Here is a 57296-nt window from a genome sequence, read left to right on the forward strand (position 1 = left end):
ACTATAGGACAGACATTGGCTGGCAACAAAAAACAGCCATTTGACGGAGAGCTTTTAATAATATTAAACAATACAGTAGCTGCCCGCTGCTCATAAACGAAGCGCGCGACAACTTCATCACTCATTACTACAGTATCAGAGTTCAAGTTCGTGCTCACGAGGCGCGTCTTCGGCTCGCCACATTGAAATAAAAACTTTCTGCCCATCTAGGTAAAAGTACGCCGGATACTTTTTGGAGTCGCACGCACGAATCGAATTATACAGCTCGTTCAAGGGTTTTTCCGGATCAATTCGCGAGTCCTCCGGACACCTTTTGGGCGCAACCACTTTGGTCAGAACGGGGTCCTGTGGGACTCCTCGAATTTTGCCAATGCGAATAAGTGAAATCAACTCCAGGACAAATACAGGCATTAGATCATTTGCTTGCTTTTTTATTGAAGCTGTCGTACTGAAATTCGATATGGGAAATTTTACTTGATGAAAAACATCACCATCATCCAACCCTTTAGTAAGACGATGAGCTGTTATCCCATGCTCTCGCTCCCCATTTATAATGACATAGGGCTCAGTGTGATAGCCTTTGTATTGCGGCAAAATGGCGGGATGGATATTTATAACTAACCGGTTTCCAAGTAGATCTAGAAGGCTCTCACTTAGAATTCTCCGCCACCCCATTGAAATAACAACATCCGGATCAATATCTAATAAGACTCGTGCTATTTCAGTTTGCTCATAGGGAACCTTGATTGCTCGCCCCCCCAACAAATCTTCTATAGATTTCTGCGCATCTGCCGGGAAAAGCGGCTCATTCTCGGGCATTACTACATAAACATCGTCAATAGTCGAAGCATGCTGTTTTAATACATCACTAAAATCAACACCCCACATATATACTATCTTCATACGCCCACCTATATAATGCCGCCAACTGCTATCGCGAAGCATACTCCACAAAACCCAGAGACTTCGATTTACATCACCGGACGATTACCACGCTTTTTTGACTTAACGTATATTACTTTGCGCATCCGTTGACTCCCTTATCAAATACAACGGCTTCCTGGATGATTTAAAGTTAATCCGCCCCAAGTACTCACCAAAAACCCCAAGAACCAACAACTGTACGCCGCCAAAAGCGAGTATACCCGCCATTATTGAGGCATATCCAGACACTGTGACGTGACCAGTGAGAAAACTTAGAAAGATAACAACCAACCAGCCAGCACCTAACAAAAACGCTGCAAAACCCAACCAAGTAGCCATTCTCAGGGGTAAATCGGAAAACGTTACGAAGATGTTTATTGTATGAGTCAACAGTTTTTTTAGTGTGTAGTTACTTTCGCCGTGAGCACGAGACTCATGAGGAACAGACACTGTAGCGTAATTGTTGGTCAACCAAGACAGGTACCCATCGACAAAGGGATAAGGAGAGTCAAATTGAGTCAAGGCTCGCGCAAGGTCACCACGAATGACACGATAGCTTGTGTAATCGTAGTTTAAAGAGGGGATAGCCTTGTTAAACATCCATCGCGCAGCAGCAGAAGTAATATTTCGCCACTTGCTGTGCGTGCGCTCCGAGTACACTCCGTAAACCAGGTCAGCCCCCTGCAACGCCTTTTCATATAAAGCCGGAATGTGTTCAGGCGCTTGTTCCAAGTCATCGTCCAACGTAATGACCCACTGACCTTTAGAGGAGGAGAACCCGCAAATAGTCGCCGCGTGCTGACCGAAGTTACGACTAAAGTTAATGCCTCGTACACGCTCATCCTCTTCGGCAATCTCTTGTATCATCCGCCATGATTGATCACCACCGGAGTCTTCAACGAATATCAATTCAAATGATAGGCTCGACTGCTCTAGCACCGCAACAATGCGCTCATATAATTCACGGAGTGTTTTTTCACCGCGATATACAGGTACCACAATGGATATAGTTGGGCTGGGTGACGTGCTAGCTTTCGGATTCATGTGCAAACTTCTATCTTGACATTAATCTGAGCGTACATATTTTTCCCCTGTGCAATTCTACTTTGTCGCAGTATGTCAGATGAGCCGGTGATTCTGAATGCCTACGGAATAAATCCCTCAGGCTCAAAAACCGTTCATTCATAGCACTTTCAAGAAAAATTTCCGATACCTTCGTCAAGACACTCGCACCAAACGAGCAACAGGCTTACGAGGCCGCCTACCGCCCTTAAATCAGGCGGAATCAGACATCCTTCCTTGGGCCAAGCAACAGCACCAGCCGTAGCTTCAGACACGCAGGAAGATCGCCTTAGCGCTGGATTGAGCTGGATTGAGTTGGGCAGGATTAGCGACTACCTATGCGATGGCCTAATCACAAGCAAACAAACACACCACTGCCCCGCCCACACCGCACACTTTCTTCCGAACAAAAAAAAATCCGGAAATCCTCACTTGCGTGGGCCTTCCAGACTTTTAAAACTGCTACAAAAATGGTGGGTCGTGTGGGATTCGAACCTACGACCAATTGGTTAAAAGCCAACTGCTCTACCAACTGAGCTAACGACCCGCTGTGTGGTGGCGCGTATAATACTGATTTTTAAGGACTATTCAACACCTAATTTGAAATAAATCAAAAATAAGGTGTTGGGTCGCTTACGCCGGCCGCTGCAAAGCCTTCTGCACGCAGTCGGCAGCTGTCGCATTTGCCGCACGCACGGCCGTTATCATCCGCCTGATAGCAGGAAACGGTCAGCCCATAATCGACCCCCAGCTTCACGCCTGCCTGGACGATCTGTGCCTTGCTGAGGTTCTGCAGCGGCGCCTGGATGCGGAAGCCATTGCCCTCGACACCGGCCTTCGTCGCCAGATTGGCCGTGCGCTCGAAAGACTCGATGAACTCGGGACGGCAATCCGGGTAACCGGAGTAATCCACCGCGTTCACGCCAATAAAAATGTCACGCGCGCCGAGGACTTCAGCCCAACCCAGCGCCAGGGATAGAAACACCGTGTTGCGCGCCGGCACGTAAGTCACCGGAATACCTTCGCCCGCCACTTCCGGAACGTCGATGCTGCTGTCGGTCAGTGCCGAACCGCCGATACCGTTCAGGTTCAGGCCGATCACCTTGTGCTCCACCACGCCCAGATCGCGGGCGACACGTTCGGCGGCGTGCAGCTCGGCGTGAGAGCGCTGACCATAGTCAAAGCTCATGGTATAGCAGCTGTAGCCTTCAGCACGTGCCATGGCCACGACCGTCGCGGAGTCGAGGCCACCAGACAGCAGGATAACCGCACGTTTTTCAGCAGTGTTCAGTTGTTCAGTCATCTCAGCGCCCCGGCTCGTCATTCCAAAGATACTTATGCAGCTGCAATTGCAGACGCACTGGCAGGTTGTCCGCCACCACCCAGTCAGCCAGGTCTCGCGCATTCAGGTCATGATGGCTTGGCGAAAACAGCACTTCGCCTGCACGTTTGTCCAGACCGTACTGAATCAGTTTGGAGACGGCCCAGTCGTAGTCGTCCCGCGAGCAGATGACAAACTTCACCTGATCGTTGGGCGTGAGCAGTTCGATGTTCTCGTAGCGGTTGCGGTGTGCTTCTTTCGAACCTGGGGTTTTGAGGTCGACGACGCGACTGACCCGTGGATCGACCGCCGAGATGTCGAGCGCGCCACTGGTTTCCAGCGACACTTCGTAACCGGCGTCACACAACTGCTTAAGCAATGGGATGGCATTGGGTTGCGCCAGCGGCTCGCCACCGGTGACACAGACGTAACGCGGACGGAAACCGGCCACTTGCTCGAGGATATCGTCGAGCGGGCGAATGGTGCCACCAGTGAACGCGTAGGCGCTGTCGCAGTATTGGCAACGCAATGGGCAACCGGTCAGGCGCACAAAAACTGTGGGCAGCCCGGCAGTCCGCGTCTCACCCTGCAACGAGTAGAAAACTTCGGTGATTCTCAATGTGTCTTGCATAGTCGCCACGGGCATAACAGCTAAACAGGCTGTCCGCCTCCGTCAGGCACTTCAAGGAACCCCGCCAACGCGCAGATCCCAAAAAGCGTGTTTCATAAAAAGGGCGTGAATTCTAACGAAAAAACCCGCGACAGGCGCGGGTTTCTTCAAAACGGGTCAAACACTCTTACATGCGCTGCAAGTCGCGTTGGGCCAACTGAGCGGCGGAAGTGCCCGGGTATTGCGACACGACCTGTTGCAGAATGCCTTTGACCTTGTCTGTGTGACCGAGGCGGCGCTCTACATCAGCCAGCTTGTACAGCGAATCAGGCACTTTTGGATGCTTGGGGTACAGCTGCGAAACCTTGGCAAAAGCCTGACCTGCACCTTGCAGATCGCCTTTGGCCAAATTCACTTCGCCCAACCAGTACTGGGCATTGCCCGCATACTGGCTGTTCGGGTACTTGCGCAGGAATGCGGCAAAAGCCTGGCTGGCCTTGTCGAAATCCTTGGCCTTGATCAGGTCGAAGGCTGCATCGTAATACAGTTTTTCCTTCGCCGGATCAGCTGGCTCGCTACCCGCAGCAGGCGCTTGAGCGGCGGCCGCTCCTGCACCTGCGCCAGCGGCTGCACCGGGGGCATTCAAACTGCCACCGGCTGAAGAATTATCAGGAGTCGCGGCTGGTGCAACGCCGGTTCCTATGCGCCGATCAAGATCCTGATATCGCTCCAGGTTCTCTTGCTTCATACGCGCTACATCATTCTGCAGAACTTCGATTACACCCTGTTGGCGTGAAATCTGCTCCTGCATGGATTGCAATTGGTTGAACAGCTCGCCCTGTGCCGAGACAGGGGCCGAAACCCCTCCCCCGGCATAGGCGCCGTTCGTACCGTAACCCGCAGGCGGATTGCTACTCCCGCTATTGTTATAGCCGGAGTCGTTATCGACCACAGGAACCGCAGCCCACACCGCAAGCGGTGCGAGGCTGAGAGCCAAAACAGTTACAGCACGACGGCACGTTCGCATGACGAATTACTTACGCAGTTCGACGCGACGGTTTTGAGCCCAGGACTGCTCGTCGTTGCCGGTAGCAACTGGACGCTCTTCGCCGTAGGAAACCAGTTCCAGCTGAGCTGGGGAAACACCTTGCAGTACCAGGTAGCGCTGAACGGCTTTCGCACGACGCTCGCCCAGTGCCATGTTGTACTCACGAGTACCACGTTCGTCGGTGTTGCCTTCCAGAACAACGCGAGCGCCGTTTGCTTTCAGGTCTTTGGCGTGAACGTCCAGAGCGCGCATGGCTTCTGGCTTCAAGTCCGAGCTGTCGTATTCGAAGTAGAAGGTGGTGATTGCGCGCAGAGCAGCTTCTTCGCTCAGGGAACCGTCAACGGCACCAGTGTTTGCGCCGTAACCAGCGTTTGGATCAACAGCGCCTTCACCGGCGTTGTCGCCGCCTTTGGACGAGCAACCTACAGCTACAGCCATGGCCAGAGCCAGCGCAGCAAATTTACCAAACTTCAGCATTTCCATCGTGAAACTCCTAATGAACCCCAGTGTGTTAAGTAAAACGTGTAGCGCCGCGTCAGTTCAGGTAAGGGGACCAGGAAGGTTCTCTGACTTCGCCTTGTGCGGTAGGAAGCGGGAGCCTTACGCGTCCATTAATGGACACGAGCATCAAGACTCCCCGGCCCTGCTGGCGGGTGGCGTAGATTACCATGGTGCCGTTGGGCGCAACAGTAGGTGACTCGTCCAGAGTGCTATCAGTGAGGATCTTTACACTACCTCGCTGCAAATCCTGGGCCGCCACCTTGAAATTAGTGAAGCCATCCTGGCGGTGAATCATCACCAGGGTCTTTTCATCAGCCGAAAGTTTAGGGTTGGCGTTGTAGTTACCAATAAAGGTCACACGCTCCGCACCGCCACCACCGACGCTGGTTTTATAAATCTGTGGCTTGCCGCCACGGTCGGAGGTGAAGTAGATGGTCGAACCATCCTTACCCCAGAACGGTTCGGTGTTGATGCCGGGACCGTTGGTGACGCGAGTGATCTGACGCGAACCCAGGTTCATCACGTAGATGTCCGGGTTACCGTCTTTCGACAATACGAACGCCAGGCGATTGCCATCCGGCGACCAGGCTGGCGCGCCATTCAGGCCTTCGAAGTTGGTGATCTGCTCACGGCGACCGGTGTCGATGTTCTGCATGAAGATACGCGGACGCTTCTGCTCGAACGAAACGTAAGCGATGCGCTTGCCGTCCGGTGCGAAACGCGGCGACAGGATCGGCTCACGCGATTGCAGCAGAGTCACGGCGCGGGCACCGTCATAGTCCGAGCGTTGCAGCGTGTAGCGCGTGTTCTTCTCGGAGAAACGTTCGGCCGTCACGTACAGCAGACGTGTCGAGAACGCACCTTTGATACCGGTGAGTTTTTCGAACGACTGGTCGGCAATGTAGTGCGCCATGTCACGCAGCTGATCGACGCTGCCCGACACGCTACCGGTCAGCACTTGCTGTTCGGTGGCGACGTTGAACAGAGCGTACTGAACCTGCAGGCGACCGCCCGCTGGAACAATGCTGCCGACCATAATGTATTGAGCGTTGATCGCCTTCCAGTCACGGAAAATGATTTCGCTGGCCTGGCTCGGCTGGCTGATCATGTTCTGCTTTGGAATCGGCGCGTAGTAACCCGAGTTGCGCAGGTCGTTGCCGATGATTTCGGCCATGTCATCCGGCAGCACGGTGCCGCCCTGGAATCCGAATGGCACTACGGCAATTGGAGTTGCCTGGGAGCTACCACTGCTGACCAGGATATTTTTTTCGTCTGCGGTGGCCAGTCCTGCAAAGCAGAACATGACGACAAGCAGTCCTCGAAGAAGGTTTCTCACAAGGCTAGATCCTCAGGTGTGAATGTCATCTTGAATGAACGATAGGGTGCGAAATCAGCTGGCTTCAGACCCTGCATTTCGGTCAATCGACCAATATTTTTTACCGCCGCTACCGCTGAACTGTCGAACGGTGCATCACCGCTGGACTTGGCAACCGATACGCCGGAGATTGTTCCATCAGGCAGCATGTTGATTTGCAGGATCACTTTCATGCCCTTGCGGGCCGACGGTGGCTGCGCCCAACCTTCAGAAGCACGGGAGCGAATCAAGTCGTCGAAGTTACCCGCGACTTCATCACCCTGTTCATCCGCCAAAGCCTGCTGACGCTCCGTCGTGTCGGAAAGCAAATCGGCCAGGGCCTGAGCTTTTTTCTCATCGACGGATTTACGTGCCGCTTCCTGCGATTTTTTCTTCGCAGCATCGGCAGCAGCTTTCTTCTTCGCGTCTTCGGCGACTTTCTTCTTCGCCTCTTCAGCTTCAGATTTCTTCTTGGCGTCTTCCGCGGCTTTCTTCTTCGCGTCTTCGACAATCTTTTTCTTGGCTTCTTCAGCGGCCGCTTTCTTGGCCTCTTCTTCCGCCGCTTTCTTGGCTTCTTCTTCAGATTTCTTCTTGGCTATATCAGCCAATTGTTTCTCTTCAATCTTTTTGGCTTCGGCGGTCTTCTTCGCTTCATCGGCTTTCTTGGCTTCATCAGCCTTTTTTGCCTCATCCGCTTTTTTAGTCTCGTCGGCCTTCTTGGATTCTTCGGCTTTTTGAGCCGCATCTTCCTTCTTTTGTTCCGCGGCCTTGATCGCTTCCTGTTCGATCTTTTTCTGTTCCATCTGTTCGACTTCGGTCTGACGCGCGGCAGATTTCTTCGCCTCACCCGCAATCTTCTGATTGGTCTGGGTGGTCGCCTGACTTTTCGATTTCAGCTGGTACAAGGTCGCCTGGACAATCGGCTTGGCCGGCGGCAGCTCCGGCGTGAAGGCGAAACTGACGAACAGCATGCCGAACACCAGCACGTGCAAGACAATCGCCAGGACACTAGGCCAGAAGTAGCTTTCCGAGGCGGACGGCTCTCGCATTTGCTGCATCAGGGTGCCTCGGTAATCAAGCCAACATTACCGACCCCGGCTTTCTGCAACCCGCCCATGGCGCCCATCACGGAGCCGTAATCGACGGTCTTGTCGCCACGGATAAACACCTGGGTGCGCTTGCCGCCTTCAGTACCGGCGCGAATGATCTTGGTCACCGCGTCAGTCATCTGCGGCAAGGTCATGGCCTTGTCCTGTTGCTTTTCAGTCTCGACTTCGCTGCCAAGGTTCCAGTAGTAGGTCTTGTCAGCCTTGATCGAAATGGTCAGGACCTGGGTGTTGTTGTCCTGCGGCAAGGCTTCGCTGGAAACCTTGGGCAGATCAACTTTCACGCCCTGATTGAGCATCGGAGCGGTCACCATGAAGATAACCAGCAGCACCAGCATCACGTCGATGTAAGGCACCACGTTCATCTCGGCAACCGGCTTGCGCTTTTTGCGAGCTCGAGCGATTAAAGCCATTGGAAATTACCTGCTTATTCTTCGCTGGTGTGCACTTTGCGGTGCAGGATCGCCTGGAATTCATCGGCGAAGGTGTAGTAACGGCCCAGCAGGGTCTCACTGCGAGCAGCAAAACGGTTGTAAGCGATAACGGCCGGGATGGCTGCGAACAGGCCAATCGCGGTAGCAATCAGTGCTTCGGCGATACCCGGAGCCACGGTGGCCAGGGTCGCTTGCTGGGCAGTGGCCAGGCCACGGAAGGAGTTCATGATCCCCCAGACCGTACCGAACAGACCGATGTACGGGCTGACGGAACCGACGGTAGCGAGGAACGGCAGGCTCTGTTCGAGCTTTTCTTCTTCGCGGGAAATGGCGACGCGCATGGCACGGGCCACGCCTTCCATGACCGCTTCAGGGTCAACGCCTGGCTGCTGGCGCAGACGGGAGAATTCCTTGAAACCGGCACGGAAGATCTGCTCGACGCCCGAATCCGGGTCCGGGTTGCTGCCGGCCTGACGGTAGAGTTTGGACAGGTCGATGCCGGACCAGAAGCGCTCTTCAAAGCTCTCCAGGGCACGTCGACCGGCGCGCAGCAGGTTGCTGCGCTGAAAGATCATGATCCATGAGGTCACCGATGCGGCTACCAGGATCAGCATTACCAGTTGCACCACGATACTGGCATTGCTGACCAGGCTCCACATGGAGGAATGGTCGACGACGTTAGCTTCCACGCTTTATCTCCTGCTTTGAGTGTGTACCCGCGCCGCTCACGTCGGCAAAGGCCGCACGTAGAGCTTCGGGAATGGCCCGGGGTTTTAAACTTTCAGTGCGCACACAGGCCACCAGAAACTGCCCTTCGCAGAGCAGCGCATTATCCGTGGCTCGCCTGACCTGCTGCTTGAAGCGCAGGCTGACACGGTTCAATTCGATTACTTCAGCGCTTACCAGAAGCTCGTCGTCCAGTCGCGCCGGCGCGTGATAACGCGCTTCGCTGGAATGCACGACAAACAACAGGTCCTCTCCTGCCAGCTGGGACTGGGCAAAGCCCAGATCCCGGAGCCGCTCGGTTCGAGCCCGTTCCATAAACTTGAGGTAATTGACGTAATACACGATGCCGCCCGCATCGGTGTCCTCGTAATAAACGCGACAACGAAGTGCGAAAGGCTCAAGCCCGTTTTGCGCGCGCATACTCTAGTGCTTACTCCTCAGGTTGCCAATCCGGCCAGGCAACTGTTTTTCATTGATTCGCGGCTTTCTGGTGAAAGTACGGTCCTCAGACCGCACAAACTCCGAATAAATCAGCCCGCAAAGGTGATTAATCGTCTACCGCATCGAGGAACTCGTCTACCACGGGCATCTCGCCCATTCGTGACGGAATGTTTAAACCGAAGTGCAGATACGCGTGCCGGGTGACCACCCGCCCCCGCGGCGTGCGCATGATGTAGCCCTGCTGGATCAAATACGGCTCCAGCACGTCTTCAATGGTGTGTCGTTCTTCGCTGATCGCTGCGGCGAGACTGTCCACGCCCACCGGTCCACCGTCGAACTTCTCGATCATGGTCAACAACAGACGTCGATCCTGGTGATCGAAGCCACGTTCGTCGACGTCCAGCAGGTTCAAGGCCAGGTCTGCGATCGGCTTGGTGATGTGGCCCTTGGCGCGCACTTCGGCGAAATCCCGAACCCGGCGCAACAAACGGTTGGCGATCCGTGGGGTGCCACGGGCGCGTCGGGCGATTTCAAAGGCGCCCTCTGGGTCCAGCGGCAAACCGAGGATGTTCGCCGAACGGCTGACAATTGTTGCCAGGTCGGCGGTGTTATAGAACTCCAGGCGCTGGACGATGCCGAAGCGGTCGCGCAACGGGTTGGTCAGCATGCCGGCCCGCGTCGTCGCCCCCACCAGGGTGAACGGCGGTAGATCCAGTTTGATCGAACGCGCGGCCGGCCCTTCACCAATCATGATGTCGAGCTGGAAATCTTCCATGGCCGGATACAACACTTCCTCGACGATCGGTGAGAGCCGATGGATTTCGTCGATAAACAGCACGTCGTGGGGCTCGAGATTGGTCAACAGCGCAGCCAGATCACCCGGACGCTCAAGCACCGGACCCGAAGTGCTCTTGATCGACACGCCCATTTCCTGGGCAATAATGTTGGCCAGGGTGGTTTTACCCAGACCCGGCGGGCCGAAAATCAGCGTGTGGTCCAAGGACTCGTTACGCCCGCGAGCGGCCTGGATGAACAACTCCATTTGCTCGCGAACAGTCGGCTGGCCAATGTACTCGGCCAGGCTGACAGGACGAATCGCCCGGTCCTGGACTTCCTCGCGGTCGCGAGGGCCGGGCGTGGCGGCAATCAGACGATCAGCTTCAATCACTTAGATCATTCCCTTCAGGGCACGACGAATCATGTCTTCACTGCTCAAACCTTTCTCCTTGATTGCAGAAATCGCCTTGCTGGCTTCCTGCGGCTTGTAGCCCAAGGAAATCAGCGCGCTGACCGCGTCATTTTCGGCGGTGGCGACCGGTGCCGGCGCATCAGGCCCACCCGGCTGGTTCGGCACCAGGGCGAACATCGCCGGCACGGTTTCCCAGGCCTTGAAGCGGTCCTTGAGCTCCACCAGCAAACGCTCGGCCGTCTTCTTGCCCACGCCCGGCACCTTGGTCAGCGCCGAGGTGTCCTGGGATTGCACGCAACGGACCAGCTCATCCACTTCGAGGCTCGACATCAACGCCAGGGCCAATTTTGGCCCCACACCATTGAGACGGATCAACTCGCGAAAAAAGTCTCGCTCACGCTTGCCGAAGAAGCCATAGAGTAACTGCGCGTCTTCACGAACAACCAGATGGGTGTGCAAGGTCAGCGGTTCACCGACCGACGGCAAGCGATACAGCGTGGTCATGGGCACTTCCAGCTCATACCCCAGACCGTTTACATCCAGAATCAGGTGCGGCGGCTGTTTCTCAGCCAGTGTGCCGCGCAAGCGTCCAATCACGTTTCAGATCCTTGAGCGTTGGCCAGATCAACGACTGGCGACTGACAGAACAAGGGTTTTGCGCCGACAACACAGGCGCAAAACCCTCATTCCCTAAAAATGACTGCTGATGCTATCAGAGACGCAGGCGCCCGCCACGACTGCGTGCCGTTCCCAAGCCATGGGGCAACAGGCTGGAACGGGTATGAGCGTGGCAAATGGCAATGGCCAGGGCATCCGAAGCGTCGATTTGTGGCTTGCTGGTCAATTTCAGCATGTGCATGACCATCATCTGCACCTGCTCTTTATTGGCGGCACCAGTGCCGGTCACTGCTTGCTTGACCTGGGTCGCGGTGTACTCGGCGATTTCCAGGCTTTCTTCGGCACCCGCCACAATTGCAGCGCCCCGGGCTTGACCGAGCTTCAGGGCCGAGTCGGCATTGCGCGCCATGAAGACTTTTTCAATGCCCATGGTCACAGGGCCGTAGGTCTGGATGACTTCACGCACACCGCGATAGACGATTTGCAGACGCTCATGCAATTCGCCGGAACCGGTGCGAATGCAGCCCGACGCCACGTACACGCAGCCACGCCCGGTATCACGTACCACGCCATAACCGGTGATGCGCGAACCGGGGTCGATACCAAGAATTAAAGTCATAACGCCTGCGGGTTCATTAAAAACACAATATTCATTACAGCAAATAACAAATGTGGGAGCTGGCTTGCCTGCGATGGCGTAGGCACATCAAACCATGATGTAGCCTGACACGCCGCCCTCGCAGGCAAGCCAGCTCCCACACTGAATCTTAGTCGCCCTTATCCGAGCTGCGCGGCTACCGACTCGGGAATGTCCGCGTTGGAGTAGACGTTCTGCACGTCATCCAGGTCTTCAAGCATGTCGATCAGCTTGAGCACCTTCTCGGCGCCTTCCAGGTCCAGTTCGGCACTGGTGGTCGGTAGCATCACGATTTCCGCGTCATCACCCTTGAAACCCGCCGCTTCCAGCGCGTTCCGCACGGAGTAGAAGCCGGCGAACGAGGTGAACACGTCAATCGAACCGTCTTCATGGGTGACCACGTCATCGGCGTCGGCGTCCATGGCCGCTTCCATCAGCGCATCTTCATCAACACCCGGCGCGAAGGAAATCTGCCCCTTGCGCTCAAACAGATAGGCCACCGAACCGTCAGTCCCCAGGTTGCCGCCACACTTGCTGAACGCATGGCGAACAGCGGCTGCGGTGCGGTTACGGTTGTCGGTCATGCACTCGACCATCACCGCCACGCCACCCGGGCCGTAGCCTTCATAGGTCAGTTCGACCATGTCGTCAGTATCGGCTGCACCGGCACCGCGGGCGACTGCGCGATCAATGATGTCGCGGCTCATGTTCGCACCAAGCGCCTTGTCCAGCGCCAGGCGCAGGCGCGGGTTGGAACCCGGATCACCGCCGCCCTGACGGGCCGCAACGGTCAGCTCACGAATCCACTTGGTGAAAATCTTGCCCTTCTTGGCATCCTGACGTTCTTTGCGGTGCTTGATGTTCGCCCACTTGGAATGACCCGCCATATCTCGCTCCGAATTTCTCTTTGAAACATCGCCCGCCGCGCACGCTGTGTCGGCCAGCAACAAAAAATCTCGACCTAAAGAAAAGGCGCATCCCGGAAGGATGCGCCTTTGCGGTCAGCCTTACTCAGCCTTTGGCGTTTCGCGCAGACGAATGTGCAGTTCGCGCAATGCCTTGGCATCTACAGCACCCGGTGCCTGAGTCATGACGTCAGCCGCGCTCTGGGTTTTCGGGAAAGCGATCACTTCACGAATCGACTGGGCGCCGGTCATCAGCATGACCAGACGGTCCAGGCCGAAGGCCAGGCCACCGTGTGGCGGTGCGCCGTATTTCAGGGCGTCGAGCAGGAAGCCGAATTTCTCTTCCTGTTCCGCTTCATTGATACCCAACAGGCGGAACACCGTCTGCTGCATTTCCTTGCGGTGGATACGGATCGAACCGCCACCCAGCTCGGTGCCGTTCAGAACCATGTCGTAGGCACGGGACAGAGCGGTCGCCGGGTTGGCTTCCAGTTCTTCCGGGGTGCACTTCGGCGCGGTGAACGGGTGGTGCAAGGCGGTGAAGCTGCCGTCGTCGTTCTCTTCGAACATCGGGAAATCGACAACCCACATCGGCGCCCACTTGCAGGTCAGCAGGTCCAGGTCGTTGCCGACCTTGATCCGCAGCGCGCCCAGGGCCTCGCTGACGATCTTGGCTTTGTCGGCGCCGAAGAACACGATATCGCCATCGACCGCGCCAACACGATCGAGGATCACGTTGAGGTTGGCTTCAGGGATGTTCTTGACGATTGGCGACTGCAGGCCTTCAACACCTTTGGCGCGCTCGTTGACCTTGATGTAAGCCAGGCCCTTGGCACCGTAGATACCGACGAACTTGGTGTAGTCGTCGATCTGCTTGCGCGGCATGCTCGCCGCGCCTGGAACGCGCAGGGCGGCAATACGGCACTTCGGGTCGTTGGCCGGGCCGCTGAACACCTTGAAGTCGACGTCTTTCAGTTGGTCTTCAACGTCAACCAGTTCCAGCGGGTTACGCAGGTCCGGCTTGTCGGAACCGTAACGGCGCATGGCTTCTTCGAAGGTCATGTGCGGGAAATCGCCGAATTCCAGGTCCAGCACTTCCTTGAACAGGTTGCGGATCATTTGTTCGGTGATGGCCATGATCTCTTTTTCATCGAGGAAGCTGGTCTCGATGTCGATCTGGGTGAATTCCGGCTGGCGGTCGGCGCGCAGGTCTTCGTCACGGAAGCACTTGGCGATCTGGTAGTAGCGGTCGAAGCCGGCCACCATCAACAGTTGTTTGAACAACTGTGGCGATTGCGGCAAGGCGAAGAAGGAACCGGCGTGGGTACGGCTCGGCACCAGGTAGTCACGAGCGCCTTCCGGGGTGGCACGGGTCAGGATCGGTGTCTCGACGTCGAGGAAGCCGTTCTCGTCCAGGAAGCGACGGATGCTGGTGGTCATGCGCGAACGCAGACGCAGCTTCTCGAGCATTTCCGGGCGACGCAGGTCGAGGAAGCGATAACGCAGGCGGGTTTCTTCACCGACGTCGGAGAACTCGTTCAGCGGGAACGGCGGGGTTTCCGATTCGTTCAGCACTTCCAGTTCGTAGCCCAGCACTTCGATCATGCCCGACGCCATGTTGGCGTTGGTGGCACCGGCCGGACGCAGGCGAACCTTGCCGGTGATCTTCACCACGTATTCGCTGCGCACGCGATCGGCGGCGGCGAAGCTCTCGGCGCGGTCCGGGTCGAACACCACCTGGGCCAGACCGTCACGATCACGGATATCGAGGAAAATCACCCCACCGTGGTCACGGCGACGGTGCACCCATCCGCAAAGGGTAATTTCCTGGCCTTCCAGGGCTTCGTTCAGTTGGCCGCAATAATGGCTGCGCATCATGGTAGTGGTTTCACTTCTCGTAATCGAAATTCGGTTGGAGGCCCTGCAGGTGTTGCAAGGGCTCGCGCGTGTCGTTCAACTCAGGTTCCAGACCTTAGTCAGCTTTGTCGCCGCCGGCCAGATTCTTCTTGGAACCGGTCTTGAAATCGGTTTCGTACCAGCCGGTGCCGCTAAGGCGGAAGCCCGGCATGGACAGCATCTTTTTAAGCTCTGGCGCCTGGCAGGCAGGGCAGTCGACCAGCGGTGCTGCGCTGATCTTTTGAATGGCTTCCAACTGATGACCACAGGAAGCACATTGATAGTCGTACATCGGCATGGGGGTTGTCTCGGCGATCAGATTGCTACCGCACACACTGGGTTTTGCGGCAAAGAGCGGGATTATATCCATTAAATGCAGCCTGTGCAGCCGTAAGACTGCACAGACCGACACGCTGCCCGATCACCCGCGTGGCTAGGGCATTGCGACGCAGCCCCCTTCTTTCAGGCTGTGTACGACGCAGACAACCCGCACCAGCCCGGTAAAGTTCTTGACCCCGCCATGACGCAAGTGCACTTCGCGATCCACGTGGGACAGCAGCGCACTGACCGTACAACAATTGACCTTGGCCATATCGCCCAGAATATCCCAGTACACCTGCTCAAGCCGCAAGCAGGTGGCAAAGCCGTTCAACCGCACCGACCGGGATAGAGGCCGGGCCAGCCCCATATCAAATTCGCTGACAAATGGATCAATCCTTATCTCCTTGACCGGACCGACCCTCCCCTCGCTTCGCCTGTCTTCGTAATCCATATCGTTGACACTCCTTTGTCATCCTTGCCTTCTGTAAGAGCACTCTGCGTGGCCTTATAAAAGCGCAGGCGCAAAGGTATATCCAGATGACTTTATGACCGTGGACGTAGGATAAGCCAACAGCTGAATGGCGATCATGGAGACCGTCCTAGGCCGGCCATTTTCCTACGCAACCAGAGGATTTTTAACGCACGAAAAAGCGATTGAAAGAAGTCGAAGATCGCGAACGACACCCGAGGGGCATCATTCGCGTACTGACGATATTACTGATCCAGCAGAGACCGCAGCATCCATGCGGTTTTTTCGTGGACTTGCATGCGCTGGGTCAGCAAGTCAGCCGTCGGCTCGTCGCTGACTTTTTCCAGCAGCGGAAAGATCCCGCGCGCGGTACGGGTGACCGCCTCTTGCCCATCGACAAGCTGCTTGATCATGTCTTCGGCGCTGGGCACGCCGGCTTCTTCCTTAATAGAAGACAGCCGCGCATAAATCGAATAGGCGCCGGGGGCAGGAAACCCGAGGGCGCGAATGCGCTCGGCAATCGAATCGACGGCCAGGGCCAGCTCGTTGTATTGCTCCTCGAACATCAGGTGCAGGGTCCGAAACATGGGACCGGTGACATTCCAATGGAAGTTATGGGTTTTCAAATACAGCACATACGTGTCCGACAACAGACGCGAAAGCCCATCGACGATGGACTTGCGGTCCTCTTCACTGATACCGATGTCGATTGCCATGTTTTTCCCCTAAAGGTGATGAATTCATCCAACAGGTGCAGGACCACTCTAGCAAGCCTGCCACCCCCTCGCAGCCCGGGATTGCACAATGACCTGCGACAAATCGCCCCGCGAAGCACCGCTGGACTGCCTGATTTGAGTAGCTGCAGGCTTTGCTGTTAAATAGACCGCGTGTCGCGACCGCCTGTTTTTCGGGGGCTGCGCATAGGCTGGTACCGGGTACGTGTCCAACGCCTCTTATTGTTCTGAAGCGAACCGTGCTCCATCAGCTCTTCCTTGTGATCCGTCTTAACGTGAGTTAATCAAAATGTTGAAAATCGTCCACCTGCTAATGGGCGCAGCAGCTTTGCTGCTGTCCTTCATCCCTAGCCTGCGATCCGAAGCAGTCCCTTACCTGCAACAACCTGACGCGCTGTACCTGGCCTTTTTCGGCCTGCTCAACCTCACCCTTGCTCCCGTTATCCCTTACTGGAACAAAGGCCCACGTCATCAACTGCAAAACCTGGTCAGCGCCCTGCTGGTCCTGGCTGTCGTCCTGCAAACCCTGACGTTGCTCGCGCCGATGCCTGTCATCGCCGGTCAACCTGCCGTTCTGTTCAGCCTGGTGGCTGCGCTGATCGCCGTTCTCCTGCACCTGGCTATCAGCTTCTACAAATCCTCGCCGGCCGCCGCTTCGCCAAGCTACGACATGAGCAACCGCGATACCGGCACCGTCAAGTGGTTCAACACGTCCAAAGGCTTCGGCTTTATTTCCCGTGATTCCGGCGATGATATTTTCGTGCATTTCCGGGCCATTCGTGGCGAAGGTCACCGCGTTCTCGTTGAAGGCCAGCGCGTGGAGTTCTCTGTCATGAATCGTGACAAAGGGCTGCAAGCCGAAGATGTGATCGCCGCATTGCCGCGTCGCTGATTCAAGGCTAAAAAAAACCGCGAGCAGCTGAGCTGTTCGCGGTTTTTTATTGCCTGCGGTTTCAATAGTGAGGCGGTGGCGCTTCTTCTTCGAAGGTTTCGAACTGCCCGGCCATTTCTTCCTGGCGCTTGAGCAATGCAGCCATCTGCAATTGCAGGCGTTCAACGGCACGCTGCTGCGTCGCCAGCACATCGCTCAACGACTGGATAGTGTCATCCTGAAACGCCAGTTGGCTCTCCAGATCGGTAACGCGATCTTCCAGGCTCATGATTCAACCCTCCAGAAACGTGAAATCTTCGGTTAACAGCAGACGCAGGCGCTCGCGAATCGACGCAATCTGCGCTGCGCTGTAAGGCACGGCCGGGTGTCTGCCCCAGACCGGAGCTGGCCAGGCGGCGTCCTCACGTTTGCGCACAATGACATGCATGTGCAACTGACTGACGACATTACCCAGCGCCGCAACATTCAGCTTATCGGCGTCGAACGAATCCTTGAGCAGTTCCGCCAGCGCAGTTGTTTCCTGCCACAGCTGCTGTTGATCTGCGACACCCAACTGAAATATCTCACTGATATCTTCACGACGTGGCACCAGGATGAACCAGGGGTAGTTCGAATCATTGGATAACAGCAACCGGCAAAGCGGGAAATCGCCAATCGGAAGCGTGTCTTGTTGAAGTCGTGGATCTAAAGCGAACACCGCGCGCACTCCCGCCAGGTCATCATTTTTCAGCTTAGCGCCCATCCAGACAGGCCGCGCACCAAGCGACAGGACGCCAGCATACCCGTGATCACCCCAGGCATCACCTTGAACCAACGCCCCGAGATGGGCCGTTTTTGATCAGGACGCACCAACACAGAACCGAAGATTGCCCCCAGAAGGGCGAAATGACTGATATCCAATGAATAGTTCCAGCCGTAGTCATGAGCGCACTGTGTGATTTCAGCACAGTGATTAAGATTTTTTGCACCAAAACCGCACAGTGCGTCTACGCTGAGTGCGTCAGCATCCGTGAATTACTCACCGAAGGGGTGAACCGGTAACGTTTTTCATTGTCACGCTTTCGGTTTCAGGGTTACAACACCATGCAATGCACGGCGTCAAGCGTACAGACAACACGCTTGAAGCCCCCGGTTTTACGAGGTTTTTACAGCAACAGGCAGGCTTTCGGAAAAAATCAGTAGCAGAATTCCGGTTTGTGCACGCTTGTTGCATTCACACCCACATCGCCCTGATGCCTCCGCTGGAAGTGGAGGCCCCAAGGCACATAAAAACAGCGGCAGGGTTGCCCAATGGAGATTCAAACGTTTCACCAGGGACTCTTTTTACCGATGCACAAGTCTTGGAAAACAACGTTAAAGTTGCCAATCCGCTTGCGTCGAGGCAGTAAATTTGCGACATCTACCCAGCCGTTTGCGACACCGTCGTAAAGAAGCTGAAAGGTTAGATACGCAAGTATCGCCAACATGGTCTGCGTGATATAACTTTGCGCCGACTCAAAAAAGAAAGAGCCGCCCAGATAATAAAACAGGTGGGACGGCAGTACTCTTCTAAAACCAAAGGAGCAAATCACGATGCGCGTGATGAAGTGGAGCATGATCGCACTGGCAGTTGCAGCAGCAGCCAGTACTCAAATGGCTACGGCCGCACCTTTTGTAAGTGACCAGGCTGAAGCCAAGGGTTTTGTTGACGACGCCAGTTTGAACTTGCTGGTTCGCAACTACTACTTCAACCGTGACAACAAAGATCGCGCCCGCGACGTCAAAGACTGGACCCAAGGTATCTGGGGCACCTTCAACTCCGGTTACACCCAAGGTACTGTTGGCGTCGGCGTTGATGCATTCGGTTACCTGGCCATCAAACTGGATGGCGGCGATGGCACTTCCGGTTCGGGTAACATGAGCCGTAGCGACACCGTCAACGCCAACGGTGGCCGCGACGTCAACGACAGCCAGGGTAAAGCCGGCGCTGCCGTTAAATTCCGCATCTCCAAAACCGAGCTGAAAGTCGGCGACATGTCGCCAAGCACTGCTCCAGTGTTTGCTGTTGGCGGTTCCCGTATCCTTCCTCAAGTTGCCAGCGGTTTCCAACTGCAGAGCAGCGAAGTCAAAGACCTTGACCTCGAAGCCGGTCACTTCTACTCGGGTTCCAGCCAGGACAAAAACGCCCGTGACGGCGATCTGTTCGCAAACTACGCTGGCGTGGCTGCTAACTCCATCGACTATTTCGGTGGCAAATACGGCATCACCGACAACCTGAGCGCATCGCTGTACGGCGCCAAGCTGGAAGACATCTGGAACCAGTACTACGCGAACGTGAACCTTACCACTCCGATTAGTGGTGACACGTCGCTGAACACCGACTTCAACATCTATCGCACCACCGATACCGGTGACTCGAAAGCCGGTGACATCAGCAACACCGCGTTCTCGCTGGCCACTGCGCTCTCGTTCCTGAAAGCACACACCATCACCCTGGCCTTCCAAAAGGTTAATGGCGATACCCCATTCGACTACGTCGGTATCGGCAAGAACAACCGTGGCGGCGACTCGATCTTCCTCGCCAACTCCATCCAGTACTCTGACTTCAACGCCCCTGGCGAGAAGTCTGCCCAGGTCCGTTACGACCTGAAAATGGCCGAGTACGGCGTTCCAGGTCTGAGCTTCATGACCCGTTACGTTAAAGGCTGGGACATCGACGGCACCAAAACTCCTGCAGGCAGCGCTTACGCCGGCCTGTACGGTGAAGACGGCAAGCACAACGAAACCAACTTCGAAGCCAAGTACGTTGTTCAGTCTGGCCCGGCAAAAGACCTGTCCGTCCGCTTCCGTCAAGCTTGGCACTTTGCTAATGCCGACGAAGGTGAAGGCGACGTGAAAGAGTTCCGCGTGATCGTCGACTACCCACTGTCGATCTTGTAATCGCAGCGGTTTAGTTAGCAAGTATAAAAAAGGCCCCTCTTCGGAGGGGCCTTTTTTTTAACCATTGCACAGTGCATTAATGATTAGCTTGCTACTCAATAAGCCTGACTATTAAGTCAGGCCTGGGTTAAAACATCTCAATTCACCGGTGCTTCCTGAACCACTCGAATAACCCGCTGTGGAAATGGAATATCAATACCGGCCGTTTTCAAACGATCCCGGGACTGCTCGTTAAACATGAACATCACATCCCAGTAATCCGCGGTCTTCACCCACACTCGCAGAGAAACAGTAATCGAACTATCACCCAGCGTCGAAATTACTGCCTGAGGTGCCGGTTCAGCCAAAATACGCTCGTCTTTGGCCAGATCCAGTAATACTTCACGGGCCTTCTGAAGATCCGCTTCGTAGTCCACGCCCACATCAAATACAACTTTGCGCGTTGGCTGACGATTTGTATTGGTAATGATACCGTTCGACAGGCTGCCGTTCGGGACAATGATGGTTTTGTTGTCCCCGGTGCGCAGCACGGTGTGGAAAATCTGAATGGCGTCAACCGTACCGGCCACACCTTGCGCTTCGATCCAGTCACCGATGCGGAACGGGCGGAATAGCAGAATCAGCACACCGCCGGCGAAGTTTGTCAGGCTGCCCTGCAACGCCATACCTATGGCGAAGCTCGCCGCAGCGATGGCAGCAACGAACGAGGTGGTTTCAATACCGATCATCGAAGCGACGCTGACAATCAGCAACACCTTGAGAATGATATTGGCCACGTTGCTGATAAAGCTTTGCAGCGCCAAGTCGGCGCTACGCAAGGCCAGCAAACCGCCGAGCTTTTGCGTGACCTTGTTGATCAGCCACCAGCCGACGGCCAGCGTGATGACCGCCAGCAACACGCGACTGCCGTACTCCATGATCATCGGGATCCAGGCTTGGGATGCCTTGACCAGGTTATCCACTTCGGTATTCAAATCCATCTACTTTCTCCTGATTTCCGGCCATCCGGCACGCGAAAAAATAAGCGGCAGAAAAAGACCCGCCGGAATAAACACAATCCTGTGGGAGCGAGCTTGCTCGCGATGAGGGTGTGTCATTCAACAGTGATGTCGACTGATACACCCTCATCGCGAGCAAGCTCGCTCCCACAGTTCCCACTTGAAAGATCAGTCGCGGAAGTTGTTGAACTGCAGCGGCATGTCGAAAGTCTTGGCGCGCAGGGCCGCGATGGCTTCCTGCAAATCATCACGTTTCTTGCCGGTGATGCGCACTTGCTCGCCCTGAATGGCGGCCTGGACCTTGAGCTTGGCGTCCTTGACGTGAGCGACGATTTTCTTCGCCAGCTCTTTGTCGATGCCTTCCTTGAGGACGGCTTCCTGTTTCATCAGCTTGCCCGACGCGTAGGCATCCTTGACTTCAAGGCACTGCACGTCGATTTTGCGCTTGACCAGCGCCAGCTTGAGGATCTCGATCATCGCTTCGAGCTGGAAGTCAGCCTCGGCGGTCAGGTTGACGGTCAGGTCCTTTTCCTTGAATTCAAAGGTGCCCTTGCCTTTCAGGTCATAACGGCGATCGAGTTCCTTGACGGCGTTCTCGACCGCGTTGGTGACTTCGTGTTTGTCCAGTTCGGATACCACGTCGAACGACGGCATGTAATCTCTCCAATAAAAGGCGCGCTCGATAGCGATGGAGCGCGCTTGGCTTGCGGTTAAAATCGGGCTCATTATAACGGGTCTTTTCCAACCGATACTGCGAGCCTTACATGCCTGCGCCAAACCGAGCAAAAAGCTGATGTCCACCACTTGGCATGTTTTGGGTGCCGGCAGCCTTGGCACGTTGTGGGCCACCCGCCTGGCGCGGGCCGGGGTGCCGGTCCGGTTGATCCTGCGCGATGAACAACGTTTACAGGCCTATCAGGCGGCGGGCGGGCTGACGCTGGTGGAGCACGGCGAAGCCAACACTTATGAGATCCCCGGTGAGACACCGCACAACAGCGAGCCGATCAACCGCCTGCTGGTAGCCTGCAAGGCCTACGATGCCGAAAAGGCTGTCGCCCAACTGGCACCACGCCTGACGCCCGACGCCGAGCTGATCCTGTTGCAGAACGGCCTCGGCAGTCAGGACGCTGTCGCCGCACAGGTGCCTCAGGCGCGTTGCGTATGCGCATCGAGCACCGAAGGCGCGTTTCGCGATGGCGACTGGCGCGTGGTGTTCGCCGGTCACGGCTACACCTGGCTGGGGGATGCCTGTCATCCGGTGGCGCCGATCTGGCTGGATGAACTGACGGCCGCCGGTATTCCTCACGAATGGAGCACCGACATCCTGACCCGGCTGTGGCGCAAACTGGCACTCAACTGTGCGATCAATCCGCTGACGGTGCTGCACGATTGCCGCAACGGCGGCTTGCAGCAACACCATTGCGAAGTCGCCACCCTTTGCGTCGAACTGACCGACTTGCTGGAACGCTGCGGTCAGCCGGCTGCCGCCGAGGAACTGCAACAGGAAGTCGAACGGGTGATCCATGCCACCGCGGCCAACTACTCCTCGATGCACCAGGACGTCGCGAGCCAGCGCCGGACCGAAATCAGCTACCTGTTGGGCTATGTCTGCAAAGTGGCCGCACGGCACCAGTTGAACCTGCCCCACCTCAATCAGTTACAGCAGCGGCTGATTGTCCATCTTCAAAGCCTTGGATTGCCCAGCGACTGAGCAGCGGCTACGCTGGCCACTTGTTCCTTTTCAGCGATGAACCTGATGCCATTGCGCCAGCGTCTCGAAAACCTTCCGGTCGGCCAGAAACTGCTGGCCGCCCTGCTCGTGCTGTTGATCACCATCCTGCTGGTCGCCAACCTGACCTTTATCAGCGCCGCGTATTACATCTCCCAGGAAAGCATGGCGCCCCAGGCGTTGCAGACCATCGGCCGACTGGTGTCTAACCCGAGCCTGGTGGCCGACGCCTTGACGTCGCCGCAAAGTGCCGAGCGCCTGCTCAATGAACTCAACAGTTATTCACCGCTGCGGGCAGCAGCCTTGTATGACGGCAAGGGTGAGCGATTGGCGCAATTGCAGCATGGCGAAAAGCTGCACCTGCCGGATCGCTACCGGCACATCGAAGCCTGGCAGGCCACCGAGTTTCGCAGCAATCAGGTGATCACCCTGCCCCGCCCCGGCACCGCGCCGGGGCACCTGTTACTGGTGGCCAGCAGTGAATTGCCAGTGGCGTTCTATACCGGGACCCTGACCGCCAGTCTCGGCATTCTGATCTTCAGTGTGCTGTTGTGGCTGGTGATCGCCCGACAGATCAAACGCCTGATCACCCGGCCGATCCATCAGCTTGAAGAGTTGTCCCGGCAAGTGACCCGCGAAGAGAACTACGCCCTGCGCGCCTCCCGTGGCAACCACGACGAAATCGGCAGTCTCGCCGAGGCCTTCAACACCATGCTCTCGCGGATCGAAGCCCGGGAGCAGCAGCTCAAACGTGCCCGGGATGACTCCCAGGCGGCTTACGATCAGGCGCAGGGCCTGGCCGAAGAAACCCGCCACACCAACCGCAAACTGGAACTCGAAGTCCAGGTGCGCAGCAAGATCGAGAAGAAACTCACCGGGTTCCAGAACTACCTCAACAGCATCATCGACTCCATGCCGTCGGCGCTGATCGCCCTCGACGAGCAACTCTATGTCACCCAGTGGAATCAGGAGGCCAGCGCCCTGTCCGGCACGCGTCTGGACGAAGCCTTGAACCAGCCGATCTTCCTCGCCTTCGAGCCGCTGAAACCGTTTCTGCCGCAGCTCAAGCAGACCGTCGAGCAGCACACGGTGGCGAAGATCGAGCGCGTGACCTGGTTCAAGGACGATGAACCCAAGCATTACGCCCTGACTTTCTACCCGCTGATGGGCGGGGCCGGGCGCGGTGTGGTGATCCGGATCGACGACATTACCCAACGCCTGTCGCTGGAAGAAATGATGGTGCAGTCGGAAAAAATGCTCTCGGTCGGCGGCCTCGCCGCCGGCATGGCCCACGAAATCAATAACCCGTTGGGTGCAATTCTGCACAACGTGCAGAACATTCGACGACGCCTGTCGCCTGACTTGCCGAAGAACCTCGAACAGGCCGAGCAAACCGGCATCTCTCTGGAAACGGTCAACAAATACCTGCAAGCGCGCGAAGTGCCGCAGCTGCTTGATGGCATTCAACAGGCGGGGGCCCGGGCTGCAAAAATTGTCACCCACATGCTCAGCTTCAGCCGTCGCAGCACCCGGCAAATGGCGCCGTGCGACCTGCCGGCGCTGATCGATCAAGCAGTGGAAATCGCCGGTAACGACTTCGACCTGGCCATCGGCTTCGACTTCAAGGGCCAGGCGATCATCCGTCAGTTCGACCCGGCACTGGGCCCGGTGCCCGGCACGGCCAACGAACTGGAGCAGGTGCTGCTCAACTTGCTCAAAAACGCGGCCCAAGCCATTCACCAGCGTGAAGACGACAGCGAACCCGGGCGCATCATTCTGCGCACCCGGCTGAATCCGCCATGGGCCGAAATTCAGGTCGAGGACAACGGCATCGGCATGAGCGAGAACGTGCGCAAACGCACTTTCGAGCCGTTCTTCACCACCAAGGAAATCGGTCAGGGCACAGGCCTCGGCTTGTCGGTCTCGTATTTCATCATCACCAACAACCACAAGGGGCAGATGGAGGTGCAATCGACGCTGGGCCAAGGCACCTGTTTCACCTTGCGCCTGCCACTGGCGGGCTCCCCCGTCATCTCTCAAGAACTCAATCAGCTATCGAGGTAACCCATGGGCTTTCGCTTGTCGAAGATTTACACCCGTACCGGCGACAAAGGCGAAACCGGACTCGGCGATGGTCGCCGCGTGCCCAAGGACCACCCGCGGATCGAGGCCATTGGCGAGGTCGATACGCTGAACAGCCAGGTGGGCGTACTGTTGGCCGGGTTGGCCGCTGAAAGTGCTGCGTATCCGGGTTTGAGCGAGGTGATTGAGGTTTTGGCGCCCTGCCAGCATCGGTTGTTCGACCTGGGTGGCGAGTTGGCGATGCCGGAGTATCAAGCGTTGAATGCAGCGGAAATCGAACGGCTGGAAGCGGCGATCGATCTGTGGAATGAGGAGTTGGGGCCGCTGGAGAATTTCATTCTGCCGGGTGGTTCAGCGCTGATTGCCCAGGCCCATGTGTGCAGATGCCTGGCGCGCAGCGCGGAGCGGCGGTGTCAGCATTTGAATGCGATTGAACCGCTGGCCGGTGTTGGCTTGGCGTATATCAATCGGTTGTCGGATGTGTTGTTTGTGGTGGCCAGGTTGATTGCCAAGCGGCAGGGGGTTGCCGAGATTCTTTGGCAGGCGGCCGCTAAGCCTCAGGAATAATTGGCGCCTGTCAGGACGCCTTCGCGAGCAAGCCCGCTCCCACATTTGATCGCATTCCATCTGGAAGAACTCGGTCAACTGTGGGAGCGTGGCTTGCCCGCGAAGAGGCCGTCAGCATCACCGGAAATTCAAGCCCCGGGCCAGAATGCCCGAATCCCCGCCACACCTTGAGCCCCCGCCTCCCAAGCCTTTTGCTGTTCCGCCGGGCCAACACCACCGAGCAAGAACACCGGTTTGCTGAAACCGTCGATCAACGCCGCCGCCTGCTCCCAGCCCAACGGCAGCGCATCTGGATGAGTCTGGGTCGGCTGCACCGGTGACAAGGTCACAAAATCCACGCCCATCTGCTCGGCCAACGCCAGCTCTTCAGCGTTGTGGCAAGACGCCGCCAACCAGCGCGACGCCGGTAACGGCCGACCCGCCGCTGCGTATTTGCGCAACTGCGCTGCCGTGATGTGCCAGCCGGCGGACGGGAAGTCGCCCAGCCACTCGAACGGGCCCTTGATCATCAATTGCGCCTTGCCGGCACACAGCCCCGCCGCGTCCACCGCCAAATCGCGGTATTTCGGATCGTAGCCGTTGGGTGCCCGCAGCTGGATCAACTTGATGCCGCCAGCGATGGCTTTCTGAATACCGCGCAACAGCGCCGGGGTTTCCAGGTCTTCAGGCGTAATCAAATACTGTGCAGGCAATCGTGCGGCCGCGACGATCGGCTGGTTGGCCGCCGGGAATTCGTAGTTCAGCAGATCACGCTGAGCCACCCACTCCAACGGCTGGCCTTCGGCGCCGTGGGGCTCACCGGTAAAGGCCGAGACTTCCCAAACGTCCAGCAACACTTGCTTGTCCGGGTAATCGTGGCGGACTTTGATCAACGGTCGTGCGGCGCTGACCACAATGCCCAGCTCTTCCTGGAGTTCGCGAGCCAGGGCGCTTTCGACGGATTCGTCGTCCTCGACCTTGCCCCCGGGGAATTCCCACAAGCCGCCCTGATGCTGGGTGTCGGCACGGCGTGCGATAAGGATCTTGCCGCTGTTGTCACGGATAACGGCGGCGGCTACGTGTACTCGTTTCACTGCCCAATCTCCTCCAGGCCAGCCTTCTGCCAGGCCTTGAACGACGGCCATTGGTAGACGGTTTCAACATAGGCTTCGTCCGCCGCCGGCAACTTCACCTGATACGTGCGCAGGCGCACGGCAATCGGTGCGAAGAAGGCATCGGCGAGGGTCGCGCCGCCGAACAGGAACGGACCGGTTTGAGTCGACGCCGCACGGCATTCAGCCCACAACGCCAGCATGCGCTCGATATCTGCCTGCACCTCAGGAGGCGTAGGCGACAGCGGTGCGTCGCGGCTCAGGTCGAACGGCATGTTGCCGCGCATGGCAAAGAACCCGGCGTGCATCTGCGCACAAGCCGAACGGGCCTGGGCACGGGCGGCGGTGTCCTTGGGCCAGAGGCCGGCGTCGGGGAATTGCTCGGCCAGGTATTCGGCAATCGCCAGGGAGTCGGCGATGGTGCCATGCCCGGTTTTCAGCAGCGGGACTTTGCCGGTCGGCGAGTGCTTGAGCAGGCGTTCGCGGGTGTCCGGCTGGCCCAGCTTGATCAGTTCTTCGGTGTACGGGGCGCCGGTGAGGTCAAGGGCCAGTGCGCCACGCAGGGACCAGGAGGAAAGCAGTTTGTCGCCGATGATCAGGTGGAGGCTCATGTGTGGGTGCCTTCTCGTCAGGGGAACAAGCCAGAATATCTAGCGGCTGGTCGTCCGTCATCGCGGGCAAGCCCGCTCCCACAGGGTTAGCGCAAATCCTGTGGGAGCGGGCTTGCCCGCGATGGGGGCGACTCGGTCTTATGTGCGGTATTCGGCGTTGATCTTCACGTATTCGTGGGACAGGTCGGTGGTCCAGATGGTTTCGCTGCAATCGCCGCGACCCAGTTCGATACGGATGGTGATCTCTTCCTGCTGCATCACCGCCGCGCCCTGGGCTTCGGTGTAGGTCGCGGCGCGGGCGCCACGGCTGGCGATGCAGACTTCGCCGAGGAACACGTCAATCTTGCTCACGTCCAGGTCTGGCACGCCGGCACGGCCGACGGCGGCCAGGATGCGGCCCCAGTTCGGGTCGGAAGCAAACAGTGCCGTCTTGATCAGCGGCGAGTGCGCCACGGTATAACCGACGTCCAGGCATTCCTGGTGATTGCCGCCGCCGTTGACTTCGACGGTCACAAATTTGGTCGCGCCTTCGCCGTCACGCACGATGGCCTGGGCCACGTCCATGCACACTTCGAACACCGCTTGTTTCAGCTTGGCAAACAACTCGCCTTCGGCGCGGGTGATTTCCGGCAGCGCAGCCTGACCGGTGGCGATCAGCATGCAGCAGTCGTTGGTCGAGGTGTCGCCGTCGATGGTGATGCGGTTGAACGACTTGTTCGCGCCGTCCAGCAGCAGATTCTGCAACACGTCGCGGGAGACTTTGGCGTCGGTGGCGATGTAGCCGAGCATGGTCGCCATGTTCGGACGGATCATGCCCGCACCTTTGCTGATGCCGGTGACGGTGATGGTCACGCCGTCATGCTGGAACTGGCGGCTGGCGCCTTTGGGCAAGGTGTCGGTGGTCATGATGCCGGTGGCGGCGGCTTCCCAGTTATTCACCGACAGGTCGTCGAGGGCGGCTTGCAGCGCACCTTCGATTTTCTCGACCGGCAGCGGCTCACCGATCACTCCGGTGGAATACGGCAGCACCAGGCTGGCGTCGACACCGGTCAATTCAGCCAGTTTGGCGCAGGTGCGCTCGGCGGCAGCCAGGCCAGGTTCGCCCGTGCCGGCGTTGGCATTGCCGGTGTTGGTCAGCAGGTAACGTACCGGGCCTTGTACTCGTTGCTTGGCCAGAATCACCGGAGCGGCGCAAAAGGCGTTCAGGGTGAACACGCCCGCGACCGTGGAGCCTTCGGCACAGCGCATGACCACGACATCCTTGCGCCCCGGGCGCTTGATGCCGGCCGAGGCGATACCGAGTTCAAAACCGGCAACCGGGTGCAACGTTGGCAAAGGACCAAGACCAACAGCCATGAATGCGCTCCTTAATAAATGATGTCAGCACCGCTTTCAGGAAGAACGGTGGTGTAAATGGCAAAACGCCGCGACGGCTGATGCCGGTCGCGGCGCGGGTATTTCAGCGTATGAAACGGGTTTTACTGGATCTGCCCGTGGCAATGCTTGAATTTCTTGCCCGAACCGCAGTAGCACAGTTCGTTACGGCCCAGCTTCTGTTCGTTGCGAACCGGTGCGGTGGCGAGGGCAACATCGACCTCTTCACCGAGCAGTTCCGGTTGCTCAAGACCTGGCGCTTCGTCGTGCTGGAACTGCATGCGCGCCGCCAATGCCTCGGCTTCCTGACGCAGGCGTTGCTCTTCTTCGATCGGATCTTCGCGGCGAACCTGAACGTGCGACAGCACACGGATCGAGTCGCGCTTGATCGAATCCAGCAGCTCGGAGAACAGCGTGTAGGACTCGCGCTTGTACTCTTGCTTCGGGTTCTTCTGCGCATAACCACGCAAGTGGATGCCGTGACGCAGGTGATCCATGGTCGACAGGTGGTCTTTCCACAGGTCGTCGAGCACACGCAGAACGATTTGCTTCTCGAAGGTGCGCAGCGCTTCGGCGCTCGCCTGCTCTTCTTTCTCGTTGTACGCGGCCAGCAGCTCGGTCATGAGCTTCTCGCGCAGGGTTTCTTCGTACAGGTGATCGTCTTCGTCGAGCCATTTCTGGATCGGCAGCGCCACACCGAAGTCGCTCTGCAACGCCGCTTCCAGACCGGCGACGTCCCACTGCTCAGGCAGCGATTGCGGCGGAATGTGCGCGCTGACGGTCGCGTTGAGCACGTCCTGACGGAAGTCGGCGATGGTTTCACCGATGTTGTCGGCGGCCAGCAACGTGTTACGCATGTGATAGATCACTTTACGCTGTTCGTTGTTGACGTCGTCGAACTCGAGCAGTTGCTTGCGAATGTCGAAGTTGCGGCCTTCAACCTTGCGCTGAGCCTTCTCGATGGCGTTGGTCACCATGCGGTGCTCGATCGCTTCACCGGACTGCATGCCCAGCGCCTTCATGAAGTTCTTCACCCGGTCAGAGGCGAAGATGCGCATCAGGCTGTCTTCAAGCGACAGGTAGAAACGGCTGGAACCGGCGTCACCCTGACGACCGGCACGACCACGCAGCTGGTTGTCGATACGGCGCGATTCGTGACGCTCGGAAGCGATCACCTGCAAGCCGCCCGACTCCAGCACTTGCTGGTGACGTTTCTGCCAGTCGGCCTTGATCTGGGCAATCTGCTCAGGGGTCGGGTTTTCCAGGGTCGCAACTTCAACTTCCCAGTTGCCGCCCAACAGAATGTCGGTACCGCGACCGGCCATGTTGGTGGCGATGGTCAGCGCACCCGGGCGACCGGCCTGGGCAATGATCTCGGCTTCTTTTTCGTGGAACTTGGCGTTCAGGACCTTGTGTTCGATGCCTTCCTTCTGCAGCAGCGCAGACATGTGCTCGGACGTTTCGATGGTTGCAGTACCCACCAGCACCGGACGGCCCTGGGTCATGCATTCCTTGATGTCGTTGATGATCGCCGCGTATTTCTCTTCGGCGGTCAGGAACACCAGGTCGTTGTAGTCTTTACGCGCCAGCGGTTTGTTCGGTGGAATGACCATCACCGACAGACCGTAGATCTGGTGGAATTCGAACGCTTCGGTGTCCGCGGTACCGGTCATGCCGGACAGCTTGTTGTACAGACGGAAGTAGTTCTGGAACGTGGTCGAGGCCAGAGTCTGGCTTTCGGCCTGGATGTTCAGGTTTTCCTTGGCTTCGATGGCCTGGTGCAGGCCTTCGGACAGGCGACGACCCGGCATGGTACGACCGGTGTGTTCGTCGACCAGGACGACCTGGCCATCCTGCACGATGTATTCGATGTTGCGATTGAACAGCTTATGCGCGCGCAGACCAGCGTAAACGTGGGTCAGCAGGCCCAGGTTGTGCGCCGAATACAGGCTCTCGCCTTCAGCCAGCAGGCCGACGCGGGTCAGCATGTCTTCGATGAACTGGTGACCGGCTTCGTTGAGCTCGACCTGACGGGTCTTCTCGTCAACGGTGTAATGGCCGGCCTTGGTGACTTCGCCTTCCACTTCTTCGACGTGCAACTCCAGCTGCGGGATCAGTTTGTTGATCTCGATGTACAGCTTGGAGCTGTCCTCGGCCTGACCGGAGATGATCAGCGGGGTACGGGCTTCGTCGATGAGGATGGAGTCGACTTCGTCGATCACGGCAAAATTGAGTTCGCGCTGGAATTTTTCTTCCATGCTGAACGCCATGTTGTCGCGCAGGTAGTCGAAACCGAATTCGTTGTTGGTGCCGTAGGTAATGTCGGCGGCGTAAGCCAGGCGTTTCTCTTCCGGCGGCTGGAATGGCGTGACCACGCCGACCGTCATGCCGAGGAATTCGTAGAGCGGACGCATCCAGTTGGCGTCACGACGGGCCAGGTAGTCGTTCACCGTCACAACGTGCACGCCCTTGCCGGACAGCGCGTTGAGGTAAACGCCCAGTGTTGCCACCAGGGTCTTGCCTTCACCGGTACGCATTTCCGCGATCATGCCTTCATGCAAGGTCATGCCGCCGATCAGCTGGACATCGAAGTGGCGCATACCCATGACACGCTTGCCGGCTTCGCGGGCGACCGCAAAGGCTTCTGGCAACAGCTTGTCGAGGGTTTCCCCTTTGGCGATGCGGGCCTTGAACTCGTCTGTCTTGGCACGCAATTGATCGTCCGAAAGGGCCACCATTTGCTCTTCGAAGGCATTGACGAGTTGCACCGTCTTGAGCATGCGTTTGACTTCACGCTCGTTCTTGCTTCCAAAAAGTTTCTTTAACAAAGGCGCAAACATATCGGCAGGATCTTCCACACTAAAGGGATGGAGGGCGGCCCCGTGAGTCGCCCGTGCAGCCCTCATGGCCGCATGCGAACGAGCATTCTACCCGGAAACGATGGTGAGGAAAGTGGCGTTATTCCACGATGCATGCACTGCGCTGTAACGGGGCTCACTTAAAATAAGGGCTTTTTGCTGAACTTCAAGCCATTCGCGGCAGAAGTTACTTGTTGATTTAATGGGTAAAGCGCTCGCAAAGCAATGGGTCAGGTGCACGTGGTGCTTTCTGCTACCATGGCGGCTCTGTTACTTCAGGTGTCTGATCATGGCATTTCGCCCTCTCACGGCCAGAGCACCCGCCGTTCTGCTTCGCGAAGCCAAGCCGCTGAAAGCCATCTTTGGCCATGCTCAACGCCTGGGTCATTTACAACGTCTGCTCGAAAGCCAGTTGCAGCCTGCTGCGCGCGAGCATTGCCATGTAGCCTCGTGGCGCGAAGGCAGTTTATTGCTGATCGTGACTGACGGTCATTGGGCCACCCGCCTGCGTTATCAACAAAAACGTCTGCAACGCCAGTTACAGATGTTCGACGAATTCGCCAGCCTGACGCGGATTCTGTTCAAAGTGCAGCCCCCCACCGTTCAGCAAGGGGCGGCGGGGCATACCATCAGTTTGTCGACGGATGCGGGCGCGACCATACAGGCCACGGCCGATGGCATCAGTGATCCGAATCTGCGAGCGGCGCTGGAACGCCTTGCGGCGCACGCCAAACCCAAGGAATGACATAGACCCCCTGTGGGAGCGAGCAAGCCCGCTCCCACAGTTTGATTGTGTCCGCTGGCTATCGGCGTTTGCTGCCGCCCAGTAGCGAGCCCATCAGTCCGCGTACCAGTTGTCGGCCCAATTGATTGGCTGCCTGGCGCATTGCCGATTTCAGCGCCTGCCCCGCCGCCGTGCCGAGGAACTCTCCAGCCTTGTCGGTGAAACTCGGTTCTTCGGCGGCCGGTTTGCCGGGAGCAGCGTCAGTCTCCGGCGCCAACCCTTTGCGCCCCATCAATATTTCATACGCCGATTCCCGATCAACCGGCTTGTCATACCGCCCCTTGAACGGCGACCCGGCGATCAGCATCGTGCGCTCGGTTTCGGTCAACGGCCCGATCCGCGATTGCGGCGGTGCGACCAAGACACGCTGGACCATCTCCGGCGTGCCCTTGTCTTGCAAGGTGCCGACCAGCGCCTCGCCAATCCCCAGCTCAGTCAACACCGATAAGGCATCAAACGCCGGGTTCGGTCGGAAGCCTTCCGCCACCGCACGCAGGGACTTCTGCTCCTTGGCGGTGAAGGCACGCAAACCGTGCTGGATACGCAGGCCGAGCTGAGCCAGCACGTCATCCGGCAAGTCACCCGGCGATTGCGTGACGAAATACACGCCCACGCCTTTGGAACGAATCAGCCGCACCACCTGTTCCAGGCGATCCTGCAACGCCTTGGGCGTGCCGGCAAACAACAAATGCGCTTCGTCGAAAAACAGGGCCAGCAGCGGTTTGTCCGAATCGCCACGCTCCGGCAGTTGCTCGAACAACTCGGCCAGCAACCACAGCAAGAATGTCGCATACACCTTCGGCGCTTCGTGGACCAGACGACTGGCATCCAGCAGATGGATGCGTCCACGGCCGTCAGCCGTCGGTTGCAGAATGTCTTCGAGTTGCAGCGCCGGTTCGCCGAACAGCGCTTCGGCACCTTGTTGCTCCAGGGTCGCCAGTCGTCGCAACAGCGCCTGACTGGAACCGGTGGTCATCAACGCCGCGTCGTCCCCCAGCAACTCAGGGTTGTCACGCAGGTGATTGAGCAGCGCCTTCAGATCCTTTAGGTCCAGCAGCAACAGCCCTTCGCGGTCCGCCACCTTGAACGCGGCATACAGCGCCGACTGCTGGCTGTCGGTCAACTCCAGCAGGCTGCCTATCAACAACGGCCCCATTTCGCTCAAGGTCGTGCGCAATGGATGACCGGACTGACCGTTAATATCCCACAGGGTGACCGGATAGGCCGCAGGCTTGTGATTCAGCCACGGCATCCCGGCGATCCGCTCGGCGATTTTGCCTTGAGGGTTGCCGGCGGCGCCCAGGCCACACAGGTCGCCCTTGATGTCTGCCGCGAACACCGCCACGCCAGCGTCGCTGAAGGCTTCGGCCAGACGCTGCAACGTGACGGTTTTACCGGTCCCGGTAGCGCCAGCGACCAGGCCGTGACGGTTCGCCAGGCGCATGGCCTGAGAGATAGGCTGGCCGGCAAGGTCAGCGCCGATAACGAGTTGCGATGAGTCAGGCATTTTGTCACCCATGGTTAATCTTTGATCCTGCACGGCCGATAAAAATGGTTGTGAGACTAATCCGAAAATAGCGTCGGTAATTCCCTAAGGAGAGGATGGAAATATCAGCTTTTTTTCAACATTGCCCATTCAGCGTGCCTTTATAAAAGCACGCTCAGGACATTAAGACCTTAGCGGAACCCCAAGCCATGAACAAAAACCTGCGCTTCAGCCATAAAATTTTGCTTGCCGCCGCCCTCATCGTTGTTGCCGCCTTCGCCTCGTTCACACTGTACAACGACTATCTGCAACGCAACGCCATTCGCGAAGACCTGGACAACTACCTCAACGAGATGGGAGACGTCACCGCCAGCAACATCCAGACCTGGCTGGCCGGCCGTATCCTGCTGATCGACAACCTCGCTCAAAACATCGCTGTCAATCCGGAACAGTCCAACGTCGCCAGCCTGCTTGAGCAGAAAGCCCTGACGTCGACCTTCATGGCATCCTATCTGGGCGATGCCACCGGCAGTTTCACGATTCGCCCCGACGCAAAAATGCCCGCTGGCTTCGATCCGCGGGTGCGTCCTTGGTACAAAGGCGCCGAAAGCAGCAGCACGGCAACCCTGACTGAACCTTATATCGATGCGGCCACCGGCCAGACCATCATCTCCATCGCCACCGCCTCGAAAAAGGCCGGGCAAAGCGTGGGCGTGGTGGGCGGCGACTTGAGCCTGCAAACCCTGATCGATACCCTCAGCGCCCGCGACTTCGACGGCATGGGCTATGCCTTTCTGGTCAGCGCCGACGGCAAGATCCTGGTGCACCCGGACAAAGCCCTGGTGATGAAGTCCCTGAGCGAGGCATTCCCGAAAAGTACTCCGCGCATCAGCAGCGACTTCAGTGAAGTGGAAGTCGACGGCAAGACCCGCATCGTCACCTTCACACCGATCAAAGGCCTGCCGTCGGTCAACTGGTACATCGGCCTGTCGGTCGACAAAGACAAAGCCTTCTCGATGCTCAGCGAATTCCGCGCTTCGGCGGTCGTCGCGACGATCATTGCCGTGGCGATCATCATCGCCCTACTGGGTATGTTGATCCGCATCCTGATCCAGCCGCTGCACGTCATGACCCGCGCCATGGAAGACATCGCTGACGGTGAAGGCGACCTGACCAAACGCCTGACCATCGTCAACAACGATGAATTCGGCGTTCTCGGCACGGCGTTCAACCGCTTCGTGGAACGAGTTCACACCTCGATTCGCGAAGTATCCTCAGCCACCGGCCAGGTCAACGAAGTCGCCCTGCGTGTGGTCGCTGCGTCAAACTCGTCGATGTTCAACTCTGACCAGCAAGCTTCCCGTACCAGCAGCGTGGCCGCCGCGATCAACCAGCTCGGCGCCGCCGCTCAGGAAATCGCCCGCAACGCCGCTCAGGCTTCCAGTCAGGCCAGCGATGCCCGCAGCCTCGCCGAAGACGGCCAACAAGTGGTCGATCGCAGCATCAAAGCGATGAATCAGCTGTCGAGCATGCTCAGCGCTTCGAGCACCAACATCGAGTCGCTGAACAGCAAAACCGTGAACATCGGGCAGATTCTCGAAGTAATCACCAGCATCTCCCAGCAAACCAACCTGCTGGCGCTCAACGCAGCCATCGAAGCGGCACGCGCCGGTGAAGCCGGGCGTGGTTTTGCCGTGGTGGCTGACGAAGTACGCAACCTGGCGCACCGCACGCAGGAATCGGCGCAACAGGTGCAGACCATGATCGAGGAGCTGCAAGTCGGCGCCCGCGAATCCGTCAGCACCATGAGCGACAGTCAGCGCCACAGTCAGGACAGCGTGGAAATCGCCAACTTGGCGGGCGAGCGCTTGAACAGCGTGACGCTGCGTATTGGTGAGATTGACGGGATGAACCAGTCGGTGGCGACGGCGACCGAGGAACAGACGGCGGTGGTGGAGTCGATCAATGTCGACATTACCGAGATCAACACGCTGAATCAGGAAGGCGTGGAGAACCTGCAGTCGACGTTGCGGGCGTGTTCGGACCTGGAGCAGCAGGCGGCGCGTCTGAAGCAGTTGGTAGGTAGTTTCCGAATCTAGCGTCTGAACTGGCCTCTTCGCGGGCAAGCCCGCTCCCACAGGGTTTAGTGTGAACCTGTGGGAGCGGGCTTGCCCACGAAGGCGGTCTGTAACACACCGCAAAAACCTCGCTGATCCCCCCGCCACAAAACCCCAACCGAACATCTATCCTTCATAAAGGTCAACCAAGGGAGAACAACGGACCGGAGGGATGCTCACTGTGCATATCGCGGACATAACCATGTTCTACGCCCCGGCCAGCGGTGGCGTGCGCACGTATCTGGATGCCAAGCACCGTCGCCTGAGCATCAAGCCAGGCATTCGCCACAGTTTGCTGATTCCAGGGGCACACTTGAGTGAGCAGGACGGCGTCTACTCAGTTCCAGCCCCGGCCCTGCCCTTCGGCAAGGGTTATCGTTTCCCCCTCCGCCTGGCGCCATGGCGAAATGTCCTGCAGGATTTGCAGCCTGACCTGATCGAAGTCGGCGACCCTTACCTTACCGCTTGGGCGGCTTTGGATGCGCGCCGGCAACTGGATGTGCCGGTGATCGGGTTTTATCATTCGGACCTGCCGCTGCTGGTCAGCAATCGAATGGGCAATTGGGTGACCCCGAATGTCGAGGCCTATGTCAGCAAGCTGTATGGCAACTTCGACCGGGTACTGGCGCCGAGTCAGGTCATGGCCGACAAGTTGATCGGTCTTGGGGTGAAGAATGTGTTCGTGCAGCCGTTGGGCGTCGACCTGCAAACATTCAATCCCGAAGCAAGGGACGACGGCCTGCGGGCCGAATTAGGCATTGATGAGAACACCCATCTGCTGATCTTCGCCGGCCGTGGCTCCAAGGAAAAGAACCTGCCGGTCCTGCTCGGTTGCATGAAGCGTCTGGGGCCTCGTTATCATTTGTTGCTAGTCGGTTCCTCCATGCCCGCTGTGGTGCCGGACAACGTGACTGTCGTCGATGAGTTCTGCCCGGCCACGCAAGTCGCGCGCTTGATGGCCAGCGCCGACGCACTGCTGCATGCCGGTGATCAGGAAACTTTCGGCCTGGTGATCCTCGAGGCCATGGCCAGCGGCATTCCGGTCGTGGCGGTGGCAGCCGGGGCCTTCGAGGAAATCGTCACCGATCAATGCGGCGTGCTCTGCGCGCCGAACAATCCCCTGGCGATGGCCAACGCGGTGCGCGAGTTGTTCAGTCAGGGCAGCGCCACCCTGGGCAAGCGCGCCCGCAGCCATGTTGAACAGCATTACGCCTGGGACGCCGTGGTCAACAGCCTGCTGGGGCACTATCACGCGGTGCTCGGCAGCCAATGGCCGCTGACCGCCAATGGTTGAACCCATGAACCTGCCCAGCCTGTTACTCGTGCTGCATGACGTTGCGCCGCAGACTTGGGCCGATTACCAGCCTTTTGTCGACGCCGTCGATGCCTTGGGCGATGTGCCGATGACCTGGCTGGTGGTGCCGAACTTCCACAAGCACAACGACCTGGACGAGCATCCGGGATTTCGTCGGTGGCTGACCAGCCGCGTCGCCCGAGGTGACGAACTGGCATTGCACGGCTACTTTCATTGCGACGAAGGCCCTCCTCCCAGCAATCCCAGAGACTGGTTCATGCGCCGGATCTATACCCACGAAGGCGAGTTTTACAGCTTGTCGCAAACCGCCGCGCTCGCCCGCCTGCGCGCCGGAATCGAGGTCTTCCATCGTTATCACTGGCCGCTGGAAGGCTTCGTCGCCCCAGCCTGGCTGATGAGCGAAGGCACTCGGCAGGCGTTACGCCAGTTACCGCTGAGCTACACCAGCGATCGCCAGCATTTCTATCGGCTGCCGGAGTTCACTTCCATCGATGCGCCGGGACTGGTCTGGAGTGCCCGCAGTGCCTGGCGCCGTGGCCTGTCGAAACTCGTCAGCGATCAGCGTGAACAGCGCTGGCGGCAAGCACCGGTGATTCGCCTTGGCCTGCATCCGGTGGACATGCGCCATGGATTTTCGCGTAGTTACTGGCTGCACACCCTCAAGCGCTTGCTCGATGAGGGACGAGTGCCGTTGACCAAGGCCCAGTGGCTCTCTTTGCACAGTGATCGTCTCGGTCGCGCCGCATGAGCCGGGGCATTCTGCTGTTTATCGCCCTGCTCGCCGCGGTGCTGATTCCGTTGCTGCTGGGTGGCAACGAGACGTGGTCGCGCCTGCAAAATTTCCCGTTGAATGAATTGCTGATCATGTTCGGCATGATCTTGCTGTGCTGGGTGGTGAACACCCTGCGCTTGCGCCTGTTGTTGGGCGACCAATGCGACAAGGTGGGCCGAGTGAAAAGCCTCGGAGTGGTGATGGCCGCCGAGTTCGCCTACTGCGCCACGCCCGGCGGGAGTGGCGGACCGCTGACGATCATGGCGCTACTCGCGCGCAATGGCGTGCGCCCGGCAAGGGGCAGCGCAGTGTTCGCCATGGACCAACTCAGCGATCTGCTGTTTTTCCTCTGCGCGCTGAGCGGGATTCTGATTTATGCGTTGTTCCAGCACCTCAGCGAACGCTTGGAATGGTTGCTGATCGTCAGCGCCGTCTCGATGTTTGGCGGGTTGCTCAGCTGCGTGGTGGTGGCGCGCTACCATCGATTGCTGATTCGCCTGAGCGGGCGGTTGCTCGTGCGCCTCAACGTCAAAGGCACCACGCGCCTGCGCTGGGCACGCAAGCTCCTGCATTTCCTGGCGGCGTTCACTGACACGCTGAAGTTGCCCGTTCTGACGTTGATCAAGGTGTTTGCCCTGACCTGCGTGCATTGGCTCCTGCGGTATAGCGTGCTGTATCTGGCGGTGCGCGGGCTCGGGGCAGACTTGCAGTGGGCCTGGTGCTTTCTGATCCAGATGCTTTCACTGAGTGCAGGGCAATTCAGCCTGCTGCCGGGCGGTGCCGGGGCGGCAGAGTTGACCTCGGCGGCGCTGTTGGCGCCCATGGTGGGGAAATCCACCGCGGCGGCGGCGATTCTGATCTGGCGGGCGGTGACGTATTACTTCTACCTGGTGGTGGGTGGCCCGGTGTTTTTGTTGATGCTGGGGCGGCCGCTGCTCAAAAAGTTGATGAAGTTCAAGCAGGCTTAGGCTTGTCTTCGGGTTGCTGCTGCAACTGCTCCCACAACTCGGCGGCACCGGGAAACTCCGTGCCGTCTTCAGGGCTCATCTCATCCGGGTCGTAACGACTCAAACAGCCCTCCCCCAACGTGGCGGGGGCCTTGGAAGTGGCTTTGTCGAGTGGGTCGGCCATGGTCATGTCCTCAGTGCAGAAACGGCGAAGGGCCTGAAGCGATTGAACGCCCAGGCCCTTCGAATTTCAACCGCTGTGTGTGGCTATCAGAACACCACGGTCTTGTTGCCATGCACCAGCACCCGGTCTTCCAGGTGATAACGCAGACCGCGGGCCAGCACCATTTTCTCGACGTCACGGCCGAAACGCACCATGTCTTCAATGCTGTCGCTGTGGCTGACGCGCACCACGTCCTGCTCGATGATCGGACCGGCATCCAGCTCTTCGGTCACGTAGTGGCAGGTCGCGCCGATCAACTTCACGCCACGCATGGAGGCCTGGTGATACGGCTTGGCACCGACGAACGACGGCAGGAAGCTGTGGTGAATGTTGATGACCTTGTGTGCATATTCCCTGCACAACGCGGGCGGCAGGATTTGCATGTAACGGGCAAGTACCACCACTTCGGCATCGTGCTGTTTGACCAGGCGCGAGACTTCGGCGAAGGCCGGCTCTTTGTCCTGTGGATTGACCGGCACGTGGTAATAAGGAATACCGTGCCACTCGACCATGCTGCGCAAGTCGTCGTGGTTGGAAATCACACAGGAAATTTCGCAGTCCAGTTCGTCACTGTGCCAGCGGTGCAGCAAGTCAGCCAGACAGTGGGATTCACGGCTGGCCATCAACACAACGCGCTTTTTCTGCGCGGTATCGGTAATGCGCCAGTTCATCGAGAACTCTTCGGCAATGGGTGCAAACGCTTCGCGAAAGGCTTCAATACCGAAAGGCAGCGAATCGGCACGAATTTCGTGACGCATGAAGAACCAGCCACTCTGATTGTCCGAGTGATGGCTCGCTTCAGTGATCCAGCCGTTATGTGACGCCAGAAAGTTACTGACTTTAGCAACGATGCCGACGCGGTCCGGGCAAGCAATCACCAGCCGAAAAGTGCGCATGAGGGGGAAACTCCAGAACTTCGCAAAGGCCGCCATTCTAGCGATTGCGCAGCAAAACTGCAGTATTGATGACACATTGACCTGCACGCGGGTCAGTGGAACAGATTCCGGCAGCACCTCACCACCCGCGCGATGGTGTTCTTGTAGTCAATCTTCAAGCGCTCAATTGTGAATATCTGTGATGACTGCATCACACTTTTAACTCTGCGTTCAGTTTATGCCCTATTCACCGCAACTAATTTAAATAAAACACCGGTTAAATGTTTACTTGATGAAACACCCTGACTATTATTGCGGCACTGTCACCCTGCCATCCAGCGCCCAACATAAGGTAGTCCTCATGTCCTTGATCAACGAATATCGCGCCACCGAAGAAGCTATCAAAGAGCTGCAAGCCCGTTTGAAGAACCTGTCCCAAGACGACAAACTGCAAACCGAGCTGGAATTCGAAGGCAAACTGCGCACCCTGATGGGCGAATACTCCAAGTCCCTGCGTGACATCATCGCGTTGCTGGACCCAGAGTCCAAGACCAAAGCACCACGCGGCGGCGCAGTAAAAACTACTGGCACCAAGCGTGCTCGCAAAGTTAAACAATACAAAAACCCGCACAACGGTGAAGTCATCGAAACCAAAGGTGGCAACCACAAGACTCTGAAAGAGTGGAAAGCCAAGTGGGGCGGTGACGTGGTTGAAGGCTGGGCTACCCTGCTGGGCTAAGCCCAATAGGTTGTCAAAGACTTATCCGCGACAAAAAATAACGCCAGCTGATGCTGGCGTTTTTTTATGCCCGGAATACAGCCCGGGCATTTTTCGTTTTCAAAGATTCAAACGTTTGCGTAATCCCTCGACATAATTCTGCCATTCATTCAGTACCTCTCGCTGAAACGTTGTAGCAGTAACGCTCAATTGGGCTGCGGCTTCTACGAAACTTTCAAGCGTATTGGGCGCCCCCCACTCTGGGGTCGACAAACGTTGCTGACAGAATATTCGCCAGCGCTCTTGCTCCTCGGAATTCAACGTATCGGGGAAGTTGCGTGCGCGATAACGAAACAATAATTCAGGTAAACGTTCGTCATCGAAAGGCCATTGCTGTTGTGATAATTGGGCAGGGTCGGCGGCCCTGACTTGCTCACATAGACGACGATCCCGATCACCGATAAAACCATCGTATAACTGTTGTTCGGGGTCCCGGCTCGAGGTGAAATCTTCGCTGGCATAAACCGCTAACACTTTATCCCGCCAAACTTGTTGTGCGTCACTTAGCCGCAGTACGCGATCCTGATAAAGCGCCATGTCCAGCCCCAGGCGTTGCTGATCGTCAGGCCGAAGTACCGACAGCGGCGCCACCACCGGGCACTTGTTGATATGAATAAGCTTGAGCGGCACCGGCAATTCTCCGTCGGCCAGGTCATCACGGCGGGTGTACAGCCGCTGACGCAGGGTTTCTGCGTCCAGATCAAGCAACCCCTGGGGATCCAGGTGCAGGTCGCAGACAATCAGGGCGTTTTTGTTGCGCGGATGCCAGGCCAGTGGCAGCACCACACCGACATAACTGCGAGCGGCAGAGAATCGCCCGGAAATGTGCACCATCGGTTGTAACAGTCGAATCTGATCCATCACCTTTTGTTTGCCGCGCAACTGGAACAGCCAGTCATACAACTTCGGCTGCTTCTCGCGAATAAGCCGAGCCAGGGCGATGGTGGCGCGAACGTCCGACAGCGCCTCGTGGGCATTGCCGTGGTCAATGCCATTAGCGGCGGTCAGCCGTTCGAGTTTAAGCGTCACCCGCCCTGCATCATCGGTTGGCCAGACGAGGCCATCGGGGCGCAAGGCGTAGGCCGCACGCACCACATCAATCAGGTCCCAACGGCTGTTGCCGCCCTGCCACTCGCGCGCATACGGGTCGAAAAAGTTTCGGTACAGGCTGTAACGGGTCATCTCGTCATCGAAGCGCAACGTGTTGTAACCCGCGCCACACGTACCCGGCGCCGCCAGTTGAGCGTGCACCCGGGTCATGAAGTCGGCTTCGCTCAAACCGTGTTCGGCCAGTTGGCCGGGCGTAATGCCAGTGATCGCGCACGCGGCTGGATGCGGCAGGATGTCGTCGCTGGGCTGACAGAAGAGGTTGACCGGCTCGTCGATCTCATTGAGATCAAAGTCGGTGCGAATCCCCGCCACCTGGAGCGGTCGGTCGCATCGGGGATTGATGCCGGTGGTTTCGTAGTCGTACCAGAAGATCGAGGTCACGGGCTGTTCCTGAACTGAAGATCGGCAAAGTCTAGGCGTTCACATCCCGCCCCGGCCAGTAACTTGTCATTCAATCAGCTCTTGTTAGGTAACGTGCACTACATAGTTATGTCGTTTCCCCCCGAGAGGCTGCTAGCATCGGACGGACATCGAATCCCGAACAGGCCACATCAAGGTTGCCCATGCTCGAGACCACAGCACTGCCAAGGAAAGCGACGCTGCCCCCGCCACTGGACACGCGGTATCAAGTCGAAACGCCCGAAGGCATCGACTTGCCACTGCGCCCGGCCGGGTTGATGGTTCGTGCGCTGGCCTTCTCCATCGACCTCGGGTTGCGCGGGCTGATTCTCGGCGTGCTGTTTATCGTGTTGGCGTTTCTGGGAAAACTCGGCGCCGGGCTGGGCTCGATCCTGCTGTTCGGGGTCAGCTGGTGGTACATGGTGCTGTTCGAGGTACTCAATCAAGGCCGTTCGCCGGGCAAACAATGGATGGGCTTGCGCGTGGTGCACGACGACGGCACCCCGATCGGCTGGTCCGCTTCGCTGTTGCGCAACCTGTTGCGATTCGTCGACCTGTTGCCGTTTGGCTACTTCCTCGGCGCCATCAGTTGCCTGCAACACCCCTCCTTCAAACGCCTCGGTGACCTGGCCGCCGGCACGCTGGTGATCTACCGCGAACAACCCTTGACCCGACCGCAACTGCCCGACGCCCAGCCTCGCCGCCCGGCCTTTGCCCTGACGCTACCCGAGCAACGCGCCGTCCTCGGGTTTGCCGAGCGCCAGGGCGAGCTTTCCGAGGCGCGCAGCCATGAACTCGCGTCCATCCTTGCCCAACCCTTGCAGGTTCCCGCGCCACGCGCCGTGGCGGAACTTAACGCCATCGCTCGTGGTTTGTTGGGGCCCGCATGAAGCAAAGTCTTTTCGAAAATCGCCACAAGGCCGAGTGGGCGCGGTTTTCCCTGATGCTCGAACAGCTGGAGCGCGGCAAGGAAGCGTCCGGTATCGCCAGTTTCCCGAAAGACTATCGACGGCTCTGCCAACAACTGGCACTGGCTCAGGAACGCGGCTACAGCAGTTTCCTGATCGACTCGTTGCAGCAACAAGTGCTGCGCGGGCATCAACAGCTTTACCGACATCGCAGTCGACTGGGCGCCAACATTCTGAGCTTTATCCTTGCCGGATTTCCGCGGCTGGTGCGCGAACAATGGCGCTTTGTGCTCGCCGCCGGCCTGATGTTTTTTGGCAGCCTGATCGGCTTCGCGCTGCTGGTGTATCTGTTCCCGGACCTGGTCTACAACCTGATCCCGGCCGAGCAGGTCAGTGAGATGCAAAGCATGTACGACCCGGTCGCCGGCCATTTGGGACGCTCGGCGGAGCGCGCCGCCAGCGAAGACTGGGTGATGTTCGGTTACTACATCATGCACAACATCGGCATCGCCTTTCAGACCTTTGCCAGCGGGTTGCTGTTTGGTCTGGGCAGCGCATTTTTCCTGTTGTTCAACGGTTTGATGATCGGTGCGGTGGCCGGGCACCTGACGCACATCGGCTTCGGGCAAACCTTCTGGTCGTTCGTGATCGGCCACGGCGCCTTCGAACTGAGCGCCATTGCCCTGGCCGGTGCCGCCGGCCTGCAACTGGGCTGGGCGTTGATCGCGCCGGGACGCCTGCCCCGCGCCGAAGCGTTGCGACTGGCAGCGCGCAAAAGCGTATTGCTGATCTGCGGCGTCATGCTGTTTCTGCTGATTGCCGCGTTTATCGAAGCCTACTGGTCATCGATGACCGCGCCTGCACCCACGACCAAATACCTGGTCGGCGCGGTGCTGTGGTTGTTGGTGGCGACTTACTTGCTGTTTGCCGGACGGACACGCCATGCGCCTGAGTGACGCCACGGTCGTCATCCGCCCACGCACCTCCTGGGAAGCCATGGACCTGGGCGTGCTGCTGAGCCAGCGCCATCGACGGTTGCTGATGACCAGCTGGGCCATCATCACCTTGCCGATCTTCGCGCTGCTCAGCTTTTGGCTATGGGATTCCCCCTCCCTCGCCGTGTTCATCTTCTGGTGGTTGAAACCGGCGTTCGAGCGCTTGCCGCTGTACATCCTGTCCAAAGCCATGTTCGGCGAAACGCCCACCTTGAAACAGGCGCTGCGCCAATGGCCGAACCTGCTCAAGCCACAACTGTTGGCCAGTCTGACCTGGCGACGACTGAGCCTGAGCCGCAGTTTTCTGATGCCGGTGGTGCAACTTGAAGGCCTGGCCGGTGACGAACGACAACAGCGCTTGCGGGTGCTGCTGCAACGCAACGCCGGTGCAGCGCAGTGGTTGACGATCATAGGCGTGCACCTGGAAAGCGCGCTGTGGATTGGCCTGATGGTGCTGTTCTATATGTTCCTGCCACAGCAGGTTGAACTCGACTGGAGCTGGCAGACCTTGATCGCCGTGGCCACCCAGGACTGGCGCTGGCTGGAACACCTGACCAATTTCTTTTACGTGCTGGTGCTGATTGTCTGGGAACCGATCTACGTGGCCTGTGGTTTCAGTCTTTATCTGAATCGGCGCACGGTGCTGGAAGCCTGGGACATCGAACTGGTGTTCCGCCGATTGCGCCAACACCTCAACACCACGACGGTCACTCTGCTGCTGGCGGCGATAATGCTGGTGCCGACCACGCAAAACGTCTGGGCCACCGAGCCGGTCATTACCCCGGACAGCCCACGCCTACAGGACCAACCACTGACCAGCCAGGCCTCCCGAGACAGCATCAAAACAATCCTCGATCAGCCCCCGTTCAAGAACAAGGAAACGGTGACCCGCTATCGGTTTGGCGAAGACAAACCCGACACCAAAACCCCAGACGACGGGAAAACACCTGAATGGCTGAAGGCATTGGCCGGTCTGCTCGACAGCCAGCGTTTCGGCTTTATCGCCAACCTGATTGAAGTGCTGCTCTGGGCCGCCGTAATGAGCGCCATCGGCGTGCTGATCTGGCGTTACCGCGACTGGTTGCAAGCGTTCGTCAGCCGTCGGCCGGTGTTGAACCGACGAGCCGCGCGTCCGTTACCGCAGCAAGCATTCGGCCTGGACCTGAGCCGCGAAACCCTACCCGCCGACATTGCCGCCAGCGCCGAAAGTCTCTGGCAAACCAACCCGCGCGCGGCCCTCGGATTGCTCTATCGCGCCCTGCTCAGCCATTTGTTGCACGACCACAACATGGCACTGAAACCCGCCGACACCGAAGGCGAGGTGCTGCAACGTGTCGAGCAACTGCACCAACCGGCCTTGCTCGCCTTCAGCAGAACCTTGACCGGGCACTGGCAGAACATGGCCTACGGGCATCGCCTGCCACCTGCGCATTTGCAACAGGAACTCTGTGACGGCTGGCGAACCTTGTTCGGCCCGGGAGCCGCCCGTTGAGCCGGCGCTTGTGGCTTTCGGTCGGTGTGTTCATCACCGTGCTGGTGGGCGCGCTGAGTGTTTATCTGTACCTGAAGGCCACGCCCTATCAGGCCGAAATCGATCACGGCCCCTCACCCGAAGCCCTGGCCAATCCCTATCTGGCCGCCGAGCATTTCCTGCGAAAACAAGGCCTGACCGTCGGCCATGCCAACAGCCTCGATGTGCTGCCCACCCTCGATCCGCGTCAGCACAGCCTGCTGTTGCTCGGCGACCGCTACAACATGACGCCACGCCAGATTGATCAAGTGATGAACTGGACCCGGGCCGGCGGGCGCCTGTTGTTTGTCGCCCAGTCGCTGTGGGATGAAAAGACCGGCCAGAGCAATGACCTGCTGCTCGATCGCGTGCAGGTGCATCAGTCGCTGAGCAAAGACCTCAAGGAGCCGCCGCCTGACATCCTCGACGACCCGTTCCCCAAACTGACCAAGCTGTATCTGGAAGACGAGAACGCGCCGGCCTACGCCAGTTTCGATACGGCGTTCCATCTCGAAGACCCGAAAAACCTCGCGCAAGCCTGGGCCAACAGTGGCAAGGCTACGCACATGATGCAGCTCAACCACGGGCTCGGTTCGATCACTGTGGTCACCGACGCCGACCTGTGGAAAACCCCGGCCATCGGCCAATACGACAACGCCTGGCTGCTCTGGTACCTGACCGCCGACACGAGCGTGACCTTGCTGTTCAACACCGATCACGACAGTCTGCTGACCTTGTTGCTGCGCAACTTCCCTCAGGCGTTGGTCGCCCTCATCGCCCTGATCGGTCTTGCGCTCTGGCACGTTGGAGTGCGCCATGGTCCGCTGCTGGAACCGGCGTCGAAAGGTCGCCGGCAACTTCAGGAACACTTGCGCGCCAGCGCCGATTTCATGCTGCGCCGCAGCGGTCAGCACAGCCTGTTGCAAGCCTTGCAGCAAGACATCCTGCGCCGTGTCCGCCACCGACACCCCGGCTTTGAACAACTCGGCGTTGCCGAGCAATGGCTGGTGCTCGCGCGCCTGACCGGCCAGCCCACGCGCGCCATCAGCCAGGCCATGAGCCCGCGACCGAAGCAGCGGCTGTCCAGCGCTGAATTCAGCCGTCAGGTCGCCCACCTTCAAACCTTGAGGAACACGCTATGAGTCAACAGATCGAGCCCGGCAGCGCGACTCACGCCGCCCAGCAACGCCAGCGTGCCAGTCAGTTGGCCCAGGCCGTGCGCAATGAGTTGCAAAAAGCCGTGATCGGCCAGAACAGCGTGATCGACGACGTCCTCACCGCACTGATTGCTGGCGGCCACGTGTTGCTCGAAGGTGTGCCGGGCTTGGGTAAAACGCTGCTGGTGCGTGCCCTCGCCCGCTGCTTTGGCGGCGAGTTCGCGCGCATCCAGTTCACCCCGGACCTGATGCCCAGCGACGTTACCGGGCACGCGGTGTACGACCTGAACACCGAGCAGTTCAAACTGCGCAAAGGTCCGATATTCACTAACTTGCTGCTGGCTGACGAGATCAACCGTGCCCCGGCGAAAACCCAGGCCGCGTTGCTTGAAGCCATGCAGGAACGCCAGGTCACCCTGGAAGGCCGCGCCTTGCCCATCGTGCAACCGTTCATGGTGCTCGCCACGCAAAACCCGATCGAACAGGAAGGCACGTATCCACTGCCCGAAGCCGAGCTCGACCGCTTCATGCTCAAGGTGCGCATGGACTACCCCGACGCCGAGCAAGAGCTGGACATGGTCCGCCAGGTCAGCCGCTCGACCCGCGCCGACATGCTCGACGTACAACCGCTGCGCACCGTGTTGCAAGCCAAGGACGTGCTGGCCTTGCAGCGCATCGCCAGCGATCTACCGCTGGACGATCAGGTCCTCGATTACGCCGTGCGCCTGGCCCGCACCACCCGCACCTGGCCAGGCCTGACCCTCGGCGCCGGGCCACGCGCCTCCATTGCCCTGGTGCGTTGCGCCCGCGCCCGCGCGCTGCTGCGTGGCGGCGACTTCGTGATCCCGGATGACATCAAAGGTTGCGCCCTGGCAGTGCTGCGCCATCGTGTACGGATCGCCCCCGAGTTCGACATCGAAGGGCTGGACGTCGATCAGGTACTCAAGCAGTTGCTCGATCAAGTGCCGGCGCCGCGTCTGTGAAACCCTCGCGCCTGTTGCTGATCTGGCTCGCCATCCTGCTGGCCATCGGCATCGTGCTGGGCGCGTTGCGGGCACTGGAATTCGACGTACCCTCGAGCCTGTTATCGATCAATTGGGGATTGCTGCTGGCGCTGCTGGCCCTGGCCATTCTCGACGCCATTCGCCTCAAGCGTTTGCCCTTGCCGCGCCTCCAGCGCCAGATGCCCGGCAGCCTGGCGCTCGGTCGATGGAGCGAAGTGCGGCTGGAGGTCGAGCATGACTTTGCTCAATCCCTGAACCTGCAGATCTTCGACCATGTTCCGGAAGGCGTCAGCTTCGAAAACCTGCCGCTTTCGGTGGAACTGCAACCCGGCCAGCAGAGCCAGGTCGGCTATCGACTACGCCCCCTCAAGCGCGGCCACTTCATCTTCGAACACTGCGAAATCAACCTGCCGAGCCCCTTGGGTTTATGGTCAGACAAACGCCTGCTGAACGTGACCGACAGCACCCGCGTCTACCCCGACTTCGCCCGTCTCTACGGCGGTGAACTGCTGGCGGTGGATAACTGGCTCAGCCAACTCGGCGTGCGTCAGCGTCAACGGCGGGGCCTGGGTCTGGAATTCCATCAATTGCGCGAATTCCGTGAAGGCGACAGCCTGCGCCAGATCGACTGGAAAGCGACCGCCCGCCAACGCACGCCTATCGCCCGCGAGTACCAGGACGAGCGCGACCAGCAGATCATCTTCATGCTCGATTGCGGCCGACGGATGCGCAGCCAGGACGGTGAACTGGCCCATTTCGATCACGCACTCAATGCCTGTCTGTTGCTCAGCTACATCGCCCTGCGCCAGGGCGATGCAGTGGGCCTAAGTACCTTTGCCAGTGATCGAGCGCATTACCTCGCCCCGGTCAAAGGCACGGGCCAGCTCAACGTATTGCTCAACACCGTCTACGACCTCGACAGCACCCAACGCCCCGCCGACTACCAGGCTGCCGCCACGCAGCTACTGGCCCGACAGAAACGCCGTGCGCTGGTGGTGCTGGTCACCAACCTGCGCGACGAAGACGACGAAGAACTGCTTACCGCCGTCAAACGCCTGAGCAAACTGCATCGGGTACTGGTGGCGAGTCTGCGCGAGGACTTGCTCGACGGTTTGCGGCACGCGCCGGTGCAAACCTTGCCGGAAGCGCTGGCTTATTGCGGGACGGTGGATTACTTGAATGACCGGGCGCAACTCCACGAGCAGTTGAGTGCTCATGGAGTGCCGGTGGTGGATGCCCGGCCCTCAGAGTTGGGGGCCGAGTTGGTGACGCGGTATTTGGGGTGGAAAAAGTCAGGGGGGTTGTAATGTCTTTTCCGAACAGCAGGAACAAGGTCGTCTTCAGTTCTATGATTCCGTGACGGTGAAAATCAGGTGTCGGGAATCAAAAGGTACGCCATCTGCATCGCGTAGTTGCGCCTCAACTTTCATCTCACCTGCTGCATTGGCGGTAAAGTTTTTATGAGTTTCACCGCGATCGTTGGTTTTCGTCGGCAAACCTTGCTCGATATCGTCTTTAAGCCAAATTACCTCTGCCCCTTCAAACGGCCGTTGACTGACTGAAGAAACAACGTTCGCGTATGTGAGCGTCAAATCTCCAACCCCTACGACCTGACCACCGGGGGCATTGAGTGGCCGTAACTGAAGCACATCAACCGCAATCAGCAGCGTCTTCACATCCCATCCAGCGACTCCTCCCTCTACGATGGCATCCAACCAGCCCTGTACAAACGGAAGTTTGAACTCTGCTATAGCGACCCCATCGGAGTTTGTCTTGCTCGGCTCAATCGTGATGCCCGCAAAGCGCCACTTCACCCACACATCGGGCAAGGGCTCTCCTGTCATGGCGGAAACGACGGTTGCCTTCACGGAGAACGTTTGTCCCGGAACACCCGGTGGATCAACATTGACGAGGTCTTTGATCGTACGAGGCTCATTCAACTTAAACTTCGAGGCTATGGAAACCGAGTTCGCCTCATCCCCCACGGTCGCTGTCAGCTCACCCGTTCCCGGCGTGGTGGGAACAAAACGAATCTTTGCCACACCGTAATAATTGGTCTTTGAAATCACAACCCCAAGGTCCGGGCTGCGCCAGGTGACGACCCATCCCACCATCGGCTTGCCACTGATCACCGACACCACAGTGACCTGTCCGACAAACTCCTGTCCCCAGTCCAATGTCTGGGAAGCGCGGCTGTTGCTGCTGATTTTCAGCACCTGCGCGCCCTCACCCACGGACATCGCGTTCGCTGGCGACAAGCTCGCCAGCCGCTCGGACGACAGGCGCAATGCGAAACTACCGTCCTTCAGATCGCCCACCTTGAACAGGTATTGCAACCCCACGTTGTAAAACGGTCGTCGCACCCCGAGCCCTGCCGATAAAAAGCTGATACCCAATTCACCAAGTCCGGTTCCTGTCATACCCAGCGTCAAGTCATGACCAAACAATGGGCTGTTGTCCGAAGCCTCCAAATCGATCGAGTGTTCACCCTTGCGCCGTGGGAAGCAGGTTTTCTGGCCCCACTCCTGAAACGCCTGTTTGTCAAAACTGACCCTCAGCCCCTTCCAGGGGTCCTCAGCCAGCGCACGGACCGTCATGTCCCGTTGCTCTTGATAACCGTCGTACAGACTCTCCACCGTTGCCTTCACCGAATGCTCCGGATCAGCATTTTCCGGCGCAAAAGCAAACCCGGACCAGCCATCCTCATCGGTAGACACCACGTTTGAGCCCATCCATGTCACCGGCACCTCACTCACAGCCTGCCCGGTAAAGCGGGAGAACACCTGAACCCACAGCCGGGCAGGTTCTTGCCCGACAACCGGATCCACGGCCGATTCTCGCCACGCCTCAATCCTGACTTTGTTATGCGCCAGCGTCATCGGCGTCACGGTGGCGACAAAATTGAGCTGGGGGAGTGCCAGCGTCAGGGCAAATTCCCCCTTTTGCACGCTGCGTGTACAGTCCAATTCCCAGTGCGTGTCCCCGTCGCTGATGGGCTGCGTAGTACCCGAGGCGGGTTCGATGGTTACGCCCAGTTCATCTGCTGGTGTTCCCGACCATGTCAGCGATGCCTTCAATCCCACCAGCGGGCTCAGCGCATTGGGCAATAGGTTGAAACGGTGCAGTGCACCCAGGCATGGATAGAGCGCCTGGCCGTCAAGCGCAGCCTTCACCTGATCGAGCAAGAGACTCAATTCTTCTTTCGGGTCCACAGAAATCAATCGCCCAAAAAGCTCTCGAACAATCCGTTCACCCTCCAGGTGCAACTCCAGATCGAACAGGCTGCTGATGCTGGTATCCGCCACTGAAACAAGCGTCCACTCCACGCCGCCTGCCACTAGCGTTTTGGTAACCCCAAGGTCAGCGGGCACCAGTCCGATATCCGGCGCAGCACCTCGCCAATGCAAACTGATATTTGCGCCAACCCATCCACTGCCAGCGATGGGCACGACCTTCAAGGTATGGGTCTGACCCCGCCGACAGAGCAGTCCAATCTCGACACGATCAACTTCCTCCTCGTCAAGCAGGATCTTGACCTCCCTCTTCCAGGGGTTGGCCGCGACCGCCACCACATTAAAGTCCCGCTCAACTGCAACGGCGTCCAGATGGGCGCGGACGCTGGCAGTGACGATGTACGATAGGGCTTGTTTTGGCGTAAACAGAAAACTGGCCCAGCCACCGGCTCCAGAACGGGTCGAGTTCGTTACCTCAACGGCCCCGCTAGACTCCCGCTTAGCCACCCAGTCAACCAGTGCACCAACGACCGGATCACCTGGCCCGCCGTTAACGTCGTGCACGACCTGAACCCGCAACAACACACTTTCGTTTTCATCAATTTCTGGCATCTTGTTGGCTTCACGCACCGCACCGATCTTGACCAGGTTACGCGCCAGCAACATGGTTTTTTTCGGCGAAGGCAGCAGCAATTTAGAGCAGACCAGCGATAGCTCGAACATACCGTCCAGACGATCCTGGCTCGTCAGCGTCCAGACCGCCTCGCCATCGGTGACCGGCACTGGACTTTCAAGCGCCGGGCTGACGACAACGCCCAGTTGATCATGGGAGTCCCCGCTCCAATGCAATGCCAGGTCTGTCCCCACCAACGGGCTGATGAGTGGCAGTTTGACCGTCACTGCATAATCAGAACCCCGATTGGGATAGCCGGTTTTTTCTTCCCAAAGCGACTCAACGCCCCCGACAACGGCCAATACATCCTTCCACGGATCCGTGGCCAATACCCGGACTGCAAACGTTTGAGTGAAGACGCCGCTGCGGTAGTACAGGCTCTCGACCGACGCTTCGATCTGGATGTCACCCGCTTGCGTCGGCGAAAAATCAAAGTACGCCCAGCCTTCTTCGTTGGTATCGGTGGTACCCAGTATCGGCTGACCGGCAACCGTCCAGGTCACTGGCCTTCCGGTGACCGGCAACGAGGTGTAAAACGACGTCACCTGAACTCCCAACCGTACCCCTTGGCCGAATTCAAGCACCGGGTAATAAGCCGCCTCAAGCACTTCACGGAACATCAATCGATGATGCCCGAGCGAGACGCTGATCGGGTAAGGGGCTGCGGTGTACTTGTTATGCAGGATCAATGTAAGGAGGTGGGGTTCGTCAATGTCCATCCACGGGCAAGTGATCTGCCATTCACGCTCAAGCGGTTGATTGACGCCCCAGTCTGGCGTCGCAAGAATCGCGTCATCCGGGTTGTTTTCGCTGACCAGCGAAGCATGGGTGCCCTGCCAGACGTTGTCGGCTTCGGGTTCGAACTTCAATGTGTGGGAGCCGTTCACGCACAGGTGCAACGGTCCGCTGAGTGACGAGGGTTGGCCATCGAGTAGCCGCTCTTCCAACTTCAGAGGCCCCAACTGCAAGGCGAGTCTGATCCGGAAGATGCAAATCTGCGACTTAACATCCATAGGCTCATTCTTGGGGCTGAATATGCCAAGGGTAATCACGTCATCTTTTTTTAACGGTAGCTCCAGTTTTTCTTCATACATTCGAGGGAAGAGCGCCAGCGGCTGTCCGCTGGCCAGACGTGCCTGATCTTCCTCCTGATTACGCGCATTGCCTGGTTCAAGCCTGATCGTCTGGACTTCTTCCGACCCCTTGATGCTGATCTGCACCCATCCCGCTTCGGCATGTCGTGTCTCGCACAGGAAGCTCAGGACATAGTGCGCATCGACTTCAGAGTCGTAGTCTTTGGGAATGATGATCTCCTGACTGACCGACGCCTCATGCCCGGCAGCCAGAAAACGGGTGTACTCGCCCTCGTAGAATTCGTGCTGTGTACCGAGCCAACCCCCGACCGGTTTTCTTTTCCAATGCTCGGGCCACTTGGTGAAATCCCCATTGAGAACCAGATTCTCGTCGGCCTGAATGTCAGGTTCACGCATGGTCACCTTCCCCTTTGTCCTGTTTGTTTTGCCGGGAGGTTATTTCCACGGTCACCATGTCTTCCACTTTGCGCGTGAAGGTCGGCTCGCCGACTTTGGCGGTGTAACGAATACGCACGATGATGTCGGTCAGAGACAGCAGCATCGAGCGCTGCGGCTCTTTGTCGGCCCAGGGGAAATTCAACATCCAGCGAGAGACCACCCCGGTATTTTCGAAAGGGTTGAGCAAACCTTCATCGGGCTTCATCGCGACCATGCCGTTATCGGCGATGCCCATCGACAGGGCTATCTGCTGACCACTGCGCAGGTTGACTTGCACATCGGCCGGGGCCACAGCGCCGTCAGGGTTATGCAGGTACTTCACTGACTGGGCGGTAGGCTTGGTCGCGATCATGGCGCTGATCTGGAGCAACGTGGCCTTGGCATCCTGGTAAGGACCGGTCAGCGCCGGCAGATCGACCTCGACCAGACTGATCTGCCGGCAGTAGTGCCCCGGATGATCCTGATCGAAGAGCAATTGGGTGAGTTTGAACTCCAGCGATCCGCTGAGGAGCAACTGGTCCAATGCAGACTCCCAGCTCTTTACTCCGATCTGCGGATCGATCGTGTCTTCAAACAGCTGGCGCAAAGAAATGGTTTTGACCAGCTCCAGCCGCCGCTCATGGCGTTGCAGGTATTCGCGTTCCATCCGCAGTAAATGCCCACGCAGGTGCTCGCCTGCCGTCAGGCCGTGACGGCTGTCCAGCCACACCTGAGGCAAGGCAACCCGCGACTCGTAATCGCCGGTTTCGGCACTGAGCGAGTCCTGGGCGCTGAGGCACAGGCTGACCACCGCATCGTAAGCCTGTTTATGCAACGCTTTGAGCTGTCCCAACATCCAGCCGAACAGTTCGGCATTGGTCGCACGTTTTTTGAGGAAGTTGTAAATCGCCAACGCCTGACTGTTGGCTCTGAGGGTTTGCTCCAGGCTGGTACGGGCCGCCAGTACCGCATGTTCCTGCGCGGTGATCTGATCGTCGATTGCCCGAACCTCTGCCTGTGCCTGATTGCGCTGCAGCTCCCATTCGGCACGGCGGCGGCGGTAGGCTTCGGTGGTGGCTTGTTTGTCCGCATCGATTTGCAGCATCGAGGCGGCAATGTCCAATCCATAGCAAACCGCATCGACCAGTGCGTCGACGCGGTATCCACCACTCGCCACGCCAAAAATATTGGGCAAAGCTGCAACAGCAGCACCGACGGGCTTAATGGCTGATGAGGTCAGCCCCAGCACTTTTGACTGTTGCAGGTTATCCATCACCTGGTATTCAGTCGCCGACACGTTTTCCTCATAGAGTCGCGAATACGCCAGAGCCCGCTCCTGTGCCACCGTCCGGCTGCTCGACAGCGCGGCCACATTCGCGACCAACTGGTCAATGGTCTGTCGTTGCAGGGTCTCGGCATAGGCACCCAGTTTGACCAAATGGTCTTGCTGCATTGCCTCCTGATCCGCCCGATCCCGTCGTTCCAGCAAGTTCAGCACCTGATTGGCGTATTCCTGCAAGGTCTGCACGGCACGTAATGCCGCCTCGAATGTAACGCGCCAACGAAAAGCACCCACCACCAGCCGTCCCCCCATGGGTCTCGGCCCGGCAACGCCACCGTCGGCGAGATCGCGCAGCAGCTGATTGGGGTCTGTCGGCGGGCTGAACAGTTCGACATACAGCGGCGTGCCCTCGATGGTGAGGTTGTTGCGCAGGTTGAACAGACGCTGGTCGGGCCGTGCAAACAGATCAAGCAGCTGCTGGTTGATCGGCGGTTTGAACGGTCCGTTCGCCAATAGCCCCATGTGTGGAGCGGTATCGCAGGCGGCAGGAAAATCCGCCAGGCTGACATTGAGCTCTTTCTCAAACAGCTCCAGCGCCGGGCGCGAACTGCTGCTAGCTAAAAGCGTACCGACCGTCGCTGTTTCCCAACTGCTCACGGTGCGCACCAAAGGCGCCTTGCCCATCAGAAACCTGGCCTGGACGTAGCACAACTTTGCCGCCACCAGGCTGTCCCGGGTCAGTTGACGGTAGTACCAGTCGCCCCATGCCATGAGGTTATTGACGTACTCCGTAAACACCAGAATCTGAAAGTGCCGTGGGGCTGCATAGCCGATGGCATCCGGATCGGTCGAGTTCACGGTTTCAGCGCCAGGGCTGCCGCGGGTCGCCAATGGCCGGCAGCGCCAGTACAGCGGTTTTGGATTCGGCACCGTGGGCTCATCCGCAATGGCTTGCGGATCAAACAGGTATCGCAGCCAGTTCTGCGCTTGCGTAAAACGGTTTTCATCACGCAAGCGTGTGGCCACCAGGTGCGGCAGGTGAAAAAACAGCTCCCAGAAAAACAACCCGTTGGCACCGTCGAATGCACCGTTCGGCTCATTGAACGGTACAGAGGTTGGAGGTGGCTCCAACAGGAACTGTGTGTCCCAGCCCAGTACGGCATCGACGGAAATGTTGGAACGTTGTACCAGTTCGGGACCGAACAGCGAGTTCAGGCGGCAGTATTTCAGCGCCAGCTCCGTCTGGTTGAGCTTGAGAAACTGCGCGGCATCGAGGGCGTTTTTAAGCAGCTCCGGAGGGGGGAAGTGCGGCAGGTTGGCGATCGTTATTGTAAAGTTTTTGCGCCCGTACCCAGACTCATTAGTACCACCAAAAGAAAAGACAGGCGCCGTACTCCATCCGCCACTCGCCCGTCTAAAGGTTAGCCAATCGGTACTCCAGTCACCCCCAATCGGAAATGCTTGTTCAATCGGTCCAGAATCTCCGCTGGACGGGTTTTTCAACTCCAATTTCAGAAAAACCGTGTTGCCTGAGTTATACCACGGCGTTTGCTTGCAAAAGCCCTGGACGAGAAGCACATCTTCGTTACCAACAGGGAACACAAAGGCCCGTAGCCCCAGATAAGCGATCATGCTGCCCGGATAATCTTCAGTCACAACCATTGGCGGTCGACTGACCAACGCATGCTGTACCGTCAAGGGTGTAGCAAATCGCACCGTCGCCTGCTCCAGCCAGCCGCCGTCATCATCGGCCACGGGACGCAACAGCACATCACGCACCACCGATACTTTCAGGGCGTCTTCTCCGGTCTTGCCGTTAATCAACATCACGCCCAGGTTGCCCTTGGGGTATTGCTCAGTGACCAACACCGTCGCAATCAGCCGTGCGCCCGCGCTGACGTCGCGAGCGTGCGGCGAAGCATGCAGATTCAGCGGCGCCGACCACTGGCCGTTTTGCGCCATGAAGGCCAGCTTGATGCTGAGTTGGTGAGGTAAAACAACGTCATCGGATTTATCGACCGACTCCTCGCGCCACTCAGCCCACACCACGCACAACCGCCCGTTCCAGAACACCGGACGGATATTCAGCACCTTCTCATCGGTGGGAATTTCAATCGGCTGCCATTCACTCCATGCCGCCGGATTGATCGCGGTTTCGGTGGTGCCGAGTTCAACTTCTGCCTTGCGCCAGAAGTACTGACGTGGCTCGGTCCGCGAGCAGCCAACAAAGTAGTAATCCGCCAACGCGGGGGTTGGCGAGCGCGACGCATCCCCTCGGTAGCCACCCATATAGGCGCTGAGCACTTCCAGGTCGCAGGTCTGCTCGAACGTGTGCAGATAGTTCTGCAGCGCCTTTTGAACAGAGTCGGTGTTCAGACTGCTCTGGTTCAGGTCGTTTTCGAGGTTTTTGAACAGACTGGTCTTGCGCAGGCGCACAAAAGGGTTGATGAAGTTTTCCGGGTAGTACGAGATGAATTGCAGCGCCGCCCAGTCCGGGTAATTACTGTAGAGCTCCCAGGTCTCCAGATCTGGCTTGCTGAACGGGTGCTTTGCGTAACCGGGTTCCAGTTTTTTATACACCGCATGAATGTACTGCTGCGCGCAACTGATCGCTTCAGCGACCCAGGAGTTCTGCACCGGGTAGCTGTCCAGTGGGTCCATGCGCAGCAATTCGAAGAGGTCTTCCGGTGTTTTCACAAAGGCGTAAGGCTTCTCTCCTGTTTTGTTGACTTGCCCGATGGAGTAATCCATCAACGCAGCGCGACGCTTTTCCAGCAGGTGACCGGTGACAGTCGATGCC

Annotated in this window: 52 protein-coding genes and 1 tRNA gene (2 of these 53 running past the window's edge); 17 read left to right on the forward strand and 36 right to left on the reverse strand. The window is 58.2% G+C overall.

Annotated elements, in window-relative coordinates:
- From K0F88_RS14500 to K0F88_RS14600, 21 genes are all read right to left on the reverse strand, one after another.
- Positions 1-146: the 5' portion of a hypothetical protein gene (locus K0F88_RS14500; RefSeq protein ID WP_219095493.1), read on the reverse strand. It extends 934 nt beyond the left edge of the window; only the first 146 of its 1080 coding nucleotides appear in the window; the start codon lies at positions 144-146; its stop codon lies beyond the left edge, outside the window.
- Positions 136-903 carry a methionyl-tRNA formyltransferase gene (locus tag K0F88_RS14505; protein WP_219095494.1) on the reverse strand — a complete coding sequence of 256 codons (768 nt, stop codon included), beginning with the start codon at positions 901-903 and terminating at the stop codon, positions 136-138. Before K0F88_RS14505 ends, K0F88_RS14500 begins: the two co-directional genes overlap by 11 nt.
- 102 nt (positions 904-1005) lie before the next feature.
- Positions 1006-1968 carry a glycosyltransferase family 2 protein gene (locus K0F88_RS14510; RefSeq protein ID WP_219095495.1) on the reverse strand — a complete coding sequence of 321 codons (963 nt, stop codon included), beginning with the start codon at positions 1966-1968 and terminating at the stop codon, positions 1006-1008.
- A gap of 489 nt (positions 1969-2457) precedes the next feature.
- Positions 2458-2533 (reverse strand) — tRNA-Lys (locus K0F88_RS14515).
- A gap of 63 nt (positions 2534-2596) precedes the next feature.
- The gene (queC, locus tag K0F88_RS14520) at positions 2597-3289 is read right to left on the reverse strand and encodes a 7-cyano-7-deazaguanine synthase QueC (protein WP_219095496.1); all 693 of its coding nucleotides are present in this window, start codon (positions 3287-3289) and stop codon (positions 2597-2599) included.
- Between the two features lies 1 nt (position 3290).
- Positions 3291-3938: a 7-carboxy-7-deazaguanine synthase QueE gene (queE, locus tag K0F88_RS14525; RefSeq protein WP_219095497.1), complete on the reverse strand. Its 648-nt coding sequence runs from the start codon at positions 3936-3938 to the stop codon at positions 3291-3293.
- 166 nt (positions 3939-4104) lie between these two features.
- The gene (ybgF, locus tag K0F88_RS14530; protein ID WP_219095498.1) at positions 4105-4944 is read right to left on the reverse strand and encodes a tol-pal system protein YbgF; all 840 of its coding nucleotides are present in this window, start codon (positions 4942-4944) and stop codon (positions 4105-4107) included.
- Positions 4945-4950: 6 nt separating this feature from the next.
- Positions 4951-5448 (reverse strand): peptidoglycan-associated lipoprotein Pal, encoded by a 498-nt coding sequence (gene pal, locus K0F88_RS14535; protein ID WP_003178634.1) that lies wholly within the window; start codon positions 5446-5448, stop codon positions 4951-4953.
- Between the two features lie 52 nt (positions 5449-5500).
- Entirely contained in the window at positions 5501-6769 is a 1269-nt protein-coding gene (gene tolB, locus K0F88_RS14540; protein ID WP_219095499.1) for a Tol-Pal system beta propeller repeat protein TolB, read from the reverse strand.
- A gap of 29 nt (positions 6770-6798) precedes the next feature.
- Positions 6799-7878, reverse strand: a complete 1080-nt coding sequence (tolA, locus tag K0F88_RS14545) for a cell envelope integrity protein TolA (protein WP_219095500.1) — start codon at positions 7876-7878, stop codon at positions 6799-6801.
- Positions 7878-8330, reverse strand: coding sequence for a protein TolR (gene tolR / locus K0F88_RS14550; RefSeq protein WP_219095547.1), 453 nt, complete (start codon positions 8328-8330; stop codon positions 7878-7880). The genes tolA and tolR overlap by 1 nt, the downstream gene beginning before the upstream one ends.
- A gap of 23 nt (positions 8331-8353) precedes the next feature.
- Positions 8354-9049, reverse strand: a complete 696-nt coding sequence (gene tolQ, locus K0F88_RS14555; protein ID WP_008147369.1) for a protein TolQ — start codon at positions 9047-9049, stop codon at positions 8354-8356.
- Positions 9039-9506, reverse strand: coding sequence for a tol-pal system-associated acyl-CoA thioesterase (ybgC, locus tag K0F88_RS14560; protein WP_010457477.1), 468 nt, complete (start codon positions 9504-9506; stop codon positions 9039-9041). Before ybgC ends, tolQ begins: the two co-directional genes overlap by 11 nt.
- Before the next feature lie 127 nt (positions 9507-9633).
- Positions 9634-10695, reverse strand: coding sequence for a Holliday junction branch migration DNA helicase RuvB (gene ruvB / locus K0F88_RS14565; RefSeq protein ID WP_219095501.1), 1062 nt, complete (start codon positions 10693-10695; stop codon positions 9634-9636).
- Entirely contained in the window at positions 10696-11313 is a 618-nt protein-coding gene (gene ruvA / locus K0F88_RS14570) for a Holliday junction branch migration protein RuvA (RefSeq protein WP_007897033.1), read from the reverse strand.
- 115 nt (positions 11314-11428) lie between these two features.
- Entirely contained in the window at positions 11429-11953 is a 525-nt protein-coding gene (gene ruvC, locus K0F88_RS14575) for a crossover junction endodeoxyribonuclease RuvC (RefSeq protein ID WP_008147379.1), read from the reverse strand.
- A 158-nt stretch (positions 11954-12111) separates the two neighbouring features.
- Positions 12112-12858 (reverse strand): YebC/PmpR family DNA-binding transcriptional regulator, encoded by a 747-nt coding sequence (locus K0F88_RS14580; protein WP_074879469.1) that lies wholly within the window; start codon positions 12856-12858, stop codon positions 12112-12114.
- A gap of 120 nt (positions 12859-12978) precedes the next feature.
- Complete coding sequence (aspS, locus tag K0F88_RS14585; protein WP_123409285.1) at positions 12979-14754, reverse strand: aspartate--tRNA ligase; 1776 nt, start codon at positions 14752-14754, stop codon at positions 12979-12981.
- A gap of 94 nt (positions 14755-14848) precedes the next feature.
- Positions 14849-15070: an FmdB family zinc ribbon protein gene (locus tag K0F88_RS14590; protein WP_010457489.1), complete on the reverse strand. Its 222-nt coding sequence runs from the start codon at positions 15068-15070 to the stop codon at positions 14849-14851.
- A gap of 135 nt (positions 15071-15205) precedes the next feature.
- Positions 15206-15544, reverse strand: coding sequence for a ribbon-helix-helix domain-containing protein (locus tag K0F88_RS14595; protein WP_094470991.1), 339 nt, complete (start codon positions 15542-15544; stop codon positions 15206-15208).
- A 263-nt stretch (positions 15545-15807) separates the two neighbouring features.
- Positions 15808-16278, reverse strand: coding sequence for a Dps family protein (locus tag K0F88_RS14600; protein WP_094470990.1), 471 nt, complete (start codon positions 16276-16278; stop codon positions 15808-15810).
- Between the two features lie 307 nt (positions 16279-16585).
- Here K0F88_RS14600 and K0F88_RS32820 point away from each other — a divergent pair, with 307 nt between their 5' ends.
- Complete coding sequence (locus K0F88_RS32820) at positions 16586-17188, forward strand: cold-shock protein (protein WP_074879478.1); 603 nt, start codon at positions 16586-16588, stop codon at positions 17186-17188.
- A gap of 61 nt (positions 17189-17249) precedes the next feature.
- Here the strand turns inward: K0F88_RS32820 and K0F88_RS14610 are convergent, their stop codons facing one another.
- The 3 genes from K0F88_RS14610 to K0F88_RS14620 form a co-directional block, all read right to left on the reverse strand.
- Positions 17250-17456: a SlyX family protein gene (locus K0F88_RS14610; RefSeq protein WP_010457497.1), complete on the reverse strand. Its 207-nt coding sequence runs from the start codon at positions 17454-17456 to the stop codon at positions 17250-17252.
- A 3-nt stretch (positions 17457-17459) separates the two neighbouring features.
- Entirely contained in the window at positions 17460-17885 is a 426-nt protein-coding gene (locus K0F88_RS14615; protein ID WP_219095548.1) for an HIT domain-containing protein, read from the reverse strand.
- 610 nt (positions 17886-18495) lie between these two features.
- Positions 18496-18783, reverse strand: a complete 288-nt coding sequence (locus K0F88_RS14620) for a hypothetical protein (RefSeq protein WP_219095502.1) — start codon at positions 18781-18783, stop codon at positions 18496-18498.
- Here K0F88_RS14620 and K0F88_RS14625 point away from each other — a divergent pair.
- Positions 18761-20107, forward strand: a complete 1347-nt coding sequence (locus K0F88_RS14625) for an OprD family porin (RefSeq protein WP_219095503.1) — start codon at positions 18761-18763, stop codon at positions 20105-20107. The genes K0F88_RS14620 and K0F88_RS14625 overlap by 23 nt on opposite strands.
- Before the next feature lie 137 nt (positions 20108-20244).
- On the opposite strand, the gene K0F88_RS14630 is transcribed toward K0F88_RS14625, so the two are convergent.
- Both K0F88_RS14630 and K0F88_RS14635 read right to left on the reverse strand, forming a co-directional pair.
- A complete protein-coding gene (locus K0F88_RS14630; RefSeq protein WP_219095504.1) occupies positions 20245-21087 on the reverse strand; it encodes a mechanosensitive ion channel family protein in 843 nt (280 codons plus the stop codon).
- A gap of 186 nt (positions 21088-21273) precedes the next feature.
- Positions 21274-21759, reverse strand: a complete 486-nt coding sequence (locus tag K0F88_RS14635; RefSeq protein ID WP_007906601.1) for a YajQ family cyclic di-GMP-binding protein — start codon at positions 21757-21759, stop codon at positions 21274-21276.
- A gap of 139 nt (positions 21760-21898) precedes the next feature.
- Between K0F88_RS14635 and K0F88_RS14640 the strand changes: the two genes are divergently transcribed.
- Genes K0F88_RS14640 through K0F88_RS14650 form a run of 3 tightly spaced genes read left to right on the forward strand, consistent with a single transcriptional unit; the run spans position 21899 to position 25483 of the window.
- Positions 21899-22816, forward strand: a complete 918-nt coding sequence (locus K0F88_RS14640; protein WP_094470986.1) for a putative 2-dehydropantoate 2-reductase — start codon at positions 21899-21901, stop codon at positions 22814-22816.
- A gap of 45 nt (positions 22817-22861) precedes the next feature.
- On the forward strand, positions 22862-24898 hold the full coding sequence (locus K0F88_RS14645) for a HAMP domain-containing sensor histidine kinase (RefSeq protein ID WP_219095505.1): 2037 nt from the start codon (positions 22862-22864) through the stop codon (positions 24896-24898).
- A gap of 3 nt (positions 24899-24901) precedes the next feature.
- Complete coding sequence (locus tag K0F88_RS14650) at positions 24902-25483, forward strand: cob(I)yrinic acid a,c-diamide adenosyltransferase (protein ID WP_219095506.1); 582 nt, start codon at positions 24902-24904, stop codon at positions 25481-25483.
- 128 nt (positions 25484-25611) lie between these two features.
- On the opposite strand, the gene K0F88_RS14655 is transcribed toward K0F88_RS14650, so the two are convergent.
- From K0F88_RS14655 to secA, 4 genes are all read right to left on the reverse strand, one after another.
- Positions 25612-26556, reverse strand: a complete 945-nt coding sequence (locus tag K0F88_RS14655; protein ID WP_219095507.1) for a Nudix family hydrolase — start codon at positions 26554-26556, stop codon at positions 25612-25614.
- Positions 26553-27185 carry a glutathione S-transferase family protein gene (locus K0F88_RS14660; protein WP_219095508.1) on the reverse strand — a complete coding sequence of 211 codons (633 nt, stop codon included), beginning with the start codon at positions 27183-27185 and terminating at the stop codon, positions 26553-26555. The genes K0F88_RS14655 and K0F88_RS14660 overlap by 4 nt, the downstream gene beginning before the upstream one ends.
- 138 nt (positions 27186-27323) lie before the next feature.
- Positions 27324-28541 carry a bifunctional glutamate N-acetyltransferase/amino-acid acetyltransferase ArgJ gene (gene argJ, locus K0F88_RS14665; protein ID WP_219095509.1) on the reverse strand — a complete coding sequence of 406 codons (1218 nt, stop codon included), beginning with the start codon at positions 28539-28541 and terminating at the stop codon, positions 27324-27326.
- 122 nt (positions 28542-28663) lie between these two features.
- Positions 28664-31399, reverse strand: coding sequence for a preprotein translocase subunit SecA (gene secA / locus K0F88_RS14670; protein ID WP_219095510.1), 2736 nt, complete (start codon positions 31397-31399; stop codon positions 28664-28666).
- A 307-nt stretch (positions 31400-31706) separates the two neighbouring features.
- Between secA and K0F88_RS14675 the strand changes: the two genes are divergently transcribed.
- The gene (locus K0F88_RS14675) at positions 31707-32162 is read left to right on the forward strand and encodes a DUF721 domain-containing protein (protein WP_109634314.1); all 456 of its coding nucleotides are present in this window, start codon (positions 31707-31709) and stop codon (positions 32160-32162) included.
- A 58-nt stretch (positions 32163-32220) separates the two neighbouring features.
- Here K0F88_RS14675 and K0F88_RS14680 read toward each other — a convergent pair whose 3' ends face one another.
- The gene (locus tag K0F88_RS14680) at positions 32221-33708 is read right to left on the reverse strand and encodes a helicase HerA-like domain-containing protein (protein ID WP_219095511.1); all 1488 of its coding nucleotides are present in this window, start codon (positions 33706-33708) and stop codon (positions 32221-32223) included.
- 188 nt (positions 33709-33896) lie between these two features.
- Here K0F88_RS14680 and K0F88_RS14685 point away from each other — a divergent pair, with 188 nt between their 5' ends.
- The 4 genes from K0F88_RS14685 to K0F88_RS14700 all read left to right on the forward strand — a co-directional run bounded on the left by K0F88_RS14685 (position 33897) and on the right by K0F88_RS14700 (position 38859).
- On the forward strand, positions 33897-35786 hold the full coding sequence (locus K0F88_RS14685) for a methyl-accepting chemotaxis protein (RefSeq protein ID WP_219095512.1): 1890 nt from the start codon (positions 33897-33899) through the stop codon (positions 35784-35786).
- 190 nt (positions 35787-35976) lie between these two features.
- On the forward strand, positions 35977-37098 hold the full coding sequence (locus tag K0F88_RS14690) for a glycosyltransferase family 1 protein (RefSeq protein WP_094470977.1): 1122 nt from the start codon (positions 35977-35979) through the stop codon (positions 37096-37098).
- Entirely contained in the window at positions 37091-37867 is a 777-nt protein-coding gene (locus tag K0F88_RS14695) for a DUF2334 domain-containing protein (protein ID WP_094470976.1), read from the forward strand. The genes K0F88_RS14690 and K0F88_RS14695 overlap by 8 nt, the downstream gene beginning before the upstream one ends.
- Positions 37864-38859: a lysylphosphatidylglycerol synthase transmembrane domain-containing protein gene (locus tag K0F88_RS14700; RefSeq protein ID WP_094470975.1), complete on the forward strand. Its 996-nt coding sequence runs from the start codon at positions 37864-37866 to the stop codon at positions 38857-38859. The genes K0F88_RS14695 and K0F88_RS14700 overlap by 4 nt, the downstream gene beginning before the upstream one ends.
- Here the strand turns inward: K0F88_RS14700 and K0F88_RS14705 are convergent.
- A complete protein-coding gene (locus K0F88_RS14705) occupies positions 38846-39022 on the reverse strand; it encodes a hypothetical protein (RefSeq protein ID WP_010457533.1) in 177 nt (58 codons plus the stop codon). The two genes, K0F88_RS14700 and K0F88_RS14705, sit on opposite strands and share 14 nt — an antisense overlap.
- An 86-nt stretch (positions 39023-39108) precedes the next feature.
- A complete protein-coding gene (purU, locus tag K0F88_RS14710) occupies positions 39109-39957 on the reverse strand; it encodes a formyltetrahydrofolate deformylase (RefSeq protein WP_219095513.1) in 849 nt (282 codons plus the stop codon).
- A 340-nt stretch (positions 39958-40297) separates the two neighbouring features.
- Between purU and mvaT the strand changes: the two genes are divergently transcribed.
- Positions 40298-40675 (forward strand): histone-like nucleoid-structuring protein MvaT, encoded by a 378-nt coding sequence (mvaT, locus tag K0F88_RS14715; RefSeq protein ID WP_007933316.1) that lies wholly within the window; start codon positions 40298-40300, stop codon positions 40673-40675.
- 99 nt (positions 40676-40774) lie between these two features.
- Here the strand turns inward: mvaT and sbcB are convergent, their stop codons facing one another.
- On the reverse strand, positions 40775-42205 hold the full coding sequence (gene sbcB, locus K0F88_RS14720) for an exodeoxyribonuclease I (protein ID WP_219095514.1): 1431 nt from the start codon (positions 42203-42205) through the stop codon (positions 40775-40777).
- 182 nt (positions 42206-42387) lie between these two features.
- Here sbcB and K0F88_RS14725 point away from each other — a divergent pair, with 182 nt between their 5' ends.
- The 6 genes from K0F88_RS14725 to K0F88_RS14750 are packed head-to-tail and all read left to right on the forward strand — an operon-like array spanning position 42388 to position 49104.
- On the forward strand, positions 42388-43113 hold the full coding sequence (locus K0F88_RS14725; RefSeq protein WP_219095515.1) for an RDD family protein: 726 nt from the start codon (positions 42388-42390) through the stop codon (positions 43111-43113).
- On the forward strand, positions 43110-44087 hold the full coding sequence (locus tag K0F88_RS14730; protein WP_094470969.1) for a stage II sporulation protein M: 978 nt from the start codon (positions 43110-43112) through the stop codon (positions 44085-44087). Before K0F88_RS14725 ends, K0F88_RS14730 begins: the two co-directional genes overlap by 4 nt.
- Entirely contained in the window at positions 44074-45618 is a 1545-nt protein-coding gene (locus tag K0F88_RS14735; RefSeq protein ID WP_094470968.1) for a DUF4129 domain-containing protein, read from the forward strand. Before K0F88_RS14730 ends, K0F88_RS14735 begins: the two co-directional genes overlap by 14 nt.
- Positions 45615-46778: a DUF4350 domain-containing protein gene (locus K0F88_RS14740; protein WP_094470967.1), complete on the forward strand. Its 1164-nt coding sequence runs from the start codon at positions 45615-45617 to the stop codon at positions 46776-46778. Before K0F88_RS14735 ends, K0F88_RS14740 begins: the two co-directional genes overlap by 4 nt.
- Entirely contained in the window at positions 46775-47776 is a 1002-nt protein-coding gene (locus K0F88_RS14745; protein ID WP_219095516.1) for a MoxR family ATPase, read from the forward strand. Before K0F88_RS14740 ends, K0F88_RS14745 begins: the two co-directional genes overlap by 4 nt.
- The gene (locus tag K0F88_RS14750) at positions 47773-49104 is read left to right on the forward strand and encodes a DUF58 domain-containing protein (protein ID WP_219095517.1); all 1332 of its coding nucleotides are present in this window, start codon (positions 47773-47775) and stop codon (positions 49102-49104) included. The genes K0F88_RS14745 and K0F88_RS14750 overlap by 4 nt, the downstream gene beginning before the upstream one ends.
- 39 nt (positions 49105-49143) lie before the next feature.
- Here the strand turns inward: K0F88_RS14750 and K0F88_RS14755 are convergent, their stop codons facing one another.
- Positions 49144-53193 (reverse strand): hypothetical protein, encoded by a 4050-nt coding sequence (locus K0F88_RS14755; protein WP_219095518.1) that lies wholly within the window; start codon positions 53191-53193, stop codon positions 49144-49146.
- A protein-coding gene (locus K0F88_RS14760; RefSeq protein ID WP_219095519.1) for a neuraminidase-like domain-containing protein crosses the window boundary here: on the reverse strand, positions 53186-57296 show its 3' portion. Its footprint extends 2 nt past the window's final position; the window shows 4111 of its 4113 coding nt (coding positions 3-4113); only part of the start codon is in view: it crosses the right edge, with 1 base visible at position 57296; the stop codon is at positions 53186-53188. Before K0F88_RS14760 ends, K0F88_RS14755 begins: the two co-directional genes overlap by 8 nt.

It is taken from the genome of Pseudomonas sp. UMAB-40, assembly GCF_900095275.1.
Lineage (GTDB): Bacteria > Pseudomonadota > Gammaproteobacteria > Pseudomonadales > Pseudomonadaceae > Aquipseudomonas > Aquipseudomonas mandelii_B.

What these genes read in the sequence shown, in the direction of transcription:
- K0F88_RS14505 (WP_219095494.1), bottom strand. Translation starts at nt 903, where the DNA reads ATGAAGATAGTATATATGTGGGGTGTTGATTTTAGTGATGTATTAAAA.
- K0F88_RS14510 (WP_219095495.1), bottom strand. Translation starts at nt 1,968, where the DNA reads ATGAATCCGAAAGCTAGCACGTCACCCAGCCCAACTATATCCATTGTG.
- queC (WP_219095496.1), bottom strand. Translation starts at nt 3,289, where the DNA reads ATGACTGAACAACTGAACACTGCTGAAAAACGTGCGGTTATCCTGCTG.
- queE (WP_219095497.1), bottom strand. Translation starts at nt 3,938, where the DNA reads ATGCAAGACACATTGAGAATCACCGAAGTTTTCTACTCGTTGCAGGGT.
- ybgF (WP_219095498.1), bottom strand. Translation starts at nt 4,944, where the DNA reads ATGCGAACGTGCCGTCGTGCTGTAACTGTTTTGGCTCTCAGCCTCGCA.
- pal (WP_003178634.1), bottom strand. Translation starts at nt 5,448, where the DNA reads ATGGAAATGCTGAAGTTTGGTAAATTTGCTGCGCTGGCTCTGGCCATG.
- tolB (WP_219095499.1), bottom strand. Translation starts at nt 6,769, where the DNA reads ATGTTCTGCTTTGCAGGACTGGCCACCGCAGACGAAAAAAATATCCTG.
- tolA (WP_219095500.1), bottom strand. Translation starts at nt 7,878, where the DNA reads ATGCAGCAAATGCGAGAGCCGTCCGCCTCGGAAAGCTACTTCTGGCCT.
- ybgC (WP_010457477.1), bottom strand. Translation starts at nt 9,506, where the DNA reads ATGCGCGCGCAAAACGGGCTTGAGCCTTTCGCACTTCGTTGTCGCGTT.
- ruvC (WP_008147379.1), bottom strand. Translation starts at nt 11,953, where the DNA reads ATGACTTTAATTCTTGGTATCGACCCCGGTTCGCGCATCACCGGTTAT.
- K0F88_RS14580 (WP_074879469.1), bottom strand. Translation starts at nt 12,858, where the DNA reads ATGGCGGGTCATTCCAAGTGGGCGAACATCAAGCACCGCAAAGAACGT.
- aspS (WP_123409285.1), bottom strand. Translation starts at nt 14,754, where the DNA reads ATGATGCGCAGCCATTATTGCGGCCAACTGAACGAAGCCCTGGAAGGC.
- K0F88_RS14590 (WP_010457489.1), bottom strand. Translation starts at nt 15,070, where the DNA reads ATGCCGATGTACGACTATCAATGTGCTTCCTGTGGTCATCAGTTGGAA.
- K0F88_RS14595 (WP_094470991.1), bottom strand. Translation starts at nt 15,544, where the DNA reads ATGGATTACGAAGACAGGCGAAGCGAGGGGAGGGTCGGTCCGGTCAAG.
- K0F88_RS14600 (WP_094470990.1), bottom strand. Translation starts at nt 16,278, where the DNA reads ATGGCAATCGACATCGGTATCAGTGAAGAGGACCGCAAGTCCATCGTC.
- K0F88_RS32820 (WP_074879478.1), top strand. Translation starts at nt 16,586, where the DNA reads ATGTTGAAAATCGTCCACCTGCTAATGGGCGCAGCAGCTTTGCTGCTG.
- K0F88_RS14610 (WP_010457497.1), bottom strand. Translation starts at nt 17,456, where the DNA reads ATGAGCCTGGAAGATCGCGTTACCGATCTGGAGAGCCAACTGGCGTTT.
- K0F88_RS14625 (WP_219095503.1), top strand. Translation starts at nt 18,761, where the DNA reads ATGCGCGTGATGAAGTGGAGCATGATCGCACTGGCAGTTGCAGCAGCA.
- K0F88_RS14620 (WP_219095502.1), bottom strand. Translation starts at nt 18,783, where the DNA reads ATGCTCCACTTCATCACGCGCATCGTGATTTGCTCCTTTGGTTTTAGA.
- K0F88_RS14630 (WP_219095504.1), bottom strand. Translation starts at nt 21,087, where the DNA reads ATGGATTTGAATACCGAAGTGGATAACCTGGTCAAGGCATCCCAAGCC.
- K0F88_RS14635 (WP_007906601.1), bottom strand. Translation starts at nt 21,759, where the DNA reads ATGCCGTCGTTCGACGTGGTATCCGAACTGGACAAACACGAAGTCACC.
- K0F88_RS14640 (WP_094470986.1), top strand. Translation starts at nt 21,899, where the DNA reads ATGTCCACCACTTGGCATGTTTTGGGTGCCGGCAGCCTTGGCACGTTG.
- K0F88_RS14645 (WP_219095505.1), top strand. Translation starts at nt 22,862, where the DNA reads ATGCCATTGCGCCAGCGTCTCGAAAACCTTCCGGTCGGCCAGAAACTG.
- K0F88_RS14650 (WP_219095506.1), top strand. Translation starts at nt 24,902, where the DNA reads ATGGGCTTTCGCTTGTCGAAGATTTACACCCGTACCGGCGACAAAGGC.
- K0F88_RS14660 (WP_219095508.1), bottom strand. Translation starts at nt 27,185, where the DNA reads ATGAGCCTCCACCTGATCATCGGCGACAAACTGCTTTCCTCCTGGTCC.
- argJ (WP_219095509.1), bottom strand. Translation starts at nt 28,541, where the DNA reads ATGGCTGTTGGTCTTGGTCCTTTGCCAACGTTGCACCCGGTTGCCGGT.
- secA (WP_219095510.1), bottom strand. Translation starts at nt 31,399, where the DNA reads ATGTTTGCGCCTTTGTTAAAGAAACTTTTTGGAAGCAAGAACGAGCGT.
- K0F88_RS14675 (WP_109634314.1), top strand. Translation starts at nt 31,707, where the DNA reads ATGGCATTTCGCCCTCTCACGGCCAGAGCACCCGCCGTTCTGCTTCGC.
- K0F88_RS14680 (WP_219095511.1), bottom strand. Translation starts at nt 33,708, where the DNA reads ATGCCTGACTCATCGCAACTCGTTATCGGCGCTGACCTTGCCGGCCAG.
- K0F88_RS14685 (WP_219095512.1), top strand. Translation starts at nt 33,897, where the DNA reads ATGAACAAAAACCTGCGCTTCAGCCATAAAATTTTGCTTGCCGCCGCC.
- K0F88_RS14690 (WP_094470977.1), top strand. Translation starts at nt 35,977, where the DNA reads ATGCTCACTGTGCATATCGCGGACATAACCATGTTCTACGCCCCGGCC.
- K0F88_RS14695 (WP_094470976.1), top strand. Translation starts at nt 37,091, where the DNA reads ATGGTTGAACCCATGAACCTGCCCAGCCTGTTACTCGTGCTGCATGAC.
- K0F88_RS14700 (WP_094470975.1), top strand. Translation starts at nt 37,864, where the DNA reads ATGAGCCGGGGCATTCTGCTGTTTATCGCCCTGCTCGCCGCGGTGCTG.
- K0F88_RS14705 (WP_010457533.1), bottom strand. Translation starts at nt 39,022, where the DNA reads ATGGCCGACCCACTCGACAAAGCCACTTCCAAGGCCCCCGCCACGTTG.
- purU (WP_219095513.1), bottom strand. Translation starts at nt 39,957, where the DNA reads ATGCGCACTTTTCGGCTGGTGATTGCTTGCCCGGACCGCGTCGGCATC.
- mvaT (WP_007933316.1), top strand. Translation starts at nt 40,298, where the DNA reads ATGTCCTTGATCAACGAATATCGCGCCACCGAAGAAGCTATCAAAGAG.
- K0F88_RS14725 (WP_219095515.1), top strand. Translation starts at nt 42,388, where the DNA reads ATGCTCGAGACCACAGCACTGCCAAGGAAAGCGACGCTGCCCCCGCCA.
- K0F88_RS14730 (WP_094470969.1), top strand. Translation starts at nt 43,110, where the DNA reads ATGAAGCAAAGTCTTTTCGAAAATCGCCACAAGGCCGAGTGGGCGCGG.
- K0F88_RS14735 (WP_094470968.1), top strand. Translation starts at nt 44,074, where the DNA reads ATGCGCCTGAGTGACGCCACGGTCGTCATCCGCCCACGCACCTCCTGG.
- K0F88_RS14745 (WP_219095516.1), top strand. Translation starts at nt 46,775, where the DNA reads ATGAGTCAACAGATCGAGCCCGGCAGCGCGACTCACGCCGCCCAGCAA.
- K0F88_RS14755 (WP_219095518.1), bottom strand. Translation starts at nt 53,193, where the DNA reads ATGCGTGAACCTGACATTCAGGCCGACGAGAATCTGGTTCTCAATGGG.